The sequence below is a fragment of the Microcoleus sp. genome (assembly GCF_041354475.1).
Taxonomy (GTDB): Bacteria; Cyanobacteriota; Cyanobacteriia; order Cyanobacteriales; family Microcoleaceae; genus Microcoleus.
This window is the reverse complement of record NZ_JBGJZU010000006.1, coordinates 63607-121277: the sequence shown is the minus strand read 5'-3', so window position 1 is coordinate 121277 and position 57671 is coordinate 63607. Positions and strand designations below refer to the sequence as shown.

The following is a 57671-nucleotide window of genomic DNA, read 5'->3' as shown; positions in this document are numbered from 1 at the left end:
AAGAGAAGGGGGTAATATGCAAGATAGAGACAAAACTCAAGACCAACTGATTGCTGAATTAGAACTTTTGCGGGGGGAAGTCGCGACTTTCAAGCAGACGGGGCGATCGCATCCCGAAACTCACCTACCACAGACAACACCCGCCGCGGCAAATTTGACGATTGTCTTAATAGATGATTCAGAGGTCGATCGCGCTACCTACCGACGATATTTGATGGAGGATCGCGATCGTACTTACCAGATTGTCGAATTTGATAACGGCGAAGATGCTCTCGAATGGTGTCAGCAGCAGATCCCAGATATTTTTCTACTCGATTACTTTTTACCCGATATGGACGGGTTAGAGTTGTTGCAGCAACTCCAACAACAGACTGGGCGAAATACCCTGCCCGTGATTATGTTCACAGGTCAGGGAAATATCCAAATTGCCGTTGATTTACTCAAAAGTGGTGCTCAGGATTATTTAGACAAAAGCCAGATTACGCCCCAAATCTTGCAGAAATCCATTAGCTATATCCTGCAACAAAACCAACTGATTCGAGAACGGGAATGGCAACAACAGCAACAGCAACTCCTTGGCAAAACAGCACTTTCTATCCGCGACTCCCTCAAACTAGAGGATATTCTCAACACTACGGTAAGGGAAGTCAGAAACATTCTTTTGTGCGATCGCGTGATTGTGTTTAAATTTTCTCCTGACTGGGGTGCGAAAGTTGTTGTCGAGTCGGTGGCTGATGGCTGTATGGCTATTTTACCGCTCCTGATTTACGATCCTTGTATTGGGAAAGACTATGCTGAGCCATTCAGACAAGGTTTAATTACGGCAAAATCGGATATCTATAATTCTGGAATTAGCCCCTGTCACATCGAATTTCTCGAAAGTTTACAAGTCAGGGCAAATTTAGTAGTTCCTATTACTAAAGGAGATGAATTGTGGGGGTTACTGGTTGTTCATCATTGTACAGCGCCGCGTGAATGGCAAGCTTCAGAAATAGAACTTTTGCGACAGTTGTCTGCACAAGTTAGTATTGCTATTCAACAAGCTGATTTATTTGAGCAACTACAAGCGGAATTGAGAGAGCGCCAACTAGCACAAATTGCCCTACAACAACTTAATGCTGAACTGGAACAACGGGTAATAGAACGAACAGCAGAACTAACCGAGGTAAACGATCGCCTGTTAGTTACCTTACTAGAAAAAGAACACGCCTATCAACGGCTAGAGGAACAAGCACAACTGCTAGATTTAGCCCATGATAGTATTATTACCTGGGATTTAAACTCGGTGATTACCTTTTGGAATCAGGGCGCTGAGTTTATGTATGGTTGGACAAAAGCAGAAGCATTCGGGCAAGAGTCTCATACTTTCTTTAAAACTCAGTTTCCTCAACCTTTGGCTGAGATTGAAGCACAACTGTTAGAACAAGGTTATTGGGAAGGAGAAGTAATTCATTTCACCAAGGACGATCGCGCTATTACTGTATCTAGCCGTTGGGTTGCCCAAAAAGATGATGCTGGCAGACCGATTAAGATCCTAGAAATCAACAATGATATTAGCGATCGCAAACAAGCAGAAGCAGTCTTACTACAGAAATCGAGACAGAAAAAGTTGCTCTGGAGCATTACTCAAGCGATTCGCCAATCTTTAGACCTCAATGTGATTCTGAATACTGCTGTGGCTGAAGTCAGGCAGACATTACAAACGGATCGCGCTGCTATTTACCGCTTTAATCTGGATTGGAGCGGCGATTTTGTGGTCGAGTCAGTTGGTGAAGCTTGGGTAAAACTGGTAGGAGGGTATCTGCAAAAAGTTTGTGAAGATATCTATCTGCAAGAAACTCAAGGAGGTCGTTTCCGAAATCATGAAATCTTTGCGATTGCAGATATTGGCGCTGCTGGACTTCATCCCTGTCATGTCCAACTCTTGGAACAGTTTCAAGCCAAAGCATATATGGCAGTCCCGATTTTTTCGGGAGAATTCCTCTGGGGATTGTTAATCATCTACCAAAATACTACACCTCGCAATTGGCAATCCTGGGAAGTAGAATTGCTCGAACAAATTGCCAGCCAATTGTCGATCGCCATTCAGCAATCCCAACTCTACCAACAACTTCAGGTCGAACTCCAAGAACGTCAGCAAGCCGAAGCCACGATCCGAGAAGCCGAACGACGCTGGCGATCGCTCTTGGATAACGTGCAGTTGATTGTTGTCGGACTTGATATAGGGGGAAATGTCAATTACGTTAATCCTTTCTTCTTAAAAATTACGGGATATACAAACCTAGAAGTTTTGGGCGAAAATTGGTTTGAAAACTTCTTACCTCCTGCTAGTCAAGAATCAGTTAAAACCGTTTTCTCGGAAGTCTTGACCCACAATGCTCATCCCTATTATCGGAATTCGATCTTGACTAAATCCGGTGAAGAAAGATTCATTGCTTGGAACAGTACAACGCTGCAAGATGCCGAGTCAAATATCATTGGCAATATCAGCATTGGTGAAGATATTACCGAACGCAAAAAAGTTGATGAGATTAAAGATGAATTTATTGGGATTGTCAGCCATGAACTTCGGACTCCTTTGACAGCAATTCAAATGTCACTGGGACTAATACAAACTGGGATTTACGATAAAAAGCCCGAAAAATCCCGACGGATGATTGAAATTGCCCTACTCGATACTCATCGTTTGGTGAACCTGGTTAATGATATTTTAGATTTGGAGCGCATAGACTCCGGGCGGGCGGTTTTGGAGAAAACTGTTTGCAAAGCAGCAGATTTGATGCAGCAAGCAATTGAGCGGATACAGGCGATCGCGACTCAAGAGCAGATCACCCTAACTTTTACCCCCACCGATGTAGAAGTCTGGGCCGCCCCAGATACTATTATCCAAACCTTGACAAATTTGCTCGGTAATGCTATTAAATTCTCGCCCGCCCAGTCCACAATCCACCTCAGCGCCGAAATCCAGACAGACTTTGTGCTATTCCAAGTCTGCGATCGGGGGCGCGGCATTCCTGCGGATCAGCTAGAACTGATTTTTGGCCGATTTCAGCAAGTTGATGCCTCCGATTCCCGTGAAAAAGGAGGAACTGGGTTAGGGTTGTCAATTTGTCAGAGTATTATTGAGCGACATGGCGGAAAAATCTGGGCTGAAAGTAGCTTAGGTGAAGGCAGCACTTTTTTCTTTACCCTACCTTTGCCTACCATTGAATTTTAGGGTTAATCCCAAATCTCAAATCTCAAATCCCAAATCGCATGATAGACAGACGAATTCTAGTTGTTGATGATGATGAACACCTCCGGGAACTGGTGCAGGCGTGCCTAGAAGATTTAGGAGGATGGGAAACGCTGGTGGCCCGATCGGGAGAGCAATGTTTGGAAATACTCAAAACAGAACGACCTAGTGCTATTTTGTTGGATGTATCTATGCCTGGGATGGATGGGATTGCCGTGTACGATCGCCTCCAGTCCAATCCGATGACGCGATCGATTCCAGTGATTCTGCTGACAGCGAAAGTGTTGCCGAGCGATCGGGCTAAATTTGCCAAGATGGGCGTTACCGGGGTAATTCCCAAACCGATCCAACCCGCCACCCTGACAGCAGAAGTCGCAGACATTTTGGGATGGGATTAATTACTTTAACAATCTTTGTGAAATTTTGTAACAAATACTGAATCTTTACCAATTCCTTACCGTTGCTATCTAGCCTCTTGTTATGCAGCTAAAAGCTCCTTGCATAGTAGGAGCAGACTAAATGAATGCTTTGGAAGTGGTTAATTGTGATGGGACTCTCCTGCGCGAAAACAAGATGATAGGCAAGCAAATTCTGATCGTTGATGATGATGAACACCTCCGGGAACTGGTACAGTTGTGCCTGGAAGACCTCGCGGGATGGAACACCCTGGTGGCCGAATCAGGACAAGAATGTTTACAAATCCTACAAACAGAACGACCTAATGCTATTTTGCTGGATTTATCAATGCCGGGAATGGATGGGTTTGCCGTGTACGATCGCCTCCAGTCCAATCCGATGACGCGATCAATTCCGGTGATTCTGCTGACAGCGAAAGTCTTGCCGAGCGATATGGCCAAATTTGCCAAGATGGGCGTTACCGGGGTAATTCCCAAACCATTCTCAGTCATCACCCTGAAAGAAGAAGTGGCAAAGATTTTGGGATGGGAAGAATAACTTTAATAATCTTTGTGAAATTTGGTAAAGATCGCTGAATCTTTACCAATTCCTGACAACTGATATCAATTCCGGTTGCACCGGAATAACAGAGGAGACGGCAGTGCCGTGTCCCTACAATGTTATTTTGGGCAGGGACACGGCACTGCCCATTGGTGCCAACTTAAGGTCAAATCCAGTCAGAGACTGTTGTTTGACTATTAAACTTAGATCCCCCCTAGCAAAGAGAACCCACCCCCAGCCCCTCCGAGGAGGGGAGCAAGAAGGGGGGGACAGGAGTCTTCTCAAAGTCCCCCTTCCCCCATCCCCCCTTGGGGGGGGGCAGGGGGGGGTGGGGGGGCTAGGGGGGGGTGGGGATTTAGGGGGATCTGGACTCGGATATAAACGAGATTTCTCAAGGGTTTCAGGCCTAAGTTGACACTAATGGGCACTGCCGTCTCCTAATTTTGGTTACTAATAATTCCGATGCAAACGGAAATGATATTAGTTGGTTCCAAAAATCTTCTGACTATTCTTACGAAAAATTTAGATTTGAATCAATTTCTTAAAAACCTTGTATTCTTTACCAAATCTTTATTTCTTACCTCTAGATTCATAGAAGTGGTGCTTCAACCCTGGTTACAGCACTTGGCAACAAGAGAGAAATACACTTTTTTTAAAATAGAGGTTTTTATGACAGGCTGTCCCTGCTGCTCGAATCAAATGCTCCGCCACGTTCGCCAGAGTCAAGTCTACTGGTTTTGTCGTCAGTGTTGGCAAGAAATGCCTGTTTACAATCTTAACAGCTACGGTTCAGTGCGATCTAGAAATTTAGTTACAAGCCTAGGGATTAAGAGACAACAGTTTTCAATAGGGGTAGTTTAACGGTTCAATTCCATCGCACAGGCCCGACGCCCGTGCCACAAGGGAGACGGATGGATGAAAGCTCGATCGCACTTAGCGACTAAACTTCCTCAAAAATTGCTCCCCGCTGCTGTAAATTCACTTTCATTTCCTCCGCAAGTCCTGAGTTATTCCCGAATCTGGCTGACTCGACATTCGCACCGCCCAGATTTGCATTTGTGAGGTTGACTTCTACCAAATTTGCATTGCACAAATTCGCACCGCTAAGATTAGCTAAAGCGAGACTTGCTTTGTACAAATCTGCACCTTTCAAATCTGCATTTCCGAAGAAAGCGCCACTCAAATCTGCACCGCTGAATTTGGCATTTTGCAGGTTGGCGTCGCTGAAATCGGCATCGCTTAAGTCTGCACCACGGAAATTTGCCCGATCGAGATTTGCACTACTAAAATCAACGGCACTCAACGTAGTTCCGCGTAGGTTAGCGCCCGCGAAATCCTGTGCTGGATTGAGATTGGCGATTTTTGCCAACTCTGCAAAATCTTCGGTTTTGGCGGAGATAATGCGATCGACCATTTTCTGCAATTCGGCTGATGACTGAGAGAAGAATGCCTCCTCGCCTTTTTCAACCGCCGATGAATCGCAGCACAATAGCGCCCAACTGAGAGCAGGTTGGAGTTGATTTGCGTGCAGATATACTGTCAGTATTCTTTCTAAAACCGAATGTTGATTTGGGGTGATGTCGTGCGGCCACAAACCCTCAGCATCTGTGATATGAACATCTTCTTTTGTCACTTCAAATGTAGCATCAATACGGTAGTTAGTGGCTGTAATTTCTCCCAATTTAGCACTGGTTAGCAAGCCTTTTAAGACTGGCTTTCCTCGTTCTAACTCAAAAACCCAAGCTGGACTTGTATCGTCGCCTATTGTTGAAACGTGACAGGAAGTGCCGTCAGTTTCGTCTATTTGTTGTGCGATTTTATTGGGGTTCGGGTCGTCGCTAATTTCCGGCCGATTTTCGGTCACTAAAATTTCTATACTGTTTTGAATTGGCTGAGTTTCTGCGGGTTCTAGGTTTAAATCGCCGACTAATTGACGCGATGCTAGGGGAATTTCGCAGTTTTTCAAATTTAGCTTGAGCGTACCTCCTTGCAGTCCAAATTTGACTCGCCCGCCTAGCAGCGGTTGCCAATGTTCGTTAAAATTGATGCTCAAGTAAAGATTGAGGTGCTGGAACTCGGTTGCACTCTTCTGAATCGGAACTGCTTCTAATTGCATCCACAAGCAGTCTGGGTATTTGTTGTGATGTAGCGATCGCATATCGGGTAGAATTGCTGGCACTACCAGCCTGTAGTTTAGATTTAAATTAGTTTATAATCTCTAATTTATCACAACACAGCCTTTTTTTGTCTGTTTAAGTTGTAAATTTTTTTAAATTTTATCTGCGATTCCTTAGTTTTGCTGAATTTGGCTTTTTACCCAAGTCCGAAATGCTTTGACTAATTCCAAATAATCCATTGTTTCCGCCAGTTCCAGAAATCTGACAATCTCTAAAACAGCCACACTGGGAAATGCTAAACTGATCTCGCACTCAACATACCTTTGATTTTCCAATCTGTTGATTTTGAGCCGCGATCCATTATAAATCCAAACTTCCGGTACTCCCAAATCGGCATAAACCTGCAAGCTATTTTCCGAACTACTGGTAATATCAATTTCTACCACTAAATCAGGTGGCGGATCTTGACTCATATCGAGTCTTTTTTTGCCTTTAATTGCACTAATATTCTGGATATAAAAACATTCATCAGGTTCTGCACCGCTAAGTTCAGGACGTTTAAATGTGGTAGAACCAAGAGGCTCAATTTTCACATCTAATTCTTCCGCTAGAGTCTCGACAAATCGACCCATTATTGTTTTGAAACGTTCGTGTTCTGGGGATGGTACCATAATTTCAAGATTGCCGCGATTATATGTCAGTCGAATTTGCCGATCGCCAATTTCGGCAAGCAAAGTTTCGTAGGTTTGCCAACTAATCCCCGATAGCTGGACGATTTGTTCTTGCCGAGCGAGAGTTTGAGCAGTCATATAATTTTAGATTTTAGATTTTAGATTTTAGATTGAAGAGAACGACCTCACGAATGAAATCGAGCCAGCATCTTCACTCACGAGTCTGCACTGGAAATACCGAAGACAAATCGAGAGACAAATCTGGGAAACCCGGAATTACCACAACCTCATTCGGCAAAACCACTCGTTTGACTCGATAATCGAAACCACCTCTTTGTTTTTGATAAGGTTCGGTGTGCATTTCCAGTTGAATATCTACCAAATTAAATATCCAATAATCAGAAATTCCCGATTCAGCATAGAGAGATAATTTGGTTTTCCTGTCGTATTTCAAGGTAGAATCAGAAACCTCAATTACCAACAAAATATCAGCAGGCTCCGGGTGAGAAGATAAATAATCATCAGAGCGATTGCGGGCGATCGCAACATCAGGCTCTGGTTCGCTATCAGCAGACAAAATAATCGGCTCTTGACCCCGCACGATCGCTCTTTTTCTCAACATTAGGCACAACTCTCCTAACAGCAGCGAATTACAAACAGAGTGAAACGTACTTTTAGCAGCCTTGATGATAATTTCTCCACGAATCAATTCAACTCGCTCATCAGGGGCGAAAAATCCCAGTTCTCCCAAACGGTGATATTCGGCGATCGAGAATCGTTTTGCAGTTACGGCATTCATAGCTCTTCTGACCCTCTACAATTACCAATACTATCTATTCTACTCAAAAATTCCGCCCCGCTCCATCAACTCAACCTTCACCCCCTCAGAAATACCCAAACAACCAGCAAACTTGGCATTTTTTACCACAATATTTTTCAAATCCGCACGGCTCAAATCAGCACCATTCAAAGTTGCACCGCTCAAATTAACACCGCTCATATCAGAATTTCGGAAATCAGCACCCTGCAAGTTGGCACCAGCCAAATTCGCATTGGGTAAATAAGCACTGCTCAAATTTGCGTTAGTTAAATTGGCATTTTCTAAATTCGCCCGTGGCAACTTTGTCCGCAAATCAGCACCGCTTAAATCAGCATCATTGAGTTCGCTATCACGCAAATTAGCATTGCATAAAGTAGCATTAATTAACAGAGCACCGCTCAGCAAAGCACCGCTGAGATCTGCTAGGGTAAAATCAACACCGCTGAGGTTTGCATTCCGCAAATTTGCTCCGGCAAAATCAGCATATTGCAAATCAAAATTGCTTAAATCTGCTCCGGCAAAATCTTCCACCGGATTCAAACCAACCATTTCTGCAAGTTGTACAAAATCGTTATTTTGCTGACTTAAAAACATTTGTCGCACGATCGCCAATTGTTGCTGTCGGTAGTAGTTAGCTTGCTCGTAATTTGCTAAATACTTGTAAGCTAGCTTCAAATTCTTGAGGGCGTGGCGTTCAATGCGATCGTCTGCGATCGCGCGGGCGAGCTCCAACTGCTGATGATAGCACTCGATCGCACCAGGCAAATCTCCTTTGGCATCGAAAGCTAAGGCCAAATTACCCAAAGCTTCTTCTTCCCCGCGATTGTCTCCCGTTTCGCGGGCGATCGCCAAACGCTGCTGCTGGTATTCAATCGCACCGTCAAAGTTCGACTGAGCACAGCAAGCATTGCCCAAATTGCCCAAAGCATTCGCCTCACCGCGGCGATCGCCAATTTCCCGCGCTAACACCAAATGCTGTTGATAGCAGTCGATCGCACGCGCCAAATCTCCCAGGGCTTCATAGGCAACTCCCATATTTCCCAGCGCCGCACCCGATCGACGTTTGTCATCCATTTCCCGATACAGCCTCAGCGCCTGTCCCCAAGACTCCAGTGCTGCTTCAAATTCTCGTGCCTGATATTGGGAAATTCCCTGTTTGATTAGGTCATTAGCTTGTGGGCTCATAATTATAAAAATTAGTGAAATTTTAACTAAAGTCGATATTAGTCCCTAATTGGTCATCAGTAATCGGTAATTAGTCATGGGTAGGCTACTTTCCTGTAGTCCCTTTCCCCCATCCCTGTCGCTGCAAAAAAAAGCCAAAAGAGAAAAATGCCAAAAAAATAGAGAGTCGCCTAAGCGACTCTCCTTGCCATCAGGGTGCATCTACATAACATAATATATCATGTCTGCAATGAGGGGTCAACCCCCTTTTTGAAAAAATCAAAATATTTATCAGCCCCGGCGGTTACAAACCGCGGCTACACAAACAAAACCCGCCTGCGCGGGTTGAAGAATTATTTGGGACTAAGTGCTTTAGCCGTTGAGCTTGTTGGCTAGCAACTCATTGGTCAATTTGGGATCTGCCCTACCACCAGTCTCCTTCATCACCTTGCCGACAAAAAAGCCCAACAGCTTAGTTTTGCCCGCCCGGTACTGTTCGAGCTCCTTGGGATTGGCTGCCAAAACTGCATCGATCGCCCGATCGATCGCACCAGTATCGGAAATTTGGATCAAACCCTTGCTCTCAACCAACTGTTGTGCAGAACCGCCCTTGGCTAGCAACTCCGGTAAAATATCCTTAGCGATTTTGCCACTGATCGTGCCAGCCTCAATTAGCTTCAGCAGTTCGGCCAAATTATCTGGTTTGAAAGGAATTTGGGCGATCGCCAGTTGTTCGTTTTTGAGATAAGCAGTGATATCGCCCATCACCCAATTGGCAGCTTGCTTAGGCGCAGCACCAGCGGCGATCGTTTGCTCAAAATACTCCGCCACCGCTTTGTCATCCGTCAACACCCGTGCGTCATAGGCAGAAAGAGCAAGTTCAGTTTCATAGCGATCGCGCTTTTCGGCCGGCAATTCTGGCAATTGAGCTTGCCAATCTGCCAACTGAGCCCTCGAAACCTCGATCGGAGGTAAATCCGGTTCCGGGAAATAGCGGTAATCGCTTGCCCCTTCCTTCATCCGCATACTAAAAGTACACTGTTTGTTTTCATCCCAAAGTCGCGTTTCTTGGAATATGGTTTCGCCGTTTTCCAAAGCTTCAATTTGCCGCTCGATCTCATAATCGATCGCCCGTTCGATCGCATTAAAAGAGTTCATATTTTTAATTTCCACTTTCGTGCCGAACTCTTTCCTACCCACCGGGCGCACCGAAATATTCACATCGCAGCGCAGGGAACCTTCCTGCATATTCCCGTCGCCCACACCAATATAGCGAACGATCCGGCGCAATTCTTGACCGTATTCCGCTGCTTCTGCGCCCGATCGCAAATCTGGTTCCGAGACAATTTCAATCAAAGGCACACCAGCGCGGTTGTAATCTACCATAGAATAAGTAGAACCGCTGAGTCGATCGCTGCCGCCGTGCACCAATTTTCCCGCATCTTCCTCCATGTGCAAGCGAGTGATCCCGATTTTTTTGCGAGTCGAATTGCCTGCTTCATCAACCAATTCAATTTCGAGCCAACCCTTAGTGGCGATCGGCAAATCAAACTGAGAAATTTGATAATTTTTCGGCAAATCCGGGTAGAAGTATTGCTTGCGATCGAACTTACTGTAAGGTGCGATTTCACAGTGCAGAGCCAGCCCTGCTTTCACCGCATACTCCAGCACTTTCTCATTTAAGACAGGCAACACTCCGGGCATTCCCATACAAATTGGGTCAATATTAGTGTTGGGAACACCACCAAATTCTGTGGAAGAACTCGAAAAAATTTTAGTCTTCGTACTCAATTGGCAGTGAGTTTCCAAACCAATAACGGCTTCGTACTCAGTTTTAACTTTTGCAGCAACAGTCATAAAAAAGTTCGGTAAGTGAGAAAAAGTGCGAGTTGTGAGAGCGAAGGAGGGAAACGACGCGGGTGGTTTTAACCACAGTAAATCTTTTTTTTCTATTACCACCTGGGGATTGTTTAGCGTGATGTACTTTTTCGATCGGCTTTCAATGGGAAAATTACCATCTCAAGCTACGCAATCCTGTAAGCATAATAGTTTGCTGCTATACAAATCCTAGACTTGTCTAGACATTTGCTTCTTACTTCAACGGGAGCATGGGAGCGGTTATCCCTTCGTAAGCTTTCACGATTTAGCCAACCGCGATCAATTAATTGCTCTTTCCATCCCCCCACGGGGTAATGCGCGCCATAGCTTAATTCAGTTTAAACTTTATTTTAGCTTTTGATTAACCAAAGCGATTGACCAGAGCTCAAGCACAACTCGCGCCCACAACTTTTCGATCGCCCCCAACTCCCTCACCACTTTCTGTAAAGATATGTTAAGATTTTTCAGATTCAGCCAGTGGTAAGGCATTGGTAGGGGAAGTTCAGCGTCGATCCACCGCAATTGCCAACCACTAGGCAAGTCTACCCTGTCGCCAGTGCCTGGTTAAGGGGCTCAATTAATGATTAAAAATGTAAAATTTAAGAGTAAGTTTAAATTTATTATTTTAATCATTAATTGATGACCAGAAATCAACACTTTTCTAAACATCAAAAATATGCCTGAAATTCCAGTTGGAAGTGCCACCCTGTTTCCCAACAGCATCACTGAGCTAGAGCAGGCGGAATCAGCCCTAGAAATAGCTTGGGAAGAACTAGAAGCAGAAACAGCAAAAACTATCGATCTAATAGGGCAAATCAGTCCCGAACATTCACAGAGAATAGGCGAGCGACTTGCCACAGTCAAGCAACTGGGCCAGCAGTTAAAAACCAAAATGAAACAAGCCACTTCGCGACTAGAGTTTCATCTGGACAACTCACAGATGGCAGTTTTAGAATGGGATTGCCAATTTCGGATCGTTCAGTGGTCAGCCGGGGCAGAACGCATATTTGGCTGGAAAACCGCAGAAGTAATCGGCAAACAATTTGAGGAATTATCAATAGTCTATGAAGCGGATTTAGAGCTAGTCAACTTAGTCACAAATAACCTCTTAGAGGGTCGCGAACCCCGCAATAGTTGCCACAACCGCAACTACACTAAAGATGGAGCGGTAATTCACTGTGAATGGAACAATTCAGCACAGACAGATGCAGAAGGAAAAGTCGTTTCCATTATCTCCTTTGCCCTAGATGTCACTGAACGGCAACGCACTCAAGAAGAACTGCGCAGGCGGGAAGAAGCTTTCAGTGCCATCGCCGAAAATGCCACCGATACCATCGCGCGGTTCGATCAAGAATTGCGCCACCTTTACGTCAACAAAGAAGTCCAACGAGCCACCGGAAAACCAGCTTCAGAATTTATCGGCAAAAGTAACCAAGAATTAGGAATGTCCCCCCAACTTTGCCATCTGTGGGACCAAGCTTGTCTGAAAGTTTTCCGCACCGGTCAACCAGAAACCATAGAATTTGACTTTCCTACTCCCGCAGGCAAAAAATATTATCAATGTCGAGTAATTCCCGAATTTACTCAAAATAATACCGTAGAAACAGTGCTAGGTATCGCCCGCGACATCACAGAACTCAAACAAGTAGAAGCCCAGTTGCGACAAAGTGAAGCTAAATTTAGGCACGTTGTTGAATCTAACATGATCGGCATCTTTTTTTGGGATATACACGGTGAAATTACAGATGCAAACGATGCTTTCTTAAATATGATTGGATACCCGCGAGAAGACCTGCAAAGCAGAAAATTGAACTGGCAAAAAATTACACCACCAGAATATCGCACCCAAGACGAAGCAAAAGTAGCAGAACTAAAAGTCACCAGCAAAGCTACTCCCTTTGAAAAAGAATACATCCGAGGAGACGGCAGTCGCGTTCATGTCCTGCTGGGGGCGGCATTTTCCGAAGATTCTCAGCAGTTTGGTGTCAGTTTTGTGCTGGACTTAACTCAGCGAAAACAGGCAGAAGCCGAACTGAAAAAACATCAAGAACTTTTGGAAAGTATCCTAAAAACTATTCCCAATTACCTTTACATTTATGATGTATTAGAAAAGAAAAATATTTATGCAAATCAAGCAGCATTATCTATATTTGGCTACTCTTCAGAAGAGTTGCAAAAAATGGGTAATGCAGCCCTATCCACCTTAATTCATCCTGACGATATGTCAAAATTAATAGCTGGTATTGAGCGGCTAGCAAACAGCACAAACATTCACGAAACAGATGATATAGACTACAGAATCCAACATAAAAATGGGGAATGGCGTTGGGTACACGATCGGTCTACAATCTTTAAAAGAACCCCAGACGGACAAATTAAGCAAGTTATCGGCTCTGTACTCGATATCAGCGATCGCAAACAAGCCGAAGCATCATTAAAACAACAAAAAGAACTGCTGCAAACTATCTTCGACAACGTACCAGTCATGCTCGCATTCTTGGGCGACAGTGGTGAAATAGAGTGGGTAAACCGATACTGGGAACAAGTGCTCGGCTGGAGTTGTGAAGCAATGAAAGGCCGCGATATCTTTGCCGAATTTTATCCCGAACCAGAATACCGCCAATACGTTTTGGATGAAATCCAAGCAGCCAATAAGAAGTGGGGCGACTTTAAAACTAGAGTTAGAGATGGGCGAATTATTGACACTTCATGGGCAAATATTCGTCTTTCCGACGGGAGATGTATCGGCATTGGTCAAGATATCACCGAACGCAAACGAGCGGAAGCTGAACTCCAAGAACTTAACGAAACTTTAGAAGCTCAAGTCGCCCAGCGTACCGCTGAACTAGAGACTTTTTTTGATGCTTTGCCCGATCGCATTTTTGTTGTAGAACGCGAAAATATGCGTCAGCCTTTTGTTAACCAATCTCTGGCAAAAATGGCGGGCTTTCAAAGTACAAGAGAGATGCAAGGAAAAACTGTTTTTGAATGTTTTCCACCAGAGCTATCCGAAAAGTTTTATGGAGAAAATATGCAAGTATTTGAATCTGGTGAAACTTTACATTTACAGGAAGAATTGAACTTGGAAGGGCGGACTCATTACTATGATACCTTGAAAATTCCCCTCAAAAATCCCGGAGGCGAAATTTATGCTTTAATTGGGACTTCTCGCGATATAACTGAGTTGGTTGAAACCAAAAAAGCTCTCTCAGAACGCACAGAGCAATTAGAATTTGCCAATCAAGAACTAGAATCTTTCTCTTACTCTGTTTCCCACGACTTGCGCGCTCCTTTGCGACACATTTCAGGTTTTGTCAACGCCTTGAAACAGCGACTACAATCAATGGAGGTTCTGGGCGATCGTAAAATAGTTCATTATCTGCAAGTAATTGATGACAGTAGCCAAAAAATGAGTCTGTTGATTGACGGTTTGCTAGCACTTTCGCGGGTGGGGCGCACCGAGTTAATCCAAATTCCGATCGACCTCACCGAGTTGGTACAAACTGCGATTAAATTGGCTCAACCCAGAACAGTCACAGATTTGACGCAAACTCCCCAAACCGTTGAATTTGAAATCGGAGATTTACCTGTGGTGACGGGAGATCCTACCTTACTCCAACAGGTGTTCAGCAACTTGATTAGCAATGCAGTCAAGTTTAGTCGCGGACGCAATCCAGCTACCATAGTTATTGATGCTTTACCAGATGGAACGATTTTTGTCAAGGATAATGGTGTCGGTTTTGAGATGGAATATGCCGATCAACTATTTGCAGCCTTTGGGAGATTGCACTCCCAGAGAGAATTTGAAGGCACAGGCATCGGTTTAGCGATCGCCTGGCGGATTATTCATCGCCACGGCGGTACAATTTGGGCCGAAAGCACACCCGATGCAGGAGCAACATTTTACTTTAAACTCAATTAAACAGTCTCAACCTTTTTTCCGGTCTAGGACGAGCTTATTTCATTTGTAAACAATATTTTTTAAAGCCGTACCACAGGATGCAAAGCAAAAGCACAGAGAACATAAAGAGAAGTTCACAAATCATTTAAGATTGCTATATACTATTACATATTTCATGGTAAGGACTGCCTCAACTCAGTCACCATTAGTTAGTCAAAATATTGATCGGAAAATAAATAATCTTGCTAAATTCAACCCCATCTACCAAATGTTAAATCAACCACCATCAATATAAAAAATAAAACCCCTCACCAATTCCCCCCTGCTAAATGTAATATGTTAGAGCGCAACCACCATAATAATTTACTAAATAAATCCCCAAAAGCTATGTTAAATTTATTGATTGTCGAAGACATGGCCGAAGATATAGAATTAGTGGTAATCGCCTTAGAAACAGGAGGAATAAAATTTACCTTTGACACAGCTCAAACTGCAAATGAGTGTAGAGAACTGCTCCAAAATGGCAAAGAATACGATGCTGTATTGTCGGATTACAGGCTGCCCGGTTTCAACGGTTTAGACTTGTTGAAAATGATGCAGGAATTAGAGCGCAACATACCTTTTATTTTAGTAACAGGAAGCTTGGGAGAAGAAGCGGCAGTTGAGTGCATCAAATCAGGCATGACAGATTACTTATTAAAAAGCAGATTATTTAGACTGCCAACAATATTAGAAAGATCCCTCCAAGAATATCAAATGCGCGCCCAGCGACAAGAAGCGATCGCCAAAATTCAACGACAAGCTCAGAAAGAAGCGATCGTCAACCGCATTGTCCAAGCCATGCGCGAAACCCTAGTGCTAGACGAAGTGCTACAAACCACCGCAGATCAGCTCCATGAAGCTTTTGAAACTAGCGGCTGCGGGATTTTGCAGCCAGATGCTGACGGGGGTATCATAGTTCGCTACATGAGCAAATCAGCAGACAAACAACACCTCGTGGGGCTAAATTGCGACTTTGCCGAACACTACCGCTCCTCCCTCGCAGCAGGAGAAACCCTAGCCCTCGACGACTTATCCAAGCTCTGTCCGTCTCTGCAAGCATCAGCAGAGATTGTAGGGTTTCAGGCAGTGACGATCGCACCACTGCTCTACCAGCAGTCATTTTTGGGAGGAATTTGCCTCTACCAGTGCGATCGCACCCGCTCTTGGAGTGCAGAAGAAGTATCCCTAGTCAAAGCTATAGCAGATCAGTGCGCGATCGCCATCCACCAAGCCGAACTCTATCAGCGAGCCCAAACCGAACTAGCAGAACGCAAGCGTGCCGAAGCAGCAGTCCTTGGCATCCAGCAGCAGCTAGCAGCAATGGCAGCCAACATCCCCGGCTCCGTTTACCGCAGCATCATCCATCCCGACGGCAGGATCTCCCTGCCTTACATCAGTCCGGGGGTGCGGGAAGTGACTGGCATCGAGCCATCCGAGGTGATGGCGCGTCCCGAAATCTTGATGGAAATCATTCATCCAGAAGACAAAAGCTCCTTTGACCAAAGCGTAGCAGCATCCAGTGCCAGTCTTGAACCGTGCGATCGCCAATACCGCATCATTTTGAAAACCGGGGAGGTGAAATGGGTGCAAGACAACGCCCGGTTTTCCAAAAACGAAAACGGCGACATCATTATCGACGGAGTAGCCCTAGACATCAGCGGACGGAAACAGGCAGAAGAAGCACTGCGTCAAAGCGAACAGCGTTTTCGATCCCTGATCGAAAACGCTACAGACATCACGATCATTCTCGACGGAGAAGGCACATTTCGCTACATCAGCCCTTCCGTCAAGCGAATTTTAGGATACTTACCCCAAAAGACGATCGGGCGAAGCGTTTTTGAAACCGTTCATCCCGAAGACGGAGCCCTGATTACCGAAACACTCAAAAAAGTAATTCAAAACCCCAAGACAAGTGACTCCCCTGTCGAGTACCGAGTCCGCCACCGCAACGGCTCATGGTGTTGTTTAGAAGCAGTAGCCACCAACTTGCTACACGATCCGGCAGTCAAAGGAATAGTAGTCAACTGCCACGACATCACCAAGCGCAAACTCGCCGAAGAACAACTACTCCACGATGCCTTTCATGACGGCCTCACTGGACTGCCCAACCGAGCCCTATTTATCGATCGACTCGAACACGATCTCAGACTCGCCCAAAGACGCAAAGAATACTTATTTGCAGTGCTGTTTCTGGATTTAGATAGATTTAAAGTAGTCAACGATTCCCTCGGCCACGCCATCGGCGACCAACTGCTAATCGCCAGCGCGCGGCGTTTAGAAACCTGTTTGCGGGTGGGAGATACAGTGGCCCGCCTCGGAGGCGACGAGTTTGCCATCCTGCTAGAAGATATTGACGGCATCAATGAAGCCAATAATATTGCCCATCGCCTCCAACAAAGAATCAGCGCTCCCCTGGTTCTAGACGGAAACGAAGTATTCATCACCGCCAGCATCGGTATCGCCCTGAGTTCCGTCGAATACATCGAATCGACAAATCTGCTGCGCGATGCCGACACCGCCATGTACCGCGCCAAAGGACTAGGCAGAGCCCGCCACGAAGTATTCAACAGTTCCATGCACGCCCACGCTTTGCGGCTATTGCAGCTAGAAAACGACCTGCGACGCGCCGCGGAATCGATTCGAGACCGCCCCAGAGAAGAAGATGAGGGACAAGAGCAACTTGGGGAATACAGAACCTCAGAAGACTCCACCAAACCCCTTCTCTGTCTCAAATTCCCCAAACCTTCCTTACCTCCCTTGTCCCCAGCGCCCCAGTTTATTATTCACTACCAGCCCATAGTCTCGATCGCCACCAACACCATTACCTGTTTTGAAGCCTTAGTGCGGTGGCAGCATCCAGAACGAGGATTAGTTTCCCCAGCCGAATTCATCCCAGTCGCCGAAGAAACCGGACTGATCGTACCCCTCGGCCGCTGGGTGCTGCGTACAGCTTGCCAGCAAATCCACCAGTGGCAGCAGCTATTTCCCAGCAACCCCCCCCTGAGTGTCAGCGTCAACCTTTCAGTCAAACAGTTTTCTCAGCCAGACTTAATTGAATACATCGACCAAGTGCTAGAAGAAAGTGACCTAGACGGCAGCAGTTTAAAACTAGAAATTACAGAAAGCGTACTCATAGAAAATTCCGAATCAGTTACCGCCATGCTGGTGGAACTCAGATCCCGCAACATACACCTGTGCATCGACGATTTCGGTACCGGCTATTCATCCCTCTCCTATCTGCACCGCTTTCCGACCAATACCTTAAAAATAGACCGTTCTTTTGTCAGCAGAATGGGAGTAAAATTTGATATCAGCAAAGGAGAGATTGACCCCACAGAAATTGTGCGATCGATCGTTACTTTATCGCACAATTTAGGCATGGACGTAGTAGCGGAGGGAGTCGAAGAAGCGACACAGCTTGACCTGCTCAAAGGGTTAAAATGCGAGTACGCCCAGGGATACTTTTTCTCAAAACCTCTAGACTCTCAAACAGCAGCAACCCTCATCCGACAGCAACAAGAAAATCAGAACTTGCTGACATTGAGCTAGCTCGGAAACGGCAATTTAAAAAACACGGCACTTTGTGCGTCCCATTTACAAATAAATGGGTCTGAAGCCCCGTCCTTCGGCAGCATCCCGATTTTGCATAGGCTCTCGCATGACCGCTGTAAATCTCTGGTTATCACTAATAAATTGTCTGCGGTCATGCGAGAGCCCCTACGAATATACTTGCAAAATAGAGATGCACCCCGTCCTTCTAGGACGGCTTGAATTTTTCCTAATTTTATTAGCAATATCTAGTACAATATAAAATCTTAAGATATTGTAAAACAGTTCCTAACTCGTGTCAGTTTATTAACTGCTGGATCAAAACAATTATGACTACTGGCTACCTCGCCCTCGTGCTCCACGCCCACCTACCCTTTGTCCGCCATCCCGAAAGCGACTACGTTTTAGAAGAAGAATGGCTGTTTGAGGCGATCGCCGAAACCTACATTCCTCTGCTACAAGTCTTTGAAGGGCTAAAGCGCGACGGCATCGACTTTAAAATTACCATGAGCATGACACCGCCCTTAGTGGCCATGCTGCGTGACCCCTTGTTGCAAGACCGATTCGACGAGCACCTGGCAAAACTCGAAGAATTAATCGAACTGGAAAGGTCGCACAACAGCGGCAACGGTCATCTCCGCTACTTAGCCGAACACTACGCCACCCATTTCTCTCAAGTCCGCAACTTCTGGGAAAGGTACGATCGAGATTTAGTCACAGCTTTCAAACAACACCAAGACACCAACAACCTCGAAATCATCACCTGCGGTGCCACCCACGGCTATTTACCGCTGATGAAAATGTACCCAGAAGCAGTTTGGGCACAAATTCAAGTAGCCTGCGACAACTACGAAGCCAACTTCGGCCGTCGCCCCAACGGCATTTGGCTACCCGAATGCGCCTACTACGAAGGCTTAGAGCGGATGTTAGCCGATGCCGGCTTGCGATACTTCCTCACAGACGGTCACGGCATCCTCTACGCCCGTCCGCGCCCCCGCTACGGTAGCTACGCCCCCATTTTCACCGAAAGCGGAGTAGCAGCATTCGGTAGAGATCACGAATCTTCCCAGCAAGTTTGGTCCTCGGAAGTCGGCTATCCAGGTGCAGCAGAATACCGAGAATTCTACAAAGATTTGGGCTGGGAAGCAGATTATGAGTACATAAAGCCCTACATCATGCCCAACGGCCAGCGGAAAAATACCGGGATTAAGTATCATAAAATCACCGGTCGCGGATTAAGTTTAGGCGACAAACAGTTATACGATCCATACTGGGCGAGGGAAAAAGCCGCCGAACACGCCAGCAACTTTGCCTTCAACCGCGAACGTCAAGTCGAACACCTCAACGGCATCATGCAGCGCCCACCGATTATTGTTTCGCCCTACGACGCAGAACTTTTCGGTCACTGGTGGTACGAAGGGCCTTGGTTCTTAGACTACCTGTTCCGCAAGAGTTGGTATGACCAAAATACCTACGAGATGACCCATTTGGCAGATTATTTGCGCGCAAATCCGACTCAGCAAGTTTGTCGCCCCTCCCAGTCTAGTTGGGGATATCGCGGTTTCCATGAGTATTGGTTGAACGATACGAATGCTTGGATTTACCCCCATTTGCACAAGGCTGCGGAACGGATGATTGAGTTGGGAAGTATGGAACCGGAAGATGAGTTGCAGTCTCGTGCTTTGAATCAGGCGGCGCGGGAAGTGTTGTTAGCTCAATCTTCTGACTGGGCATTTATCATGCGTACAGGGACAATGGTCCCCTATGCGGTGCGACGGACTCGATCGCACTTAATGCGTTTTCACAAACTGTACGATGAAGTAAAAGAAGGGAAAGTCGATTCCGGTTGGTTGGAGAAAGTTGAGGAAATTGACAATATTTTCCCTGAAATCAACTATCGCGTTTATCGATCGCTTTAAACAGTTATATTACTCGTCCCCAGGGTCTGTGGGCCTGGGGACGCTCCTCCCCATCAAGCCATCCATTCAACTCTCCTCGCCTCATGTCCCCCCTTAATCCTAGGGGGACATAATAGTTCATGAGTCCCTTTTCTACGCGATATTACTTAGATATTCAGGCTTATTTAAGACCAAGCTATATACTTAATGACAATCCTAAAGACTCCATACTATAATCTAGTAACCTGTCCCCACATCTAAATGATTAAAATATGATTTTCCTAACCGGGTATCAAATAACTGAAAAAGTTTATGCGGGAGTCAATACGGTTATTTATCGGGGAATCTGGGAAAAACATAACTTGCCTGTCATTGTCAAAACACCGATCGCAGAGTATCCCACTCTCGAAGAAATTACTCGGTTGAGACACGAATATAAAATTAGACAACCCCTCGAAAACATAGAAGAAATTATCAATTGTTATCGGACAGAAAATCATCAAAATGGGATTGCGCTAATCTTAGAAGACTGCGGGGGTCTGGGTTTATCTAATTTTCTGACAACTACCAAACTGAATCTCAAAGTTTTTTTAGAAATAGGTATTCAGCTCGCAAAGGGCTTGGGCAATATTCATCAGCATCAAATAATTCACAAAGATATAAAACCTCAAAATATCATCATAAATCCCAGCAATAATTGCGTCAAAATAACTGACTTTAGCATCGCTTCCCGCTTGATTAGAGAAAACGCAACTGCCAGCTATTCTAACTTGCTCGAAGGCACGTTAGCTTATATGTCGCCCGAACAAACTGGTAGAATGAATCGGGCGATCGACTATCGCAGTGATTTCTATTCGTTAGGTGTCACTTTTTATCAGATGCTGACTGGTGAATTGCCATTTAGTGCGATCGACCCTTTAGAATTAGTTCACTGTCACATCGCCCGCACAGCACCCTCTCCACACAGTTTAAATCCCGAAATTCCCGAAGCAATTTCTGGCATCGTGATGAAATTGTTGGCCAAAACGGCGGAAAATCGCTATCAAACTGCTGAAGGTTTAAAATTTGACTTAGAATTCTGTTTGGCGAAACTGCAAGCTAATGGCAATATATCTGATTTTACTGTCGGAAATGCCGATCGGGCCAGTCAATTGCTCATACCTCAAAAACTCTACGGTAGAGAAACCGAAGTAGCTGCTTTACTCAGCGCTTTTGAGAGAGTTAGCGGTGGAAACCCCCCCCAACCCCCCCTTGGTAAGGGGGGGCTTTTGGAGCTTTGCCAAAGCACTGAAGAACCCCCCCAACCCCCCCTTGGTAAGGGGGGGCTTTTGGAGCTTTGCCAAAGCACTGAAGAACCCCCCCAACCCCCCCTTGGTAAGGGGGGGCTAAGAGAGCGAATTCCCGTGGGTAATGGGGGGCTGTCGGCACTTTCTTCACCCCCCTTAGCAAGGGGGGCAGGGGGGGTCGAATTGATCCTGGTTTCTGGTTATTCGGGTATCGGCAAAACTGCGATCGTCAATGAAGTGCAGAAACCCATTGTACGCCAACGTGGTTATTTTATTTCAGGGAAATTCGACCAATTCAAACGTAACATTCCCTACGCTTCTCTGATTCAAGCATTCCAATCATTAATTCGGCAGTTACTAACAGAAAGTGACGCATCTATCCAGACTTGGAAAGAGAAACTGCTAACCGCTTTGGGAAGTAACGGGCAAGTTGTTGCAGACGTGATTCCCGAAGTCGAACTAATTGTTGGAAAACAGCCGGAAGTCCCGCAATTGGGGCCGACAGAATCGCAAAATAGATTTAATCGGGTGTTTAAACAATTCATCAGCGTGTTTGCTGCACAGTCACACCCGCTGGTGATTTTTCTGGACGATTTGCAGTGGGCAGATTCGGCATCGCTGAAATTAATCGAACTGTTGATTACAGACTCAGATAGCAAATATTTACTAATTATTGGAGCTTATCGAGATAATGAAGTCAGTCCCACCCATCCGCTGATTCAAACCATAGAAAAAATCGCAGAAATACCACAACTAGGAATACAGCCAATTGTTAGCAACATCATTCTCGATCCTTTAAGTTTGAGTCATGTCGAAGAATTAATTGCGGATACTTTGGACAGTCAAATTACTCAAAAAATCGAGCTGTTAGCAGAGCTACTTTTTAACAAAACCCAAGGAAATCCGTTCTTTTTAACTCAGTTGCTGCGAGCACTTCATCAAGAAAACTTGTTAGTTTACGACTTTCAATCCGGTGCGTGGCAGTGGGATCTGGAACACATTCAAGCTATTGGAATAACTGACTGCAATGTCGTAGAGTTGCTTGCTCGAAATATTAAGAAATTGCCCGCAGCGGCACAGTCAGCATTAAAATTAGCTGCTTGTATTGGCAACCAATTTAATTTAGAAGTGCTGGCAATTGTCAGCGAAAAATCTCAGAAGGAAACAGCATTAAACCTCTGGGATACGCTTCAGGCAGGCTTGGTTTTGCCACTGAGCAATGATTACAAAATTCCGCTGGTTTTTGAAGGCACAGAAACTGGGCTGGCTGGGCTGCAAGATGTGAAGGTTGATTATAAGTTTTTGCACGACAGAGTGCAGCAAGCAGCTTATTCTCTGATAGCTGAAGAGCAGAAACAAGAAACTCACCTAAAAATAGGTAAATTGCTGCTGCAAAATACTCCTCCTGAAGCACGCAAGGACAATATTTTTGCACTGGTAAATCAACTGAATTTCGGTATTGGGGCAACCACAGGGGGATTGCCCCTACTGACATCTGAACCGGAAAAATGCGAGTTAGCTGAACTCAATCTCATAGCGGGTCAAAAAGCGAAGGCGGCAGCAGCTTTTGAACCTGCTCTCAGGTATTTTAATCTGGGAATTGAACTCCTAAACTCTCTCTCTGGCACTGGTGAAGAGTCAAGTGAAATTCAGTCAAGTTGGCAGAGTCATTATCACTTGACGCTGATTTTGCATACAGAGGCAATGGAAGCAGAATATCTTAATACCAATTTACCGCAAGCAGAAACTCTGGGCGATTTAATCTTGCAGCAAGCTACTACTCAGCTAGATGCGGTAAAGGTATACGAGATTAAAGTCCAAATGTATATAAACACCTGGCAGTTCCCCAGAGCTTTGGATACTGGGTTGCAAGCTTTGGAAATGATGGGTTTCTCTCTGGCAAAAATCCAGGATTTGGCTAGCCATGAGGTGATACTACCCCAGTTTGAAGACTTAGAAAACCTGCCCAAAATGACCGAACCGGAGCTGATAGCAGTAATCAAGTTACTGCAATCTCTTAATGTTGCTGCTTTGTCTGTCAAACCAGAGATTGGCTTCCAAATTGTGGTATGTCAAGTTATTCTCTGCATTCAAAGAGGTTATTCTGACATCGCTGCTTTATCTTATGTTTGGTACGGCACGTTACTGTGTGCAGTTGGAGAGATTGAAAAAGGATATCATGCAGGACAACTGGCTGTGAGATTGTTAGAGCAATTCGATAGCAAGCCGCTTATATGCCCGGTCTACAATACGTTTAACTATTTTATTCGACACTGGAAAGAACACGCTAAAGAAAGTTTGGCACAGTTACAGGAGGCGCTGCAAAATGGACTTGAGTTTGGCTCTCTGGACTATGCTTCTTATGGTATTAATAATTATTGCCTCAACCTATTTTGGACTGGGGGCCTGCTCGAATCGCTATTGAACAAGCAATTGTTATACGTAAATTTAATTGAAAAGATTGGCAATGCCTACGTGGCAATGGAAATTAATGTATTGAGACAATTAAATTTAAATTTGCAAGGTTTAGCAACTGACAAGTATCGGCTGACTGGAGAGGCAATTGATGAAGTAACTTTGCTGCCGCAGTTCCAAGCTGCCAATAGTGCTTGGACGCTTTTTCATGTGTATCTATATAAAGGAATTCTCTTTTATTTATTGAAAGATGGTGCGGGGGCTGTGGCTAACATCTCGCAAGCATTGGCATACATTAAATCAATCATGGGGATTATGTCGGTTGCAGTCCACAATTTTTACTATTCCCTTTCTTTATTAGCTGTATATCCAACTGTCGCTCCTCAACAACAAGCAGAATATTTGCAGCAAGTGGAAGCAAATCAGAAAAAGATGCAGGATTGGGCTTTCCACGCACCGATGAATTATCAGCATAAATACGAGTTGGTGGAAGCAGAAAAGGCGCGGGTGTTGGGAGACAAAGATCGGGCGATCGAGTTTTACGATCACGCAATCGAAAATGCCGCCGCCCAGGGATACATTCAAGAAGAAGCTTTAGCCAATGAATTAGCCGCCGAGTATTATCTCTCTCTCGGTAGGGAGAAAGTTGCGAAAACCTACATGACTGATGCTTATTACGGCTATATCCGCTGGGGCGCGAATGCAAAAGTTGCTGATTTGGAGGAACGATATCCTCAGTTAATTGTACGGATGCCGGAGATTGACACTTATTTAGGCAGTAATAATTTCACTCTTACTGCGACTTCTTCCACCGTCATCGAGAGTCAAAAATCTCTGGATTTCGATACAGTCATGAAAGCATCTCTTGCTATTTCTGGTGAAATTGTTCTAGATTCTTTGCTAGAAAAATTGATGGGAATTTTGCTGGAAAATGCCGGGGCGGAAACAGGGTGTCTGATCGCGTCAAAATATGGTGAGTTTGTCGTAGAAGCAGCGGGAGAAGTTGATGGCGATGTGCGGGTGCTCTCAGGCGCGGGATTGGACTATGCGTATCCGCGATCGCTAATCAATTTTGTCGATCGCACTCAGCAAGATATCGTGCTAAATGATGCCCGCAGCGAGGCTATTTTCAACAATGACCCCTACATCGTGGAGCACCAGCCCAAATCGCTGTTATGCGCGCCGATCGTCTATCAAGGCAAATTAACCGCGATCCTATATCTGGAAAATAACTTAACAACCGGCGCTTTTACAGCCGATCGCTTGGAAGTTTTGAAGCTGCTTTCTTCCCAAGCTGCGATCGCCCTGGAAAATGCCCGTCTCTACGCTAACCTAGAAACAGCCAATCAACAATTAGCCGAGTCCAACTTGACTCTCGAAGCAAAAGTTACACAGCGCACCCAAGAATTATCCGAAAAAAATACGTTGTTGTCTCAAGAAATTCAAGAAAGGCAAAAAGCCGAAGCAGTAGCACAATCTGCCAGTCGTGCCAAAAGTGAATTTTTGGCTAACATGAGCCACGAATTGAGAACACCATTAAATGGCATTTTAGGTTACGCTCAAATTTTCCAACGAGACAAACATTTGACCGAACAGCAACAAGATGGAATTCGGATTATCCACCGCTGTGGTGAACATTTACTCGCTCTAATTGAGGATATTTTAGACCTGTCTAAAATCGAAGCGCGGAAAATGGAACTAAAACCGACAGAGTTGGATTTTGCCGAATTTATTCATAGCGTAACAGCTATTTGTCGCATTCGGGCTTCCCAAAAGGGAACGGCTTTTAACTGTGAATATTTGTCGTCTATTCCCAAGGCGATTGCGGCTGATGAAAAGAAGTTGCGACAAATTTTGATTAATTTAATTGGCAATGCAATTAAGTTTACTGAAGTTGGTGGCGTTACTTTTAAGATCTCAGTATTGGAGAGGACAGTCGCCCTGACTAACCTGAAGATTCGATTCCAAATCGAAGATACTGGTATTGGCATCGCTACTGATGAATTGTCAAAGATATTTTCGCCTTTTGAACAGGTAGGAAATACTCGTCGCCATACCGAAGGAACCGGATTGGGATTAGCAATTAGCTACCAATTAGTGGAGATAATGGGTGGGGAACTCAAGGTAGAAAGCACTTTAGGAAAAGGTAGTGTTTTCTGGTTTGAGTTAGAGCTACCGGAAGTTAACGGCGGCGAAATAAATAACAAGTATTCTGCAAAAATAATTAAGGGTTTCAAGGGTGTTAATAAAAAACTTTTGGTGGTCGATGACAAGTGGGAAAATCGGTCAGTTTTAGTGAATTTACTCGAACCGTTGGGCTTTGAAATAGTTGAAGCAACCGATGGGCAAGATTGTTTGAATAGAGTGCAGGAATTTCAGCCGGATTGCATTTTAATTGATTTAGTGATGCCGGTGATGGATGGATTTGAAGCGGTGCGGCAAATTCGCAAGTTGCCGGAATTTAAGCATACGATCGCGATCGGTACTTCTGCTAGTGTGTATGAAGCTGAGAAGCTAGTAAGTTTGGCAGCAGGATGCAATGCTTTTATTCCCAAACCGATCCGGGTGGAGGAGCTTTTAGATTGCCTAGAAGTTCATTTAGGTTTAGAATGGATCTATGAGGAATTAGAAAATCGGCTCACGGACTCTGAACTCCCCCACAGTCAATCAAAAATTGAGCCTGAAGAAATGATTGCTCCTCCGACAGAAGTAATCGCCATACTGTTTGATTTAGCGATGATGGGAGACTTGGGAGGTATTCAAAAAGAAGCAGAAAAATTAAAAAATATCGATTTTAGATATGTGCCTTTTGCCAACCATTTAAATCAATTAGCAAAGGATTTTGAAGAAGCAAAGATTTTAGATTTAGTACAAAAATACAGGAATCAGTGAAAATATGAGCATTTTACCGTTGGAACAGAACATCATATTAATCGTCGATGACAATGCAAATAATTTAGCAGTGTTGTTTGATTTTTTGACGGCATCGGGGTTTAAAGTGTTGGTGGCGAGAACGGGGGAAAGCGCTATTACAAAAGCTGAGTATTCGATGCCGGATTTGATTTTGCTGGATGTGCTGATGCCACCTGGAATTGACGGCTTTGAAACTTGTCAGCGTCTGAAAGCTAATGATAGTACAAAAGACATCCCGGTAATTTTCATGACGGCGCTAGATGAGACAGAAAATAAAGTAAAAGGGTTTGATTTAGGAGCAGTTGATTATGTTACTAAACCGATTCAAAATGAAGAAGTGTTAGCACGCGCCAAAGCACATTTGAGCATTAGTAATTTGACGAAAAAACTTCAAGCTCAAAATGAGCAGATGCAGCAGGAAATTGCCGATCGCCAACTAGCTCAAGTCAGCCTGCGACAACTAGCTGAGCAATTGGAAAAACGAGTAGCAGAACGCACTGCGGAACTTTCTGACACTAACGATCGGCTGAAACAAGAGGTTAAAGAGCGACAACAAGTGCAGGAAAATTTGCAGAAATCTCTGTTAGAACTCCAGCAGGCTCAAACTCTTCTAATTCAAAACGAAAAAATGTCAGCTTTGGGACAAATGGTAGCGGGTATTGCTCACGAAATTAACAATCCCGTGAATTTTATTTGCGGCAATCTCAACTACGTTCGCGACTATACTCAAGATATTTTGACTGTACTAAATCTTTACCAGAAGCACTATCCAGATCCACCAGTGGAAATAGAAACAAAATCAGAAGCGGTGGATCTACAATTCATTAAAAAAGATTTGATTAAGATGCTGGATTCGATGCAGGTTGGAGGCGATCGCATTCGGGAACTCATTTTCTCTATGCGCTATTTTTCGCGGCAAGAAGGGCTAGAGATGAAACAAATTAACCTCCACGAAAGTATTGACAGTACGCTGATGATTTTGAAAAATAGGTTGAAGTTCAAGCCGAACCGCCCCACCATTGAGGTGATTAAAAAGTATTCTTCTCAGGTGGTAACTGTAGAGTGTTTGGGCGGCGAAATAAATCAGGTATTTATGAATATCTTGGCTAATGCGATCGACGCGATCGAAGAATTTAGTATTCAGGGAAATACTGATGAAATTAAACCAAACCCCTACCTGATTCAGATTAGCACTGAACTCAGTAAATACAACACAGTAACTATTAAAATTTCTGACAGCGGGGCGGGAATTAGCGAGGAAGTGCGGGGGAAAATATTTGACCCATTTTTTACTACGAAGCCGATCGGCAAAGGTACGGGAATTGGGCTGTCAATTAGCTGGCATATTGTAGTAGAAAAGCACGGGGGGATGTTGCGGTGTACTTCCATTCCGGGAAAAGGGACTGAATTTGCGATCGAGTTACCAATTCAACAGCAAGTCCGAGACATAACAGCCTCTAGTCCCCAACCTGCGGGTTATTAAAAACTGCAAGTTCGATCGATTAAATTGTTGAATCCGATCGTTTTTGATAATCTTGGGCCGAACTTGGGTCTAGTTCCCAGCGATGGTCATCTCGATGTTCTAGCATTTCTGTTGTTTCTAAAATAGCCCCATCGGCCATTTCTATCCCCGCCGCAACTCCGAGTTCATCCACCATATTCAGGTCAGGATTTGGAGCGCTTCCCCCCACCAATTCCTCACCAGTGGCACTTTCTTGTTCCGCAGCAGCCACATCGCCATCGCTCTGGCTGATTGAGGTAGTGGCTGAAGTGTATTCCGAACTGTGGTCATTCAGAGTCGAGATCTCGTCTTCACTCAATCCCGGTTCCTGGATCGCTCCGGTGCCGTAAGATTCGGTAATTTCTTGAGGTAATTCGTCCCAATTATCTGCTTCTTCTATTGCTTTTTCTGCGGTTGTCTTATGCTTTTTCACGATACTTACTCCTATTTTTTGAGCGCCGTTGAATTGAAAAATTAAGCTGTTTTCCAGGTTCCTTTCCCCCTGCATTATTTGTAATTGCTATTTTGGTGATTGACTTCTATCTACGGCAATATTTTTAATTTATATTAGCTCTTTCATTAGGAGTAGCGATCGCCTTTTGTCACAGGCGATCGCTCTTTGATGCTCAGGCTAATTCTATTCCGGGAAATCAGGAATTACCCATTTGGGGGGTGCATTCCGTTTTTTTCTCACCGCTTCCTCCGCTATCTCCAGGATTTTGTCGAGGGAAGTATTTTCAATAAAACTTGACGTTGCCGCTGCGTATTCCCGCTTCGGGCACTTGTCGCCCAAAACGCAGCCATTGACGCAAGCTACAGCACAATCGACACTGTTTTCCACCATAACTTTTTTCCTTGACGCTTCTAACAACTAAATAGATACGTACTCTTGGTTAATTTGTCAAGAGACTTGCCTCTATCTTTATTTTACTTTACAAAGCACAATCAAAGGGCGATCGACTCCGGTAAATTACTCTAAAATCTAAGTAACCTACATAATCTCTAGCTCATGAGCGATTTTCTGCGCCGCTTAAAAATTTTACCTTGGCGAGAAATGCTGCAAATTGCCGCGATCGTCAACTTGACTGTTTTGGGAATAGAACTATTGTTAGCATGGAGTGCGATCGCGATTCCCGCCATCAGCAACGCTCTGATGTTACTCTACAGCTCCTCCCTAGGAACATTGATACCTGTAGTTACAGCCGTGGGAATAGGGGCCCTAGCGGTTTATTTTTTAGAATATTGGCAACAGCAATTTTTACTGAACCGGGCTAATTTGTGGCTTTTAGTTTTCTGTTTAGTCCTAGGTTTATTTTTCAAGTCTCTGCTGTTACCTCCATTTTTCATTAGTTTATCGGAAATTACACCCATAGCAATTGCGGTGGGAGTTTTTTGGAAAGGTAGACCTTATTGGAGATAGTTATGGGTTATTTGTTATATCGTTTCCGGCTGCATCGGAATGATTTAACCGCAGAGAACACAGAGGACACAGAGGGAGAGAATAGAGATCTGAATCATTCAGATGCTACCGGATTTGATATTATGGGTGATTTGTTATTGGTTTTTAGTAACCACTGAAGTCCTTATAAGAAATGACTAAATTCCTGACTAGAAACCTTTGGGACTAACTGGAACAATCAAGGAGAAAATTAAGTCAACTTCCTCTCAAATGTTTGCGATTATCCCGATTTTGTAAGGGCTTCGCCCCTACGAATATATTTGCCAAACACAGATGCACCCAAATGTTTGGCATTGTCCACTGATTTTGTTTAAATTAATAATGACTGTCAAAACACGCCAACAGGCTAACCTATTACTCTTACTATTTCCTGCTACCGCCTGGTTGATAATTTTCTTCATTTTGCCTGTGCTAATTGTACTTTTGTACAGTTTTCTAGAACGTGGAACCTATGGTGGCGTTACTTGGATATTTACTCTCAGCAACTACCAAGGTTTGTTCAGCGGACTTTTTTGGGGGGTAATTGGTCGATCGCTCTGGCTGGCTTTTCTGACAACTGTGGCTTGTCTTTTAGTTGGCTATCCCCTAGCATTCTTGATTGCTACCCGTTCTCCCCGCTGGCGAAATGCCTTACTTTTGCTCGTAATTATTCCATTTTGGACTAATTTTTTAGTCAGAACCTACGCCTGGATTATCTTGCTGCGAAGTGAAGGAGTGATTAACACAGCCTTGCAAAATTTGCATATTATTACCGAACCATTAAATTTGCTATTTACCCCTTTCGCTGTGGCGATCGGTCTAATTTATGGTTATTTACCTTTCATGGTTCTGCCATTGTATTCTAGCATAGAACGATTTAATTTTTCATTAGTAGAAGCCGCTCAAGATTTGGGGGCTAATGATATTCGCACTTTTTGGCGTGTATTTTTGCCTTTGACTACTCGCGGGATTGTTGCAGGTTCGATTCTGGTTTTTGTCCCCGCCGTTGGTGCTTTCGTTACACCAGATATTTTGGGTGGTTCTAAAACAATGATGGTGGGAAATTTGATTCAAAATCAATTTTTAAAAGCCCGTGACTGGCCTTTTGGTTCGGCGCTTTCTATGCTATTGACAGTAATAGTATTGATTCCGGTATTGATTTATTTTCGCCTGTCTGATAAAACAGAAAGTTAACAATTAACTGTTGACTGTTAACTGTTGACTGTTGACTACGCTCATGGAACTGCAACTGACAACCGACAACTGACAACTGACAACTGACAACCGACAACTGACTAATGACTAAACTAGATTTACGTGTTCGGGCGATCGGTAAAAAGTGGCTTTGGATACAAGCTACACTAGCATTTGCTTTTCTCTACCTGCCAATTCTAATCTTAATTATTTACTCCTTCAATAGCTCCAAATTTAACGCCATTTGGCGCGGTTTTACCCTCGATTGGTATCGCAGCTTATTCAGCGATGTCGGTACTCTCGGCATGGCTAGCAGTAGCAGTGCCGGAATTTGGACAGCACTCAACAACAGCTTACTGATTGCTACTATTTCGACTCTGCTAGCAACAGTTTTGGGTACAGCCATCGCCCTCGCACTGGAACGCTTTCATTTTCCGGGGCGCAAAGCAGTAGAAACTTTACTGTTTTTGCCGATAATTATGCCCGAAATTACGATCGGCATTTCGTTGCTAGTTTTCTTTACCCTAGTATTTCGCATCATCGAAAATCTAACGGGAATTCGCCTCAATCTCGGTTTACCTACAGTAATTATCGGTCATGTTACCTTTAATATTTCATTTGTGACTATTACTGTCAGGGCCCGTTTGGCAGAACTAGATCCGATATTAGAACAAGCAGCTTTTGACTTGGGTGCTAACGAATGGCGGACTTTTTGGCGGATTACCCTACCTCTAATTTGGCCTAGTGTTTTTAGCGGGGCACTGCTAGCTTTTACTTTGTCTCTTGACGATTTCGTGGTGACATTTTTTACAACAGGTGTTGGTTCAATGACGCTACCGCTATTTGTTTATGGCATGATAAAATTTGCTGTAACACCAGCGATTAATGCGCTATCCACTTTGATGTTGTTGGCTTCGTTATTGCTGGTTTTGTCCTCATTGAGAATGAAAAAAAGTTAAAAAAATGCTTTTTGTGTCATAATTAATTTCACTTGCCACTAACAAAACCTATGAAACGCCTGCTGACTTTATTATTTTTGTTTATGATTAGTGCCTTAGTGCCTTTTGGGTGTAGCAGCCAAGGTGCTAACCAGCAACAAGTGCTCAGCATTTACAACTATGCCTCTTATATCGCCCCAGATGCGATCGCCCAATTCGAGAAAGAGAACAACGTCAAGATTCAATACGATACTTTCGAGAACAGCGACGCACTTTACGCCAAACTCAAACAGGGAAATCCCGGTTATGATGTCATATTTCCCGCAGATTACATGGTTAAAATTATGGCTAAGGAAAATTTACTCGAACCGCTGAATATTAATAATATCCCTAACCATAAAAACCTAGATAATAAATATATTAATCAAACCTTTGACCCTGGCAATAAATATTCTTTCCCCTATCAGTGGGGGACAATGGGCATTGGCTACAATCTCAAAGTAACTAAGGGCGAAATTAATAGTTGGGCATCAATGTTCGACTCGAAATATGCGGGAAAAATTGCATGGCAAGATGATGCGAGATACACTTTTGCAGGGCTTTTGATTTATTTAGGATTCGATCCAAATACAACTAATCCTGAAGAAATTAACAAAGCCCGTGATTTGTTGATAAAAAATAAAAATTTGATTGCTGCTTTTGTCCCCGATACTGGTCAAACTATGTTAGATCAAGGCGAAGTGAATCTGACAATGGAATGGAGTGGCGATATCTTCCAAGTTATGAAAGAGAATCCTAACCTCCGCTATGCTATTCCGAAAGAAGGAACTATTATCTTTTCTGACAATATGGCTATTCCCAAAGGCGCTGTTCACAAACAGTTAGCAGAGAAATTTATTAACTTTATTTTGCAGCCAGAAGTAGGGGCTAAAATTTCTAATTTTACTCATTTTGGTTCGCCGAATAAAGTAGCCGTAGACAAAGGTTTAATCGACCCGCAAGATTTAAAAAATCCTCAAATATACCCCAAGCCAGAGGTGTTTGCTAAAATGAAATTCTTGCAGGATGTCGGGAAAGCCACTGCATTGTACGATCGAGCTTGGACTGAAGTGAAAGCAGGTGCAGGGAAATAAAATCATGGGATTGCTCTACTAGAGGGAATTTTTAACACAATGCACGCCGTAGAACTCCGGGAAATTTCCAAAGTATTTAAAACTGTTCGCAGCGAAGATTTTTGGGCTGTAGATAACATCAATTTGCAGATTGAAAACAAAGAGTTTTTTTCTTTACTCGGCCCTTCTGGCTGCGGAAAAACTACGACTTTGCGAATGATTGCGGGATTTGAAATGCCGACGACGGGGGAAATTTATATTCACGGTGAAGCGATCCAAAATCAATTGCCATTTCATCGTCCTGTGAATACAGTATTTCAAAACTATGCTTTGTTTCCACACATGACAGTAGCACAAAATGTTGCTTTTGGGTTGGAAATGGAAAAATTATCGAAGCAAATAATTCGCGATCGCCTTGCAGAAGTGTTAAATTTAGTGCAGTTAAATGATTTAGAAAAACGCTATCCCCGCCAACTGTCAGGGGGACAACAGCAACGAGTAGCATTAGCCAGGGCCTTAGTCAAACAGCCTGCGGTTTTGCTTTTGGATGAACCTCTGGGGGCACTGGATTTAAAATTGCGAAAAGAGATGCAATTAGAATTGAAAAAAATTCAGCGCAGGTTGGGGATTACGTTTATTTATGTGACTCACGATCAGGAAGAGGCGTTAACGATGTCGGACAGAATTGCGGTGATGGATGGAGGAAAATTGCAACAAGTGGGAACGCCTGTTGAGATTTATGAATATCCACAAACGCGGTTTGTTGCTGAGTTTATTGGTGAGAGTAATTTCTTGACTGGCCGTGTTGTGTCCAAGGAAAGTGGTACAATTACAGTGTTAGTTGACCAACACTTGCCTGTGTTAGTTGCTACCACTGACGAGCTGCCGGCAGGAAAGGTTGTCACCTTGGTTTTACGACCTGAAAAAGTTGCTATTTATCCGGCTAATTATGAGGCTGAAAATACTTGGCCGGGAACTGTAACAGAGGTGGTTTATATTGGCACTGATACGCGGTATACGGTGCAGTTAACTACGAAAAGCTCGATCGCGATTCGGAGACAAAATTTACACAGAGATGACTTGCAGCGGCACAAAATGGGCGATCGGGTGCAAGTGGCTGTCTCGCCAGACAGTATTTGTATTTTGTGAATTTTTATAAAAGGTGCGGATAATAGTTTATTTGCCCGCTGTCAAGTTGAACAAAAAATTAGGGAGAAATTGAAAAATGAAAGATACTTTTAATGAATTGAAAGAAATTATACAAATACCTAGGGCAACTCCATCTTTTGACAAGCCTCTAATGATTGCTGGCAAAACTTTTCATTCTCGTTTAATGACTGGTACGGGAAAATATCGCAGCATTGCAGAAATGCAGCAAAGTGTGGATGCTAGTAGGTGTGAAATTGTGACTGTGGCTGTGCGGCGCGTGCAAACCAATGCTCCCGGTCATGAAGGATTGGCGGAAGCTCTGGATTGGACTAAAATTTGGATGCTGCCCAATACTGCGGGTTGTCAAACTGCGGATGAGGCGATTAGGGTGGCTCGTTTGGGTAGGGAAATGGCGAAGCTTTTGGGCCAGGAAGATAATAATTTTGTGAAGTTAGAAGTGATTCCTGATGCTAAATATTTGCTGCCAGATCCGATCGGCACTTTGGAAGCAGCAGAAAAATTAGTCAAGGAAGGTTTTGCTGTTTTGCCTTACATCAATGCCGATCCCCTGTTGGCAAAACGCCTAGAAGAAGTTGGTTGTGCGACTGTGATGCCTTTAGGTTCCCCCATCGGTTCGGGACAAGGAATCAACAATGCTGCCAATATTCAAATAATTATTGACACGGTAAAGATTCCTGTGGTGGTGGATGCGGGGATCGGGACACCTAGTGAAGCTGCACAAGCCATGGAAATGGGCGCTGATGCACTGTTAATTAATTCGGCGATCGCCAATGCCCAAAATTCTCCAGCAATGGCAAAAGCCATGGGAATGGCGGCGGAAGCAGGGCGTTTAGCGTACTTAGCAGGTAGAATGCCGATCAAAGATTATGCGATCGCTTCTTCTCCCCAAACAGGTACTGTCACCTCAAAATAAATTCTTGAATTTTCGTAGGCAGTTTTTTGGTAAAGTTGTAAACATCAAAAATACTAAGGATTGTGACTAATGCCTTACATCAAGGACGACGATGGACGCTTGAACAACTTTGCTAAAGAGCCAAAGGTGTATGAAGCCGTACCTCCCAATAAAAACCAGCAACGAAACTACATCATCATGGGTATTGCAGCGGCGATGTTAGTTGCAGGTTTGGTGTTTGTGGCTGCTTCTGTCTAGAAACAGGGCTGAGATTCAAAGCTGATTCAAATCCCGATTTTAAATAACTGTTGAGAAAACCATGTTTCTAGACAAATGGAAACATGGTTTTTGTGCTTCAATAACAAGCAGGAAGCGCTAAAAGTCCTGAGTAACGCGACGCGAGCTGAAAGACTACATAAGACCAAAAGCATTAGAAACAAAAAAATCAGGACGGGGTTGGGACTTGAATTTTCGGTCAAAAATATAGAATAGCTAGTTGAAAATCTACCCTAAACAAGCTCCCGGATTTACCTGTGGGCATAAATCTAAAATCTAAAATCTAAAATCTAAAATCGCCAGACTCTGATGTCTATTCCTTCCCAAAAAGTTTCTAGCTCGAACAAGCTGATTTACCAACGCTTGAAACAGGCACTTGAACTGAATTTGCGCCGTCAAATTTTTATCGCCGCCTGCGATGACTTGTGCTTGCGGGACTGTCTAGCAGCCCGCTTAGAGGCAGAATTGACTGCCACAGCCACCAGCGAAATATTTCGATCGCCGATCGCCTATCCGCGATTTGTCAGCTTGCAACTCAACCTGGGCGATCCGAATCCTTGGGGTGCGATCGCCGCATGGTTGACCGAAAATCCACCGCCCCAAAATTCGCGCAGCTACAGCCCCTTGCCGGGATTTCAAATTTTGGGAGCCGAACACCTGACTCGGCACTCAGCGGCCGTCCAGTGGTCTTTCCTGAGCCATTTGAGAGACATCGAAACCCACTTGCAAGTGTGGGAGTCCACTCTGTTACTGTGGGTGTCGCGACCTTGGCTGAGTTCGATCGAACAGTCAGCCCCGGAATTTTGGCACTGGCGAACCGGAGTATTTGAGTTTGAAGGAGAACCAACACCCTCCCCCCGCCATTGGGACTTCGGAGAGCGGCTGGAATTGGGCGAGGAATTTTTAAGTTCCCAGTCTGGAGAATCCCAAGTTTCCAGTTCCCTATCTCCTGTTACAAATTCTCCCTTAGTAACTCCCAATTCTCCATCCACAACATCCAACTCTCAGTCTATTGAACTAGCAGATTTAGCGCTACCAACACCGGCCCAGGAGTTGACCACTTACAATCGGGCCACCGACGCGGAAAATGTGCAGCAGTTGCAAACTCTGCAATACATTGAACTGTTGCAAGAAAATCAATGTTCCTCCGAATCCTTGGCTTTGGCTTATCAATGTTTGGGGAATTTCTACCGCGATCGCATTCAAGCCGGAGACGCTTCTTGGCAAAACTTAACCATTGCCATTGGTGCGATCGAACAAGTGATTCAATACCTACAAATAGATCCCCACGAACACCAAAATCAACCACCAAATCCCAAATGCACGCTACTAATTGACGAATTTAAACACCACTTAAGTCAATATATTCAGGAGTCAAATAACCTACTGCCAATTTCCGATTTGTGCAACGACCTCGGCACTCTCTACTGGATGTTATCTCGCCTGCAACCAAGCTATACCGAAGGAAATGACACCGAAGGACCCACGACTTTAGATCCAGTATTTTGCTTGTTTCGCAGCATCGGCATCTACCGAGAAGGTTTAAACAAAAAAGATGGGTCTTTGACACTGCAAACCCGTGCCCGATTAAACAAAAATTTGGGCATCGCCTTGGCTGATTTAGCCCGCTATCAAGACAAAACCGAAAACTTGCAGCAAGCAGTTACAGCCTACCAGCAAGCGCTGCTGGATATTGACTCCCGGACGGAACCTCAACAGTATGCAGCGGCTCAGAATAATTTGGCGACAGCATACTGGAGTTTAGCTCAAGATGGTCAGCCGATCGTCTACCTCAAAAGTGCGATCGCCGCTTACTCCCAGGCCCTCATCTGCTACAATCCATCTACAGAACCCCTCAACTATGCAGGAGTGCAAAACAACATTGGTACGGCGTGCTGGAACCTCGCCCAGCATCAACCGGAAGAAATTCTGCTGGTAAGGGCGATCGCGGCCTATCGCGAAGCCTTAAAATACCGCACCAGAGAATTAGCCCCCGCTGCCGCTGCCGCCACTCAAAACAATCTCGGTACAGCTTATTGGCATTTGGCCAACCACTTCCAGCAACAACGCGCTCGGACAGAATCCTTGCAGCAGGCAATTTTAGCCTACGAAACTGCCCTGGATATCGCCTCGCAGCTCGATCGCACCCAACTCACCTTTGACACCTTAGCCGCTCGCAGCAATCTGGGACTAGCCCACTATCAACTAGCTACAGACCCTGATTTGGCGGCCAACAAAGCCGCACAGACACAACATTTAGAAGCAGCGCTGCACCACCAGTTACAAGTTTGCGCCGCCTGGGAACAGCATCTTCAGGACAAAGAGTTAACATATGGAGATAAACTAAATTTACAACCAGACGATGCCAACTCCCAAGCGATCGATGGTCGGCAAACAGCTTTGAGCTATATTGTCAAAACGATTAGAGCTTTCTATAGTGAATGTGGGCTGCCCGGCCAAAATTTAGCCTTATCCAAAGTTCCAGGAGATTTGTTGCCGGAAATTTTGCGTAGGTTATAACTATTAAAAGCTGAATTTTTCCCAGATATGTATCCAGTTTTCTATTATTATGGTTAAACATTCTGCCCTAATTATTCAAACAAAATTGTGGTCATGACCCCAGAAAAAATCCTTGTGGTTGATGACGACCCGGCAATCCGAAATTTAATTCACCGTTTTTTAAGTCAGCAAGGTTATCAAGTTGAGTCTGGCGAGGACGGTCACACTGGTATGGAATTATTCAAGCAATTTAATCCTAAATTAGTGATTTTGGATGTAAATTTACCAGATACCACCGGCTACAGTTTGTGTAAACAAATGCAAAAGGAGACGGGCGTTTTTGTAGTCATGCTAACTAGCCGCACCGATGAACATGACAAGGTGATAGCCTTTGACTGCGGTGCTGACGACTACATTACTAAACCTTTTAGTCTTGTAGAGATTAAAATTCGCGTAGCAGCTCTTTTGAGGCGGTTGCGCCAGCAAAAAAATTCAGAGGAACCTGAAAGCCGTGTCTTCGGAAAGCTGGCTATAGATCCCTTAAGTCGGGTGGTGACTCTCGGTGGCCAGATAGTTGCTTTGACTGCACTGGAATTCGATTTGTTGTACTGTTTGGCCAGCAAACCAGGTCGCGTGTGGAGGCGTGCGGAATTGCTACAAGAAGTCTGGGACTATGAGTATGTAGGAGCCGATCGCGTAGTCGATGTCCATATCGGTCAAATTCGTCGCAAAATCGAACCCGATAGTAATCAAAATTCCATGATTCAAACCGTGCGGGGCGTGGGCTACAAATTTGTTGAGACAAGCAGCTAGAAAGTGTCAAGACCGTTCGTGTTAAACTGAACAAATCTTCATTTGCTCAGTTTAACACTTAATAAAGGTGTTACCTTTAAAGGTGCAACGGCTGCACTCGCTATCCCTTCTACTGTATAGGCATTAGGGAATACTTTTCTAGTGATTTGTAAGGAACCATTAACGTCAGCATTGAGTTTGACTCCTGACTGAGATCGAAACAAGCCTCTCTTGACACGTTTACCCAGGTAGGTATTGTGTTTGCGGGGTGTTTCTAAATCTAAAGCACTCGTCTTTGAGGTATAAGATTCTGAGCGTGACTACGACTTTGATTCCTGCTAATTGACATTTATATGCGATTTGGTCAATTAATCTTGCATGGGGAATCTGCGTGAATGACTGATTATTTCTTTTACCTATATTCAGATTCTGTTTCCAGTTCTCATTCTTACCAATTACTAAGATACCAATGATATAAGTCGGTGAGACTATATTTCTTACTACTAGCAAAGAAGTATTGACGACAGATGTAATTAGCTGCATTGTAGAGATTCTTAGATAAGAAAGATAGTCGATCTATGGACTGCCAATGCTGATGGGATTGTTTAATGATGTGTCTCTCTACTAAAATCATTCTCTCAAGAGATTTGTAAAGGTTTTACCACAAATGTTGAGTTATTTTGCTTGCTGCTCGCTACCCTCGAATTCCTCCGTGGGTGCATCTGTGTTTTGTAAATATATTCGTAGGATGCTCTAGCATGACCGCAGACAATTTATTAGTTATAACCAGAGATTTACTGCGGTCATGCTATACCCCATACAAAATCGGGATGCTCCCTCCTCCGTGGGGTCTGTTTCTTCACCAAAAATCCCTTAGCTGGTTTCTTGTAAATATTTGCTAACTTCGATCGCCCTTTCCAAACCCAGCCGCACACAATCTCCCAAAGCCACCCCGCCAACGTAATTACTAGACAAATACATCCCTGGCAAAGATTTTAAGCCTCGATCGATCTGTTGGAGGCGATCGAGATGCCCCAAATTATACTGAGGAATCGCCTGTTTCCAGAGTTTCACCGCCAACACCTTCGGCTGTGGCACATTCGGTTTGAGCAAGATGCGAGACAAATCTCGATGCACCTCGGCCACAATTTCTTCGGGGTCAAGATTGCCAATACCCGAATCCGTAGCCCCACCGATGTAACTCGTCAGAGTTTGCCAACCCGCCGGCGCGCGCGAGGCAAATAAACTGGAAGTCCAAATCGTTCCCAGAGTGCGAATTCCCTGCCCCCTCGGAATTAAATTTCCAAATCCCACCAATTTACCCTTGACATCCGACACCGGATATGCTAACACAACACAGGCAACAGTAGGGTAAGTAAAAGCTTGTAAAATGCTACTAACTTCCGGTTGCAGAGATTGCAGCAAATCCGCGGCCACATAAGCAGGCGTTGTCAGCACCACAGTCCGAGTCTCAACTTGTTGCGGCCCGTCGGGGGTAGAGAATTGGGCAATATAAGTTTTATGTTCAGTACGCTGCAAACCTGTCAGATGCCAATTCAGTTTCAGGCGATCGCCCAAGGAAGCAGCGATCGCCTCTGGCATAGCCTTCAGCCCCCCTTTAAACGAACCCAGCTCCCCCGGCTTAGTCTGAGGAATATTCGGGTCTGGAGGCATTTTTTTCGGCCGTTTCCTGGCAGAAAGCAGCGCCCCGGCCACCAGCCCGCCACCAGCATCAGCCATCTTTGTCACCCGGCCAAAAGCAGCCGCCGCGCTAAGTTGTTGAGGATCGCCGGCATAAACCCCAGACACAAAGGGCTCCACCAATCGCTGCATCACTTCCGTACCCAAATGTCGCCGGAAAAATTGAGAAACAGTTTCTTCCTCACCCTGCTGCGAAAGTGTAGCACCCATTGCCGGAGCCACAAAGCCCAAAGCCCCGAACAGAGCCCGCAGTTTCCCCGGAAAACTCAGCAACCCAGACTGAATCATCGCCCCAGGAGTCATCGGCACAGGTTGCAGCTTATTTTGCCAATATACAAACCGAGGCAATTGGCGATCGGCAAAAATCAACTCCTGCTTCAGCCCCACATCCACAGCCAACTTCATCAATTCCGGCGTCGGCGAAAAACTATTCGGGCCCTCCTCCCACAGAAACCCATGCCCTGTAGAAGTTGTGATATTCCCGCCCACACGTCCCTGACTCTCAGCAACTAAAATCTTCAGCGGATCTCCAGTCTTTGCTTCCTTGTGCAGCGCGTGGGCCAGACTCAAGCCGGTAATACCAGCACCCACAATCAAGGTGTCTACTCGGTTCGTCATTGGTAAATGCTAATTGGTAACTACTAATTGTTGAGTAACCCGTAGTTGGAGTACATCGGAATAAATCACAATATCCCATTACAGTTCACTTTTGCAACTCCTCTATAAGCGCTTCCTTCAGCTTGTGGGACGACATACTCCGTTAGTCAACCTCAGAAAATCGTCAACTTACTCAGAGAACCATTTTAGCGTAATCGATGAAGACGCTTAGGGAAGTTTAAGTTTCAACCCCGCCCTATAAGTGCCACGCCAAATCAGAGATGTTAAGCGTGCTATACATTATTGCTGTGCAAGTCTTGAGGGGACTGAAACAGCGTCTCCAGATAAACTCTTGCCGCTTGGCGATAGCTACGGGAAGCCTCCGGGGTGCCACTGTCGGCATTCTGCAACAAAAACAGCGACAAGGAAGCACAGAAAACTCGGTCTAGATCCCATTCAGGATGAGTTTCCAAGTAGGTTTTGAGGGAATCATGCAGCGTTTCGGGAATTTCGGCAAAAATACTGACTGTTGGGTTCATCATTTTTTTTAGTCTCGCTAATAAATTGAAAATAGAACCCACCTTTCGGCCGGATACAGGTCTAGACACTGCCGAAACCAGAGTATTTTTTTTAGGTAGGTCGCATCATTGTGCGCTATGAGGGGGTAGGTTTGTCAATGTGGCGAAATATTACAAAGTCCTTTAGATAAAAAAAAGATTTACGAAAGAATCAGCCTTTGAGTACATTTTTTGTTACATATTTTTATATTCTTTAGAAAAACCGAAGGCTGGGGGAGCAAGTTAACAAAATCCCCAATACCGCAGCAAGATCCGACAGCGCCGTTGATTTCTGTGGAAAACTTTGTCAAATCTGTGGAAAACCTGCAACTTGCCTGTGGAAACGCTGTGGAATATTGCGGAAAAACTAAGGGAAAAAATAAGAATTGCGAAGGGGGATGGGTATTGTTGATGGTTGATCAGTGACTATTGACTGGAGTTTAGACTAAGCAGGGCTTGCTGAATAATCGATCGCAAATCAATAACAAGAGCGATCGATATATTCAAGCCGAGGTAAACATGAGTTTTTCCTGCCTCAATTTGAGTTAAATATAAGCGCCGATTATGTTGAGCCCAAAAACAGGGATTGTTTTCCCGGAACGGCATAAAAACACACAAAAAACCCGATACCACCAGGTAGAAATGTTGATTGCTAAAAAGTTAGACAGGAAGATTCACCGACTTGAAAAAAAGCTAGCCCGTCAACAAAAAGACTCTAAGAGAAGAAATGCAAGCCACCTTCAGATTGCCAAATTGCACAACGAGATAGCAGACATCCGCACAGACTTCCTGCACAAACTGTCAACTAAAATAGTTAACGAAAACCAAGTGATTGTTTTGGAAGATTTCAAGGTGTCAGGAATGGTCAATAATCGCAAGCTTGCTAGAGCAATTAACCAGCTTGCGATGGTATGAATTCCAAATGTTGTGCGAAGCAAAATCTGATAAGCTCGATCGCCAATTTAGGATCGTTAGTCTAAACTCCAGTGATTTTACTAATAAGTGCTATTTTGCTATAAAATTTTAAATCAACACTCAACACTCACCACTTTTCAATGAAATCTAAAACTCCTGCTTCCCCAACACCATCAAGCCCAGAGTCAGCCGAAAAAGCAGAACCTGCCTTTGGCTGGAACGCCTACGCGGAACAAATCAACGGACGATTTGCCATGGTAGGATTCGTGGCAATTCTGTTGCTCGAATTCTTCACAGGCGAGAATTTTTTTACCTGGCTAGGTTTGGGTTAAATCACTAAAAAACGGAAGGTGAAAAATAAATTATTATCCAATTTTCACCTTCCCCGTAGATGTTTGAAATCCGAGAACATCGATTTATAAATTATTAATTCTTAATGACTTCCCGGACTTTCAAACTGTACTTTCCTTTACCTTTGGGCGGTGAATCAAAAGCATTGACAATTACTTTGTAGCTACCACTGGCCGACAAAGTAACAGTCAATTCCGAATTGGAGTTTTGCTCAGTAGCATCATCATTTTCTGCAAGCAACTCGCCTTTGGAGTTGAAGACAGCCAAATAAGTATCAAACTCGCCACTTTCTAAAGACACAACTACTGTCTGGCCTGTCGTGCCTTCAAAGGTATATTCATCATATAAACTGCTGTCTGAGGGCAGTACGGAAGACTTAGCCGGAGTCAGTTCTCCTTGTTTATCCAAAATGACTTTAGACGATCCGGCAGCAGGAATAGGCAAAGCTGAGGGAGTTGGTATGGCTGATGGCGAAGACTTAGGAGTAGCTTGAGCTAAAACATGATTAATATCCCTGTTAGTATGAGGAGCATTCTGAGAAAATCCTGCGGCAATTAGGGTAGAATTACCGGGCGCTAAAACTCCACTCGCATCGAAAACTGGCGAGGAAGCAACGGGCTTGGCTGAAACAGTAGCTAGCAGAGCAATTGGCGCGATCGCCCAAAATCTAACTTGACGCATGAATTACCTCAGTTTTTGATGAAGGAAGAAGAACCCCCCCCTGCCCCCCCCTAGGGGGGAAATTCAGGCAGAAGGAAGAAGGAAGAAGAACCCCCCCCTGCCCCCCCCTAGGGGGGAAATTCAGGCAGAAGGAAGAAGGAAGAAGAACCCCCCCTGCCCCCCCCTAGGGGGGAAATTCAGGCAGAAGGAAGAAGAACCCCCCCCTGCCCCCCCCTAGGGGGGAAATTCAGGCAGAAGGAAGAAGGAAGAAGAACCCCCCCCTGCCCCCCCTAGGGGGGAAATTCAGGCAGAAGGAAGAAGAACCCCCCCCTGCCCCCCCCTAGGGGGGAAATTCAGGAAGAAGGAAGAAGAACCCCCCCCTGCCCCCCCCTAGGGGGGAAATTCAGGCAGAAGGAAGAAGGAGGAAGAACCCCCCCCTGCCCCCCCCTAGGGGGGAAATTCAGGCAGAAGGCAGAAGGAAGAAGAACCCCCCCCTGCCCCCCCCTAGGGGGGAAATTCAGGCAGAAGGAAGAAGGAAGAAGAACCCTCCCCTACCCCAGGGCGGTTTCATTCTGCAAAAAACGAGGGCTTTGTAGGGGTAGTGCCCCCGTGCCTACCCCCCCACTCATAACTAATTCCCAATTACTAATTTTCAACTTTTAGCGGACTGTTAGAGTGTAACGCCCCCGGCCCGAAGCGTCGTAAGCATTGACAATGACACGATAGCGACCCGTAGCGGGTAAAGTAACGCTTAGAGACGCATTTTTAGTCGCATCGCTCTCATCATCATTTTCTGCTACTAATCGACCATTAGGGCCAAACAGAGCCACATAGGGATCGAACTCTTTACTTTCGAGGGAAATATCCACAGACTGACCCGATCGACCTTCAAAAGTATACTCTCGATACAGACTGTTGTCAGAGGGTAGTACCTGAGCTCCTGGGGCTAAAGTACCTTCTTCTTGCAAAATCGCCCTGGCCGCTTGGGTAGAAGCTGCGGCTTTCAGTTCTAGTGTATAAGCTCCCGACTGCCTGGCCTGGTTGGAATTTGCCAATAAGGTGTAAGTGCCGTTTGCTGGTAGCCTGACTGTAATTCGGGCATTGTTACTGCCTGCGCCGTCATCATCTTGAGCGATTTGCCGCCGATCGGGGCCGAGCAAGATTAAATAAGGGTCAATTTCTTGACTTTTCATTTCAATTGTGATTCGCTGACCTGCTTTTCCTTCAAAGGAGTAGAGGTCGAAAAAGCTGTTGTCTCCCGGCAGAACGCTAGACTGGTTGGTGAGTTTGCCACTGATTGCTGGCCCGTTGAGTGCTAGTTTTGCAGGTGATTTGTTACCAAAGGGCGATCGTGTCTGAGCAACGCGGGGAGCTCGCCCTTCTCTTACCGCCGTCAGGAAAGCGGGCACTTTGTCTATGGAAATGGCAAAACCGATGCCGATATTGCCTCCGCCCTGACCGCGAGTAAAAATAGAAGTGTTGACTCCGATTAATTCTCCCGAACTGTTAAGCAGTGGACCTCCTGAATTGCCGGGATTGATGGCTGCGTCTGTTTGAATCAAGCTTCGTTGTTGGTCGATGCGGCTGACAATTCCGACGGTAAAAGTACCTTGAAATCGACCGAAAGGATTGCCGATCGCAAATGCTTGTTGTCCCACTTTCACCGAACCGGGACGGGCTAAAGGAATTGTCGGTAAATTGTTTTGACCCCGCATTTTAACTACGGCTAAGTCTAAGCCTTCTTCCCCAAATCCAATGACATCGGCTGGGACTTTTTTGCCATCTGACAAAATTATATTGACAGTACCGCCGGCGGAAACAACATGGGCGTTGGTTAAAACCATGCCGTCGGGGCTGATAATTGTGCCGCTACCGTTGGATTTATCTGTATCGACGGTAACAACCGCCGGACTGGCTCGTTCGTAAACGCGAATATTAGTTTGTTCTTCGATATTTTGGGCGATCGCACCCTGTCTATCCAGCGACTTAAATTCAGTAACATCTGGTGATGACTGCACAGGGGATGTGGTAACAACGGCGGTGGCGCTGGCTGAAACCCCCATTGTTAAAATTCCCGATATTGCTAAACTTAAAAGTTTGAAATTCATGGCGATCGATGAGTATTTAGCTGTCGGTTGTGATCTGTGTTGTCTCTGCGTTTATCTGCGGTTTCCCACTCCCCATTCACAGTTTTTTGGATCGTAATTCTCCGATCGCGATCGCCAGTAGATGGGCATCAATCAAATGTAACTGGTATTTTGCCGGTGATATTGACACCAGAAATATTAAATTTCACCCATCTACTTAGCACTTCCCCTAGTTGTCGAAATTGGGGGAATTATCCGGTTGGTCTTCCGGGTGTTCTACTGGTCGATACTCGACGTAATCTGAGGGTGGTGCTTGCACATCCGGGCTACTAGGGCGAGACTTCCCTCCTTCGGCGGGACGGGTTTTTTTGGTTCTCGGTGTCCCATCGCTGCGGTTATCGGAAGTTGGGGGGCGGCTGTTACGGCTGCGAGTCGGTTTTTCATCGGGATTGTCTGAAATGTCCCAACGGTCCGATCGGTCCGAACGCTCCGATCGGTCCGAACGCTCCGAACGCTCCGAGCGCTCTGGGGCCTGGTTTTCGGGGCGAGAGGGGCGTTTGCGGGACGATCGCTCAGGTCTATCGGGTTTAGATATATCAATGCTGCTGTTGCGACGGTCGGGACGGCGGCGAGGTTCATCGTCGTAGCCTTCCCGCGAAGCACGATAATCTTGACTACCTCTAATCCGGGGACGCTGGGGATAGTCTTCCTCTGGTTCTAGCTGCTCAATGTCAGCATCGTAGCCCTCATAACCGTAGGCGTTGCTGACGGGTCTATCTTCATCGATATATTGTGCCCGGCTTTTAGCTTGGGCGGTGGTTGCTCCCCGCAGCTTAATACTTTCGGCTGCAAAAAATATGGCGGAACCGGTGAGCATGAATTGACCAAAGGCCAGAATTGGATCTAGCCGCCAGCCTTGAAATAATAGAATACCGCCACAAAGTAGACCTACTGCTGCAAAAAAAATATCGTGGTCTCGTGCTAGCTTGGGACGCCAAGATCGTAGAAAGTAAAGTCCCGCGCCAGCTACTGCTAGGATGATCCCCAGCAGGCTGCTCCAGTTTAATCCTAAATTAACCATTACCCTATCTCCTATTTCTGTTCTATATTAGCGAGTTAGATGTTTACATTTTTACTTAAATCTGCTATTCCGACTTGGCTGGATGAGGGTCTCATCCGCTTTGCAGCTTGGGAATTGACATAATATTGACTAATACAGAGTCTGAACTGCTCATATAAAATCCTGTCTTCATCGTCCTGTATTAAACTCTCTCTTCTCTTCCTTCGCGTCCTTAGCGCCTTCGCGGTTAAATCATTCCGATACAACCGGAATTGATATCACCGGGCTACAGGTAGAGCGAGGGACTTTCCGGCGGTGTCAGTTAACGGGAAAAACCTCAGCTTGGCAGTTCTAGAAGGTTTTGCCTTCTGAGTTGCTTACAGCCGAGGTTTCGGAACTAGGGAAATGCCCGACGTCCAGCCATAGCTACAGCCGACAATTGACTTTGACGCCGGACTTGGATCTTTAGAGATGTTTTAGGTGCGCTTAATTTTGTCTTTTTGGCTGATGAAGATTAGGGCGATCGTTGCTGGAATTACCACCACACTAACGCCGACCAGCAGGCTGTACAGAAAATTCGCGAGTGAAGGAGTCATAGATTCAAAGCCTTTGTTACAACAATTTGATTTTTATTAATTTTATACTTTCGATCGCACCAGGGAAACAGTTAAAATTATGAATACCTGACTTAACAAAACTTAAAATTTCGACACAATAACTCTATGACTGGTATTACCGTTACAAGTTGGATTCTGGGCTCTGTCCTAGTGGTGATGACTTTGCTGTTCATTTTCCGCATCGTTCTGACTTGGTATCCGCAGGTCAACCTCAGCAAACTGCCATTGAGCTTGATTGCTTGGCCCACGGAACCTTTTTTAGTCGTAACTAGAAAAATTGTACCCCCGATCGGCGGGGTGGACATTACGCCGATTATTTGGGTTGGCATCTGTAGCTTGCTGCGAGAAATGATTCTCGGTCAGCAGGGGCTACTGACGATGATGATGTAGGAATGGGGAATTGGGCATGGGGCATCGCTGCACTGGGCATCGCTGCACTGGGCATGGGGCATCGGTTAGTTGCCTACTGCCTACTGCCTACTGCCTACTGCCAATTGCCTACTGCCTACTGACTATTATTCATGAACTGTTCCACAAAGTTCGTGTAAACTTCGCCCCTGAGAAATTCCGGGCTGTCGAGGATTTTTTGGTGGAAACTGAGGGTGGTGGGAACACCGGTAATCGCACATTCCCGCAGTGCTCGTTTCATCCTGCGAATGGCTGAAGGTCGATCGCGCCCCCAGACTATCAACTTACCAATTAAAGAATCGTAGTAAGCCGGTATTTCATAATCAGTGTAAACGTGAGAGTCCATCCGCACCCCTGGGCCGCCGGGAGGCAAAAAGCCCGTGATTATGCCTGGATGAGGCCGGAAATTGCGATCGGGGTCTTCGGCATTGATCCGACACTCGATCGCATGGCCGTTAAGGATTACTTGGTTTTGCTTGATTTGCAGTTTTTCTCCTTGGGCGATCCGAATTTGTTCCGCGATCAAGTCAAGGCCTGTAATCATCTCCGTCACTGTATGTTCTACCTGAATCCGGGTGTTCATTTCCATGAAGTAGAACTTGCCCGATTTGTCAAGCAAAAATTCCACTGTTCCTGCACCCGTGTAGTTGATGGATTTGGCCGCGGCAATGGCGGCGTGACCCATTTGATCTCGCAGTTTCTGGCTGAGGGCTGGGCTGGGGGCTTCTTCCAGGAGTTTTTGGTGTCGGCGCTGAATCGAACAATCTCTTTCGCCGAGGTGGATGACGTTACCGTAGTTGTCGGCGAGGATTTGGATTTCGATATGCCGGGGTTTTTCGATGAATTTTTCTAGGTAAAGTCCCGGATTGCCGAAGGCTGCATCGGCTTCGCCTTGGGCTGCACTAAATAGCTTGGGGAGTTCCGATGGTTCTCTGACTAGCCTCATGCCACGGCCTCCACCGCCGGCTGTGGCTTTGATCATCACAGGATAGCCGATTTCACGGGCGATCGACAAAGCTTCGTGTTCATCCGCCAGCAATCCTTCACTACCGGGAACTGTGGGGACTTTCACCCGCTGCATAGTTTCTTTAGCCGTGGATTTGTCGCCCATTGCCCGCATCGCAGCAGGACTAGGACCAATGAACGTAATTTGATGATCGGCGCAGATTTCCGCAAATCGGGCATTTTCCGCGAGAAAGCCATAGCCAGGGTGAATGGCTGCGGCATTCCGCGTCAGGGCTGCGGCGATGATGTTGGGAATGTTTAAATAGCTTTTGCTGCTGGTGGGGGGGCCGATACAAACGGCTTCGTCTGCCAACTGGACGTGCAAGGCGTGCTTGTCTACGGTGGAGTGAACGGCGACCGTGGCAATCCCCATTTCCTCGCAGGTGCGTAGTATGCGGAGGGCGATTTCTCCGCGATTAGCGATTAAAATTTTCGAGAACCCCATCTTCGGTGCTTATTCACTCAATATTCTGTAGAATAATCCCTTTCGGTATCTTCTGGATAATGGTTTCCCATAAATTCTTAACAAAAATTTATTTTACAATTTACTGATAATGGTGCTATGATTTTAAATCGGTGGTCTCAAGGGGCTAGTCACAAGTTAAAATTCAGGAACCTCAACCTGTGCATCTTTAACTCGTAACGCAAAAAATCCCAGAGATAGTCAAAAAGAGCGGATGTGGCGGAATTGGTATACGCGCACGCTTGAGGTGCGTGTGGCATTATGTCCTTGCGAGTTCGAGTCTCGCCATCCGCATTGAATAGGTAAAACAACTGTTGGCAGTTTTTGCTGTTGGCAGTTGTTTTGTTTTTGATTGTGATTGTGAGTGGCCAGAAACCGGGTTTTTTGGAGATATATCGGAAAAAACCCGGTTTCTCGCCATACCCAAAATCTCAGAAACCGGGTTTTTAGCCAAATCATCGACTGTAATCAACTATTCTGGAAAAAACCCGGTTTCTCGCCCCACCCAAAATCTCAGAAACCGGGTTTTTAGCCAAATCATCGACTGTAATCAACTATTCTGGAAAAAACCCGGTTTCTCGCCACCCCGCGCATCCATTTTTTGAGTATGACAGCGACGAAGATGATGCGCCTAAACGGTGTCACATTCTAGTATGGTTGCAAGATAATCCCCAAACTTTGCAATTGGCAACCTCAACTTTTAATTATTCTGTGATGAATCTGTTGTGTTCTCGTGCTAAAATCATATTTGTGTATTGCGCAGCTCGGAAAAACTATCGCAAAGCACAGCAAATTGTCGGCGATTTAGAAAAGAAGCTTCCTGAATTCGGTGAAATTGAAAGAGAACAAGATAGAATTGAACAGGTGGAATTCGATCGCGAAAAGGAAGAGAGAGAACGTCAGCGCGATCGCGAACAAATACAATTGTACAGGCAAAAGGAAGAAGAAGAGAAAATTCGCGATCGCCAACAGATGGAATTATACCAGCAAAACGAAGACAAAGAGAAAAAGCGCGATCGCCAACTTGAGAATATCATCTTTTTTGTCGGAACTGCGATCGGCGGCGGACAAATCTTTTCCGCAGCCTATCCTCTCATCAAGGATACACCGATTCGCTGGCAACCCGATTTTTCTCTCCCGCTGCATCCCTTTGCTGCGACAATTTTGTGGAGTCTGCTGTTTGGCTTAGTATTTGGCTTGTTAATGCTGGGTGTCGCCGTGTTGATTAGGAAAATATTTAGATAATTTGGATTTAGGACTTACGCATACAATCATAGAAACCGGGTTTTTTTCCAGATAACCGACTGTATCGATATTCTTGGTAAAAACCCGGTTTCTGGGGCCACGCATCACAGCTAAAGAAACCGGATTTTTCGGAGTTTTTGGGTGGTGTAACAATACTCTCGGAAAAAACCCGGTTTCTGGCCTATAAATTACAAATACCGAGTTAATTGTACTCGATAGCGTTCCTTCTTGGTAACAGCAACTTCTCCTATTTCCAATCTTCCCTTGCCGCTAACAGCGATTAAATCTCCAGACTTGACATTATAACTAGCTTGAGTGATGTCTTTCCAATTAACTCGCACGTCGCCGCTGTCAATTAAATCGACCATTTTGCTGCGAGACATGGCGAATCCAGCCGAAGCCACAGCATCTAATCTCATGGAGGCTTCAACTGTGGTCATTTCTTTCTTTTTCGGTTCCCTAATTTTGAGCTCGCTCAACTCAATGCGCCGAGTTTTGACTGGAACCGATCGCACTTGTTGCAAACTCATCTCCAAATACTCTACCATCTCAGGCATCACGATCGCCTGGGCCCCACGTTCACCCAACACAATCACATCACCCGTTTTCTCCCGCACAATTCCCGTGCCCAACATCGCCCCCAAAAAGTCGCGGTGAGAAGCTGTATCGAACAGGAAATTACCGGCGATTTCTACCGCAGCAATGTTAACACTACCAGAGTCGATCGCAATTTCCGATCGCGCGATCGCAATTCTTTGCCTTTCCGCCTGCGGATAACCACCCCAAGCCACCAACTCCACATCACTCAAACGCTTAAATACAATCTTAGCTTCCGCCAATTCTGGAGGCGACATAAAATCAGTCTGAGTAACCTCCCAAGTTTTAATAGCTTGTTCAGCGCAGTCAATGACTCGCGCCACCGATTCGCGATTTTCAATCCCTTTTAACAGTTCTTCTCTTTGCAAACTTGCCATAATTTACATCACTCTACAAAATATCGCTTAAATCTAAAACAAAACCGGGCAATACATCCTCACCTGACAAAGTTGCAGGGGAATATATAATTTCCACATTTCTATCGGGGCGGGAGATTTCAACTTGTCTATTTTTGCGATCGAGCAACCATCCCAACTTTGCTCCATTTTTGATGTACACTTTCATTTTAGCCCGCAATTTTTCTAATGAATCGCTAGCCGATTCCCTACGGGATAGCTTCGCTTCACGCAATTCCACTACAAAATCGGGACAAATGGGCGCAAATTTCTCTTTTTGTTCGGGAGTTAAGGCATCCCATCTGTCGCGTCGCACCCAAGCAGAATCAGGAGAAATATCTGAACCGTCGGGCAGTTTGAATCCACTAGAAGAGTCGAAAACAACTCCTAAATTGTTTTGAATATTCCAAGCTGTAAGTTGAAAGTTTAAGCCAGAATTTCGTCTGCCAGTCTCGCTACCCGTAGGTGACATGATAATCAATTCTCCATTAGCCGTGCGTTCAAATCTTAAATCCCGGTTGTTTTGACACAACTGAAAAAACTGCTCATCAGTTAATTCGAGAGTTAATTCTAGGGGAGAATGTAGGGCGATAGTTTGTGATTCCATAACTGTCTCCAAAGATTAATTGAGTAGAATGAAAACAGCCAACTGCCAACTGCCAACTGACAACTGCCAACTGACAACTGCCAACTGACAACTGCCAACTAACTATGTTTCTGTATAACCTTGCATATTTTCCGGTTCAAACTGCCGCAAAATATTAGCAGCCTTTCCAGTCAAATCATCAGTACCCTTCACCGCAATCAAAAACTTACCCGCATTCAAACGGTTGCGGTAGGGTAAAGCATCGCCGCTACCAAAAGCCATACCACCCGCGCCTCCCACAAACACACTACCCATCGCAGCAGCGATCGCACCTAATACCCCACCGATGACATGATCGCCTATTTCTCCCGCCCAGGCAAAAGTCTTCAACTCAGTGATTAGACTGAAAGTAAAGCCAGCAATAAACCCAAAAGGTATCAACCAAATAGCCATCAGTTTAGCTTGTTTCTTTGCTTGTTGATTCGGGTCGATCAAACCAAATTCATCCGCAGTTTTGTAGCCGCGGCCCAAAATACTTACCTGTTTCATCGGTAAGCCTTCTTTTTCCAGAGCACAATAGGCAGCTTCGGCTTGCATTCGATCGGGGAGTACGGCAATAAGATAATTCATTAAACACAATTCCTGATAGTTCAGCTAAGATAGCTAAAATTTATTATAACCCGAAAAGACTTACTAGCTAAGCAGTTCGGGGATTTGAAGCCGGTTTGAGAGTGCGATCGACCACAAACCTAAAATATTTCAAGCAAAAACGACCTGTCTAGACCAAATACATATACAATTCAAACTGCACAAAGCCAAAATTAAGCTCAGCAGTAAGATACTGCTCCCAGTCTTAGCCTTTACTTTGAGCTCGCTGGGCCTATTTTTACTGAATTCCACTCAATTGCTTGCTATGCCTAAAGTTTTAGTATCCGATCCGATCGACCAAGCCGGAATTGATATCCTCTCTCAAGTCGCTCAAGTTGATGTCAACACAGGTTTGTCAGCAGCAGAACTGGTAAGAATTATTCCAGATTACGACGCTTTAATGATCCGTTCTGGCACCCAAGTTACCAAAGAAATCATCGAAGCCGGCAACTTACTCAAAATCATCGGGCGCGCCGGAGTCGGCGTAGACAACGTAGATGTACCCGCCGCCACTCGCAAAGGAATTGTAGTCGTCAATTCTCCCGAAGGTAACACGATCGCCGCCGCCGAACACGCGATCGCCATGATGCTGTCCATGTCCCGCCACATCCCAGAAGCCAACGCATCTGTCAAAAGTGGTAAATGGGAACGCAACCGCTTCATCGGCGTAGAAGTTTACAAAAAAACCCTCGGTATCGTCGGTTTGGGCAAAATCGGCTCCCACCTAGCCGCCGCCGCCAAAGCAATGGGCATGAAACTGCTAGCCTACGACCCCTTCATTTCCACCGAAAGAGCCGAACAGTTGGGCTGTCGCTTAGTAGAACTAGAACTGCTGATGCGCGAATCTGACTACATCACGCTACACATCCCCAAAACCCCCGAAACCCTGCACCTAATCAACGCAGAAGTGCTGTCGAAAATGAAGCCCACGGCCCGCATCATTAACTGCGCCAGAGGTGGCATCATCGACGAAGCAGCCCTCGCTGAAGCCATAAAAGAAGGGAAGATTGCCGGCGCTGCGATCGACGTTTACGAACACGAACCCCTCGAAGCTGATTCTCCTCTGCGGAGTGTGGGCCAAAACATCGTGCTCACACCCCACTTGGGTGCATCGACAGCCGAAGCTCAGGTGAATGTGGCGATCGACGTTGCCGAACAAATCCGTGATGTACTGTTAGGATTACCAGCGCGATCGGCTGTTAACATACCAGGAATTTTCCCAGATTCGATCGAAAAACTCAAACCATACCTGCAACTGGCCGAAACCCTAGGCAACCTCGTCAGCCAGCTAGCGGGAGGCCGAGTCGATTACCTCAACGTCCAACTCCAAGGCGAATTAGCAAATAATCAAAGCCAGCCCGTAGTCGTCGCCGCCCTCAAAGGATTGCTCTCCCAAGCCCTCAGAGAGCGCGTTAACTACGTCAACGCCAGCATCGAAGCCAAAGAACGTGGCATTCGCGTCGTCGAAACCAGAGATGCCTCCATTCGCGACTACACAGGCTCTCTGCACCTGATGGCCAAGGGAACCCTGGGCGAACACACCGTCACTGGTGCTGTCCTCGGCGAAAACGAAATTCGGATTACCAGCGTGGACGATTTCCCCGTCAACGTTTCCCCGACTCACCATATGTTATTTACCTTGCACCGCGATATGCCGGGAATTATTGGCAAAATTGGTTCTCAGTTGGGCAGTTTTAATGTCAATATTGCCAGTATGCAGGTAGGGCGTAAAATCGTGCGCGGTGACGCGGTGATGGTTCTGAGCCTCGACGATCCTCTGCCAGAGGGGATTTTGGCTGAAATCATCAAAGTTCCAGGAATTCGGGATGCTTACACGGTAAATCTTTGAGGTATTTTAGATTTTAGGTTTTGAATTGGGGGACTGATCCCGCCCCATTGGTGTCAACTTAACGTCAAACCCAGTCAGAGACTGCTGTTTGACTATTAAGCCTAGATCCCCCCTAGCCCCCCTTAAGAAGGGGGGGACAAGAGTCTTCTCAAAGTCCCCCTTCCCCCCTTGGGGGGGGCTAGGGGGGGGTGGGGATTTAGGGGGATCTAGACTCAGGTAAAAACCAGATTTCTCAGGGCTTTCAGGCTTAAGTTGACACCAATGATCCCGCCCTTGCTCCCAATCTAAAATCTCAAATCGCAAGTTCTCAGTCTCTCTCCCCCAATCTACAATCTAAAATCTCCAATCTAAAATCCTTATGGCACATAGCTGGTGGGAAATTCGAGTTCTTTGCGATCCGGCGTTGGAAGATATCATCTTCTGGCGCTTGGAAATGTTCGGCTGTCAGGGAAGTGTCAGCGAGATGAAAAGTAATTCTTGTCTGATGTCGGCTTACCTCCCGGAAGAAAAGGCGGGATTGTTGGATTTGGCCGCCCTGTCGCTGTGGCTGCGCCAAGATGCCCTGTGCGCGGGTTTGCCTTTACCAGCGATGCAGTGGGATTTGATTGAGGAAGAGGATTGGGGCAGCACTTGGAAGCAGCATTGGCAGCCTCAAGAAATTGGCGATCGCTTTTTAGTTTATCCCGCTTGGCTACCAATACCGCATAATCCCGATCGCATCATTTTACGTTTAGATCCCGGTGTCGCTTTCGGTACCGGTGCCCACGCCACCACTCAGCTTTGTCTGGAGTCGCTGGAAATGCGCCTCGGTTTTGATGACAAAGAGTGTATCATTGCCGATATTGGCTGCGGATCGGGTATTTTGTCGATCGGCGCGGTGTTATTAGGCGCTACAAAAGTTTATGCTTTGGATACCGATCCTTTGGCAGTGCGATCGACCATTAGCAACAGACAACTCAACCGAGTTAATTCTCAGCAGTTGGTTACAGAACTCGGTAGTATCGATCGGCTAAAAGAAATGGTCGATGAGCCTTTAGATGGTTTCATGTGCAACATTTTAGCAGAAGTAATCATTGATTTAATCCCGCAATTCACTGAAATTAGCAAACCAACTACTTGGGGAGTTCTCAGCGGCATTTTACTCGACCAAGCTAAACCAATTGCTGATACTCTCGAACAGCATGGTTGGATTGTCGCTACTTTGTGGAAGCGCCAAGATTGGTGTTGTTTTAACATTCGGCGTAGTTAACAATCTGAGATTTTAGATACATATATTAGTAGTAGGATGCGTCAGTTGCGATGATTTTCGATGCGTATCGAATCCTTACAAACAGACGCACCTTACAAATTTTAGGGCAGCATTCTGTCTGTAGAAGCTCTGCTATTATGAAAGCATAATCAGCCGCCGAGTGACTCGTGCCATAACGAACCCAAATTCGGCATCAACTACCGCCCATCCCCAATTAAAATAAACGGCGACCAATAAAACGGATGCCGACCAATTTGACTCAACTTAGCTTGCCGCAATGCTTCATTTTTACTCATCCCCTTATTGATATTTTGATAAAACTCAACCATCAACTCTTGAGTAGATGAATCCGAAACACTCCACAAACTCGCCATCACAGCTTGTGCGCCCGCACGCTCAAATACATAGGCAACTCCCGATATTTCTTCACCGTTAGAATTCGCTTGCATAGCAGTTTGACACGCGCTTAAGGTGAGGAGTCTGGTGTTTTGCAATCCTAATAACGCGGCATCGGCAATATTGTATTGGCTGTCAGCAAATAGCAGTGTATTTTCCTCCATGCCCAATTTGGGACAGCCTCCCTGTTGGAAACAGCCGTGAGTTGCTAGGTGCAAAAAGGGAAAGCGGGGTGCTTGAAGTTTGAATTGGTCGAGGGTAGCGGCATTGCCGATATAGGCGGAACTGCCAGGGAATAATTGAGCAATATTTCTCACTTCTGCTTCGGAACCGGGTAGATTTTGGGGCAGACGAGGGATGGGATTTCCTAATGCTAAGATGCCGCCTTGTAAAGTCGAATTGGGAATTGACCTTGTGGAAATGCGGGTGAGATAGTTGACGGGATATTTCTGGATGAGAAATTCATCAGTTTTTTCGTCATACAGCGTTTCAAAGGGGATGTAGCGCAGTTTTCCCGTCGCGATGATGCTCAATTGTTTGGCGGAAGTAGCTTTAATTTGGTCTTCGACCGGACGAATCAGGATTTCGTAGAGTTTGCTGCCTGTTACGGCGAAGTTAGTGTCGCCAGTATTTTGGAGTTGTTCTCCGTATTGAGTCAGGAGTTTGTCGAATTCTGCGGGGTCGATCGCAATTCTTTTAACACTTAAACTGTCTTTTGTCAAGACAAATAGGGCGACGGTATTGGGGACATTTTTGACATTTGTGAGCAAGACGGGTTGAATGACAACGGTATCTGGTGCGATACTTGCTTTCAGTTGGGCGATGTCTTTGGGTGTGGTTTCAAAGAGTTCGGCGACTTCGGGGAATTGGCGGCGGATTTTTTCTGCAAGTTTGCTGTTTTCTTCCTGAAGTTGATTGATTTTTTGGGAAAGTTGGTCGGAAAATTTCTCTTGTAATTGGCGAGATAAGAATTGAATTTGTTGACTTCTTTGATTCCACTGGTCAATTAATTGCTGTGCTTCTGGGTTTTTGACTTTGGCGTTGATGAGGCGGGTGTAGTCGGCTAGATCGGCTGTGGTGGCGATGTTGACCCATTCAAAGGCGCGATCGGCTTGGTTTTGGTCGATGAGGATGTCAACAAGTCCAACTGCGCTACCTCTTTTACCTTCTAAAAACTTTTGGCGATTTTCTCGCTGTAAACCACTCCGTATTTCTAAGGTGATTTGGACTGATTGCTGCAAATTTTCGATCGCTTCAGTCGGTTGCTTTGTATCTCGGTAGACTGCACCAATATTACTTAAAATAGTAGCTTCTTCAGAACGATATCTTAGTTTTTGGATAATAGGTAAAGCTTGGTTATAGTATTTCAATGCTTCTTGCGGTTGCGAGATACTTTTGTAAGCGAAACCAATATTATTCAAAGTAGTAGCTTCCCCAGAGCGATCGCCCACTTCTCGCCTAATTGGTAAAACTTGATTATAGTATTTCAATGCTTCTTGCGGTTGAGAGATGGTGTCGTAGACTCCACCAATATTATTCAAAGTAGTAGCTTCCCCAGAGCGATCGCCCACTTCTCGCCTAATTGGTAAAGCTTGATTATAGTATTTCAATGCTTCTTGTGGTTGAG

42 protein-coding genes and 1 tRNA gene are annotated in these 57671 nt (G+C 45.3%); 24 read left to right on the top strand and 19 right to left on the bottom strand.

Annotated elements, in window-relative coordinates; all coding sequences use genetic code 11:
- The first annotated feature begins 16 nt into the window (after positions 1 to 16).
- The 3 genes from ACBR23_RS04055 to ACBR23_RS04045 all read left to right on the top strand — a co-directional run bounded on the left by ACBR23_RS04055 (position 17) and on the right by ACBR23_RS04045 (position 4189).
- Entirely contained in the window at positions 17 to 3217 is a 3201-nt protein-coding gene (locus ACBR23_RS04055) for a GAF domain-containing protein (protein ID WP_371116965.1), read from the top strand.
- A gap of 38 nt (positions 3218 to 3255) precedes the next feature.
- Positions 3256 to 3633: a response regulator gene (locus ACBR23_RS04050; RefSeq protein WP_371116966.1), complete on the top strand. Its 378-nt coding sequence runs from the start codon at positions 3256 to 3258 to the stop codon at positions 3631 to 3633.
- A gap of 175 nt (positions 3634 to 3808) precedes the next feature.
- Entirely contained in the window at positions 3809 to 4189 is a 381-nt protein-coding gene (locus ACBR23_RS04045; RefSeq protein WP_371116978.1) for a response regulator, read from the top strand.
- 943 nt (positions 4190 to 5132) lie between these two features.
- Here ACBR23_RS04045 and ACBR23_RS04040 read toward each other — a convergent pair.
- From ACBR23_RS04040 to gatB, 5 genes are all read right to left on the bottom strand, one after another.
- Positions 5133 to 6371, bottom strand: a complete 1239-nt coding sequence (locus ACBR23_RS04040; RefSeq protein WP_371118517.1) for a pentapeptide repeat-containing protein — start codon at positions 6369 to 6371, stop codon at positions 5133 to 5135.
- A gap of 111 nt (positions 6372 to 6482) precedes the next feature.
- Positions 6483 to 7118 (bottom strand): Uma2 family endonuclease, encoded by a 636-nt coding sequence (locus ACBR23_RS04035; RefSeq protein WP_371118516.1) that lies wholly within the window; start codon positions 7116 to 7118, stop codon positions 6483 to 6485.
- A gap of 73 nt (positions 7119 to 7191) precedes the next feature.
- Positions 7192 to 7779, bottom strand: a complete 588-nt coding sequence (locus ACBR23_RS04030; RefSeq protein ID WP_371116969.1) for a Uma2 family endonuclease — start codon at positions 7777 to 7779, stop codon at positions 7192 to 7194.
- Between the two features lie 39 nt (positions 7780 to 7818).
- Complete coding sequence (locus ACBR23_RS04025) at positions 7819 to 8985, bottom strand: pentapeptide repeat-containing protein (RefSeq protein WP_371116970.1); 1167 nt, start codon at positions 8983 to 8985, stop codon at positions 7819 to 7821.
- 351 nt (positions 8986 to 9336) lie between these two features.
- On the bottom strand, positions 9337 to 10821 hold the full coding sequence (gene gatB / locus ACBR23_RS04020) for an Asp-tRNA(Asn)/Glu-tRNA(Gln) amidotransferase subunit GatB (protein WP_371116971.1): 1485 nt from the start codon (positions 10819 to 10821) through the stop codon (positions 9337 to 9339).
- Positions 10822 to 11518: 697 nt separating this feature from the next.
- Here gatB and ACBR23_RS04015 point away from each other — a divergent pair.
- From ACBR23_RS04015 to ACBR23_RS03995, 5 genes are all read left to right on the top strand, one after another.
- Positions 11519 to 14764, top strand: a complete 3246-nt coding sequence (locus ACBR23_RS04015) for a PAS domain S-box protein (protein WP_371118515.1) — start codon at positions 11519 to 11521, stop codon at positions 14762 to 14764.
- A gap of 366 nt (positions 14765 to 15130) precedes the next feature.
- The gene (locus tag ACBR23_RS04010; protein WP_371121500.1) at positions 15131 to 18334 is read left to right on the top strand and encodes an EAL domain-containing protein; all 3204 of its coding nucleotides are present in this window, start codon (positions 15131 to 15133) and stop codon (positions 18332 to 18334) included.
- 329 nt (positions 18335 to 18663) lie between these two features.
- Positions 18664 to 20253: a glycoside hydrolase family 57 protein gene (locus tag ACBR23_RS04005; protein WP_341739617.1), complete on the top strand. Its 1590-nt coding sequence runs from the start codon at positions 18664 to 18666 to the stop codon at positions 20251 to 20253.
- A 251-nt stretch (positions 20254 to 20504) separates the two neighbouring features.
- Positions 20505 to 26825, top strand: coding sequence for an AAA family ATPase (locus ACBR23_RS04000; RefSeq protein WP_371118513.1), 6321 nt, complete (start codon positions 20505 to 20507; stop codon positions 26823 to 26825).
- A 4-nt stretch (positions 26826 to 26829) separates the two neighbouring features.
- Positions 26830 to 28329 (top strand): response regulator, encoded by a 1500-nt coding sequence (locus ACBR23_RS03995; RefSeq protein WP_371117813.1) that lies wholly within the window; start codon positions 26830 to 26832, stop codon positions 28327 to 28329.
- 19 nt (positions 28330 to 28348) lie between these two features.
- Here the strand turns inward: ACBR23_RS03995 and ACBR23_RS03990 are convergent, their stop codons facing one another.
- On the bottom strand, positions 28349 to 28780 hold the full coding sequence (locus tag ACBR23_RS03990; protein WP_371118512.1) for a DUF6335 family protein: 432 nt from the start codon (positions 28778 to 28780) through the stop codon (positions 28349 to 28351).
- Positions 28781 to 28984: 204 nt separating this feature from the next.
- Positions 28985 to 29191: a hypothetical protein gene (locus tag ACBR23_RS03985; protein ID WP_341732659.1), complete on the bottom strand. Its 207-nt coding sequence runs from the start codon at positions 29189 to 29191 to the stop codon at positions 28985 to 28987.
- A 165-nt stretch (positions 29192 to 29356) separates the two neighbouring features.
- Here ACBR23_RS03985 and ACBR23_RS03980 point away from each other — a divergent pair, with 165 nt between their 5' ends.
- The 9 genes from ACBR23_RS03980 to ACBR23_RS03940 all read left to right on the top strand — a co-directional run bounded on the left by ACBR23_RS03980 (position 29357) and on the right by ACBR23_RS03940 (position 38679).
- The gene (locus ACBR23_RS03980) at positions 29357 to 29767 is read left to right on the top strand and encodes a peptide chain release factor 1 (RefSeq protein WP_371118511.1); all 411 of its coding nucleotides are present in this window, start codon (positions 29357 to 29359) and stop codon (positions 29765 to 29767) included.
- Between the two features lie 360 nt (positions 29768 to 30127).
- Positions 30128 to 30979, top strand: a complete 852-nt coding sequence (locus ACBR23_RS03975; protein WP_371117816.1) for an ABC transporter permease — start codon at positions 30128 to 30130, stop codon at positions 30977 to 30979.
- 104 nt (positions 30980 to 31083) lie between these two features.
- Complete coding sequence (locus tag ACBR23_RS03970) at positions 31084 to 31938, top strand: ABC transporter permease (protein ID WP_371118510.1); 855 nt, start codon at positions 31084 to 31086, stop codon at positions 31936 to 31938.
- Positions 31939 to 31988: 50 nt separating this feature from the next.
- Positions 31989 to 33050, top strand: a complete 1062-nt coding sequence (locus ACBR23_RS03965; RefSeq protein WP_371118509.1) for a PotD/PotF family extracellular solute-binding protein — start codon at positions 31989 to 31991, stop codon at positions 33048 to 33050.
- Positions 33051 to 33089: 39 nt separating this feature from the next.
- A complete protein-coding gene (locus ACBR23_RS03960) occupies positions 33090 to 34178 on the top strand; it encodes an ABC transporter ATP-binding protein (protein ID WP_371117819.1) in 1089 nt (362 codons plus the stop codon).
- A 76-nt stretch (positions 34179 to 34254) separates the two neighbouring features.
- Entirely contained in the window at positions 34255 to 35112 is an 858-nt protein-coding gene (locus ACBR23_RS03955) for a thiazole synthase (RefSeq protein ID WP_371117820.1), read from the top strand.
- 69 nt (positions 35113 to 35181) lie between these two features.
- The gene (psb34, locus tag ACBR23_RS03950) at positions 35182 to 35349 is read left to right on the top strand and encodes a photosystem II assembly protein Psb34 (RefSeq protein ID WP_015177107.1); all 168 of its coding nucleotides are present in this window, start codon (positions 35182 to 35184) and stop codon (positions 35347 to 35349) included.
- Between the two features lie 327 nt (positions 35350 to 35676).
- Entirely contained in the window at positions 35677 to 37887 is a 2211-nt protein-coding gene (locus ACBR23_RS03945) for a tetratricopeptide repeat protein (RefSeq protein ID WP_371117821.1), read from the top strand.
- Between the two features lie 93 nt (positions 37888 to 37980).
- Positions 37981 to 38679, top strand: coding sequence for a response regulator transcription factor (locus ACBR23_RS03940; RefSeq protein WP_340517675.1), 699 nt, complete (start codon positions 37981 to 37983; stop codon positions 38677 to 38679).
- Between the two features lie 219 nt (positions 38680 to 38898).
- On the opposite strand, the gene ACBR23_RS03935 is transcribed toward ACBR23_RS03940, so the two are convergent.
- From ACBR23_RS03935 to ACBR23_RS03925, 3 genes are all read right to left on the bottom strand, one after another.
- Positions 38899 to 39201, bottom strand: coding sequence for an IS200/IS605 family accessory protein TnpB-related protein (locus ACBR23_RS03935; RefSeq protein WP_340517677.1), 303 nt, complete (start codon positions 39199 to 39201; stop codon positions 38899 to 38901).
- Positions 39202 to 39531: 330 nt separating this feature from the next.
- Positions 39532 to 40977 carry a protoporphyrinogen oxidase gene (hemG, locus tag ACBR23_RS03930; RefSeq protein ID WP_371118508.1) on the bottom strand — a complete coding sequence of 482 codons (1446 nt, stop codon included), beginning with the start codon at positions 40975 to 40977 and terminating at the stop codon, positions 39532 to 39534.
- A 272-nt stretch (positions 40978 to 41249) separates the two neighbouring features.
- Positions 41250 to 41495, bottom strand: a complete 246-nt coding sequence (locus ACBR23_RS03925; protein WP_340517738.1) for a DUF2811 domain-containing protein — start codon at positions 41493 to 41495, stop codon at positions 41250 to 41252.
- Positions 41496 to 42077: 582 nt separating this feature from the next.
- Here ACBR23_RS03925 and ACBR23_RS03920 point away from each other — a divergent pair.
- Positions 42078 to 42428: a transposase gene (locus ACBR23_RS03920; RefSeq protein ID WP_371117823.1), complete on the top strand. Its 351-nt coding sequence runs from the start codon at positions 42078 to 42080 to the stop codon at positions 42426 to 42428.
- Positions 42429 to 42568: 140 nt separating this feature from the next.
- Positions 42569 to 42760 carry a chlorophyll a/b-binding protein gene (locus ACBR23_RS03915; RefSeq protein ID WP_371117824.1) on the top strand — a complete coding sequence of 64 codons (192 nt, stop codon included), beginning with the start codon at positions 42569 to 42571 and terminating at the stop codon, positions 42758 to 42760.
- Between the two features lie 94 nt (positions 42761 to 42854).
- On the opposite strand, the gene ACBR23_RS03910 is transcribed toward ACBR23_RS03915, so the two are convergent.
- The 4 genes from ACBR23_RS03910 to ACBR23_RS03895 form a co-directional block, all read right to left on the bottom strand.
- A complete protein-coding gene (locus ACBR23_RS03910; protein ID WP_371117825.1) occupies positions 42855 to 43460 on the bottom strand; it encodes a DVUA0089 family protein in 606 nt (201 codons plus the stop codon).
- Between the two features lie 638 nt (positions 43461 to 44098).
- A complete protein-coding gene (locus ACBR23_RS03905; RefSeq protein ID WP_341738502.1) occupies positions 44099 to 45547 on the bottom strand; it encodes a trypsin-like peptidase domain-containing protein in 1449 nt (482 codons plus the stop codon).
- Positions 45548 to 45755: 208 nt separating this feature from the next.
- The gene (locus ACBR23_RS03900; RefSeq protein WP_371115602.1) at positions 45756 to 46607 is read right to left on the bottom strand and encodes a Ycf66 family protein; all 852 of its coding nucleotides are present in this window, start codon (positions 46605 to 46607) and stop codon (positions 45756 to 45758) included.
- A 455-nt stretch (positions 46608 to 47062) separates the two neighbouring features.
- The gene (locus tag ACBR23_RS03895; protein ID WP_333272427.1) at positions 47063 to 47182 is read right to left on the bottom strand and encodes a photosystem II reaction center X protein; all 120 of its coding nucleotides are present in this window, start codon (positions 47180 to 47182) and stop codon (positions 47063 to 47065) included.
- A 126-nt stretch (positions 47183 to 47308) separates the two neighbouring features.
- Here ACBR23_RS03895 and ACBR23_RS03890 point away from each other — a divergent pair, with 126 nt between their 5' ends.
- Positions 47309 to 47593, top strand: coding sequence for a YggT family protein (locus ACBR23_RS03890; RefSeq protein ID WP_341738500.1), 285 nt, complete (start codon positions 47309 to 47311; stop codon positions 47591 to 47593).
- 115 nt (positions 47594 to 47708) lie between these two features.
- Here the strand turns inward: ACBR23_RS03890 and accC are convergent, their stop codons facing one another.
- Positions 47709 to 49061 (bottom strand): acetyl-CoA carboxylase biotin carboxylase subunit, encoded by a 1353-nt coding sequence (accC, locus tag ACBR23_RS03885; RefSeq protein ID WP_341738499.1) that lies wholly within the window; start codon positions 49059 to 49061, stop codon positions 47709 to 47711.
- A 228-nt stretch (positions 49062 to 49289) separates the two neighbouring features.
- On the opposite strand from accC, the gene ACBR23_RS03880 reads away from it, so the two are divergent.
- Positions 49290 to 49373: transfer RNA gene (locus tag ACBR23_RS03880), tRNA-Leu, on the top strand.
- Positions 49374 to 49829: 456 nt separating this feature from the next.
- The gene (locus ACBR23_RS03875; RefSeq protein WP_341738497.1) at positions 49830 to 50324 is read left to right on the top strand and encodes a hypothetical protein; all 495 of its coding nucleotides are present in this window, start codon (positions 49830 to 49832) and stop codon (positions 50322 to 50324) included.
- A gap of 188 nt (positions 50325 to 50512) precedes the next feature.
- On the opposite strand, the gene ACBR23_RS03870 is transcribed toward ACBR23_RS03875, so the two are convergent.
- The 3 genes from ACBR23_RS03870 to ACBR23_RS03860 all read right to left on the bottom strand — a co-directional run bounded on the left by ACBR23_RS03870 (position 50513) and on the right by ACBR23_RS03860 (position 52532).
- Positions 50513 to 51298: a photosystem II S4 domain protein gene (locus ACBR23_RS03870; protein WP_371118506.1), complete on the bottom strand. Its 786-nt coding sequence runs from the start codon at positions 51296 to 51298 to the stop codon at positions 50513 to 50515.
- Between the two features lie 13 nt (positions 51299 to 51311).
- Entirely contained in the window at positions 51312 to 51923 is a 612-nt protein-coding gene (locus tag ACBR23_RS03865; RefSeq protein WP_371115597.1) for a Uma2 family endonuclease, read from the bottom strand.
- A 102-nt stretch (positions 51924 to 52025) separates the two neighbouring features.
- Positions 52026 to 52532, bottom strand: a complete 507-nt coding sequence (locus tag ACBR23_RS03860; protein ID WP_371115596.1) for a hypothetical protein — start codon at positions 52530 to 52532, stop codon at positions 52026 to 52028.
- A gap of 283 nt (positions 52533 to 52815) precedes the next feature.
- Between ACBR23_RS03860 and serA the strand changes: the two genes are divergently transcribed.
- Together serA and prmA are read left to right on the top strand one after the other, a co-directional pair.
- Complete coding sequence (serA, locus tag ACBR23_RS03855; protein ID WP_371115595.1) at positions 52816 to 54399, top strand: phosphoglycerate dehydrogenase; 1584 nt, start codon at positions 52816 to 52818, stop codon at positions 54397 to 54399.
- 358 nt (positions 54400 to 54757) lie between these two features.
- On the top strand, positions 54758 to 55648 hold the full coding sequence (prmA, locus tag ACBR23_RS03850) for a 50S ribosomal protein L11 methyltransferase (protein ID WP_371118504.1): 891 nt from the start codon (positions 54758 to 54760) through the stop codon (positions 55646 to 55648).
- 197 nt (positions 55649 to 55845) lie between these two features.
- Here prmA and ACBR23_RS03845 read toward each other — a convergent pair.
- A partial coding sequence (locus ACBR23_RS03845; protein WP_371118503.1) for a CHAT domain-containing protein occupies positions 55846 to 57671 on the bottom strand: 1826 nt, incomplete at its 5' end.

Bases quoted from the DNA above. Each gene is read 5' to 3' on its own strand.
- psb34 (WP_015177107.1), top strand. From the start codon at position 35,182: ATGCCTTACATCAAGGACGACGATGGACGCTTGAACAACTTTGCTAAA.
- ACBR23_RS03895 (WP_333272427.1), bottom strand. From the start codon at position 47,182: ATGACTCCTTCACTCGCGAATTTTCTGTACAGCCTGCTGGTCGGCGTT.
- ACBR23_RS03945 (WP_371117821.1), top strand. From the start codon at position 35,677: ATGTCTATTCCTTCCCAAAAAGTTTCTAGCTCGAACAAGCTGATTTAC.
- ACBR23_RS04030 (WP_371116969.1), bottom strand. From the start codon at position 7,779: ATGAATGCCGTAACTGCAAAACGATTCTCGATCGCCGAATATCACCGT.
- ACBR23_RS03940 (WP_340517675.1), top strand. From the start codon at position 37,981: ATGACCCCAGAAAAAATCCTTGTGGTTGATGACGACCCGGCAATCCGA.
- ACBR23_RS03915 (WP_371117824.1), top strand. From the start codon at position 42,569: ATGAAATCTAAAACTCCTGCTTCCCCAACACCATCAAGCCCAGAGTCA.
- ACBR23_RS03910 (WP_371117825.1), bottom strand. From the start codon at position 43,460: ATGCGTCAAGTTAGATTTTGGGCGATCGCGCCAATTGCTCTGCTAGCT.
- ACBR23_RS03860 (WP_371115596.1), bottom strand. From the start codon at position 52,532: ATGAATTATCTTATTGCCGTACTCCCCGATCGAATGCAAGCCGAAGCT.
- ACBR23_RS03955 (WP_371117820.1), top strand. From the start codon at position 34,255: ATGAAAGATACTTTTAATGAATTGAAAGAAATTATACAAATACCTAGG.
- hemG (WP_371118508.1), bottom strand. From the start codon at position 40,977: ATGACGAACCGAGTAGACACCTTGATTGTGGGTGCTGGTATTACCGGC.
- ACBR23_RS03925 (WP_340517738.1), bottom strand. From the start codon at position 41,495: ATGAACCCAACAGTCAGTATTTTTGCCGAAATTCCCGAAACGCTGCAT.
- ACBR23_RS03900 (WP_371115602.1), bottom strand. From the start codon at position 46,607: ATGGTTAATTTAGGATTAAACTGGAGCAGCCTGCTGGGGATCATCCTA.
- ACBR23_RS03935 (WP_340517677.1), bottom strand. From the start codon at position 39,201: ATGCAGCTAATTACATCTGTCGTCAATACTTCTTTGCTAGTAGTAAGA.
- ACBR23_RS03865 (WP_371115597.1), bottom strand. From the start codon at position 51,923: ATGGAATCACAAACTATCGCCCTACATTCTCCCCTAGAATTAACTCTC.
- ACBR23_RS03870 (WP_371118506.1), bottom strand. From the start codon at position 51,298: ATGGCAAGTTTGCAAAGAGAAGAACTGTTAAAAGGGATTGAAAATCGC.
- ACBR23_RS04015 (WP_371118515.1), top strand. From the start codon at position 11,519: ATGCCTGAAATTCCAGTTGGAAGTGCCACCCTGTTTCCCAACAGCATC.
- ACBR23_RS04050 (WP_371116966.1), top strand. From the start codon at position 3,256: ATGATAGACAGACGAATTCTAGTTGTTGATGATGATGAACACCTCCGG.
- ACBR23_RS03970 (WP_371118510.1), top strand. From the start codon at position 31,084: ATGACTAAACTAGATTTACGTGTTCGGGCGATCGGTAAAAAGTGGCTT.
- ACBR23_RS03985 (WP_341732659.1), bottom strand. From the start codon at position 29,191: ATGGTGGAAAACAGTGTCGATTGTGCTGTAGCTTGCGTCAATGGCTGC.
- ACBR23_RS04000 (WP_371118513.1), top strand. From the start codon at position 20,505: ATGATTTTCCTAACCGGGTATCAAATAACTGAAAAAGTTTATGCGGGA.
- serA (WP_371115595.1), top strand. From the start codon at position 52,816: ATGCCTAAAGTTTTAGTATCCGATCCGATCGACCAAGCCGGAATTGAT.
- ACBR23_RS03980 (WP_371118511.1), top strand. From the start codon at position 29,357: ATGAGCGATTTTCTGCGCCGCTTAAAAATTTTACCTTGGCGAGAAATG.
- ACBR23_RS04025 (WP_371116970.1), bottom strand. From the start codon at position 8,985: ATGAGCCCACAAGCTAATGACCTAATCAAACAGGGAATTTCCCAATAT.
- ACBR23_RS03920 (WP_371117823.1), top strand. From the start codon at position 42,078: ATGTTGAGCCCAAAAACAGGGATTGTTTTCCCGGAACGGCATAAAAAC.
- ACBR23_RS03960 (WP_371117819.1), top strand. From the start codon at position 33,090: ATGCACGCCGTAGAACTCCGGGAAATTTCCAAAGTATTTAAAACTGTT.
- ACBR23_RS04045 (WP_371116978.1), top strand. From the start codon at position 3,809: ATGATAGGCAAGCAAATTCTGATCGTTGATGATGATGAACACCTCCGG.
- ACBR23_RS03975 (WP_371117816.1), top strand. From the start codon at position 30,128: ATGACTGTCAAAACACGCCAACAGGCTAACCTATTACTCTTACTATTT.
- prmA (WP_371118504.1), top strand. From the start codon at position 54,758: ATGGCACATAGCTGGTGGGAAATTCGAGTTCTTTGCGATCCGGCGTTG.
- ACBR23_RS04055 (WP_371116965.1), top strand. From the start codon at position 17: ATGCAAGATAGAGACAAAACTCAAGACCAACTGATTGCTGAATTAGAA.
- ACBR23_RS03995 (WP_371117813.1), top strand. From the start codon at position 26,830: ATGAGCATTTTACCGTTGGAACAGAACATCATATTAATCGTCGATGAC.
- ACBR23_RS04010 (WP_371121500.1), top strand. From the start codon at position 15,131: ATGTTAAATTTATTGATTGTCGAAGACATGGCCGAAGATATAGAATTA.
- gatB (WP_371116971.1), bottom strand. From the start codon at position 10,821: ATGACTGTTGCTGCAAAAGTTAAAACTGAGTACGAAGCCGTTATTGGT.
- ACBR23_RS03965 (WP_371118509.1), top strand. From the start codon at position 31,989: ATGAAACGCCTGCTGACTTTATTATTTTTGTTTATGATTAGTGCCTTA.
- ACBR23_RS04005 (WP_341739617.1), top strand. From the start codon at position 18,664: ATGACTACTGGCTACCTCGCCCTCGTGCTCCACGCCCACCTACCCTTT.
- accC (WP_341738499.1), bottom strand. From the start codon at position 49,061: ATGGGGTTCTCGAAAATTTTAATCGCTAATCGCGGAGAAATCGCCCTC.
- ACBR23_RS03890 (WP_341738500.1), top strand. From the start codon at position 47,309: ATGACTGGTATTACCGTTACAAGTTGGATTCTGGGCTCTGTCCTAGTG.
- ACBR23_RS03905 (WP_341738502.1), bottom strand. From the start codon at position 45,547: ATGAATTTCAAACTTTTAAGTTTAGCAATATCGGGAATTTTAACAATG.
- ACBR23_RS04035 (WP_371118516.1), bottom strand. From the start codon at position 7,118: ATGACTGCTCAAACTCTCGCTCGGCAAGAACAAATCGTCCAGCTATCG.